Origin of the sequence: Arthrobacter sp. NPDC057388, assembly GCF_042668165.1 — a bacterium.
In the GTDB taxonomy this organism is placed as follows: Bacteria; Actinomycetota; Actinomycetes; order Actinomycetales; family Micrococcaceae; genus Arthrobacter.
In genome coordinates this window covers 1-55434 of sequence record NZ_JBHVBL010000020.1, presented here as the reverse complement: position 1 = coordinate 55434, position 55434 = coordinate 1, and the positions used below count along the sequence as shown (strand labels likewise).

Sequence of the window (55434 nt, the reverse complement as noted above, 5' to 3'; positions counted from 1 at the left end):
TTGTGCCCTGAATCGGCGCCGATTTCGCATTGCGGCGAAACCTTTGCTAGTGTCATACCTGCTTCATTCCTCCTTAGCTCAATTGGCAGAGCATTCGACTGTTAATCGAAGGGTTGCTGGTTCAAGTCCAGCAGGAGGAGCGCACAGTCCCGCGGCTGGCCCCAGAGCCGGCCGCGGGACTTTTTTGTGCCCGGTGGCAGGCCCGGCGATCCGGGGACCGCCGTCACATCCGGCTCAGACGAAATCCATCTCCACCTGGAGGAAGCGCTCGGCCTCGGCCACCGCGGCCTCAAAGGCTTCCCTTTCCGTCGGGGATTTCCGGGGCTCCCGGGGGTGCCACTCATGGGGCGAGGAGTGCACGCGGGTGAAGCCGCCGTCCGGCGGAGCATAGAAGATGCCGAACCGCTGGACGGGCCATTCCGGGGACGTCTCCGGGGCCACCAGCAGGGCGGCGTTGAAAGCCGGGTTGAACCACTGGGCTATGGGCCGGCGCCGGTCTTCAGTGAAAAGCCCCGCCGCATAGAGCGCCGCCGACTGGGCACTGGTCTGGGTGCACAGCCGGTCCCACCACAACGGCAGAATGCCGGAGTCGCACCGCTGCCACGTGGCCGGAAGTGGAGGATGATCCTGCCAGTGGGGCACGTAACAACTTTATCGCGCAGGTATCCCGGCGAACAGATGGCCTAGGGCCTGTTCCAGGGGCCGGGATTGACGCGGTACAGCAACGCAGAACCGACGACGGCGCCCACCAGGATGCCCAGCGCCGCGTTGCCCATCATCCTGCCGGCGAAGAAGCCGGCCACGGCGCCGAGGACCGCTCCGAGGAACAGCCCCCGGCCGTTGCGGTGGGGTTTGCGGGTCATGATGCCAGCCTACCCGGCGGCGCCGGACGGCCTCCTCGGCGCCGGCTTGCCTCCTCGGCGCCGGACTGCCCGCCGGGGAGGAGGCCCCGGTCAAACGAGGAGGGGCGTGGGCAGTCAGTGGATGGAGGGAACTGTCCGCGGCCGGACCACAAGCCACAGCGCGGCCGCGGCGAGGAAGATGCAGCAGGCCTGGACGGCCCCCATGGGCGTGGCCGAGTTTCCTCCCAGCCACCCCACCACGGGGGAGATGATGCCGGCCATGAGAAACGTGGATGCCCCGAGCAGCGAGGCGGCGGTGCCGGCCTGGGCTCCGTGGCTGGCCAGGGCCAGGACCTGGACACAGGGGAACGTGAAGCCGGTGCCGAGGATGTAGAACCAGAGGGGAACCAGGACGCCCCAGAGCCCGAAGCCCAACTGGTCGAACACGACGATCAGCAGCGCCATGAGGAACATCCACGCGGTGGAGCAGGCCAGGATCCACTGCGGCGGAACGCGCTTGATCAGCCTGGAGCTTGTCTGCACCCCCGCGACGATGCCCAGCGAGTTGATGCCGAACAGCAGGCCGTACTGCTGGGGCGAAAACCCGAAGACGTCCTGGAACAGGAACGGGGACGCCGAGAGATAGGTGAACAGTCCGCCAAAGTTCATGCCACCCAGCATCAGCAGACCCACGAAGATCCGGTCGGAAAACAGAACGCGGTAGCGCTGCCGGGCCGTCAGGCCGGACTGGCCGCGCTTCTCGGGCGGGAGTGTCTCCCGGACGAACGCGACGGCGGCGAGGATCACCACGGTGCCGTAGCAGGCCAGGAAGACGAAGATGCCCGGCCACGGCATGACCAGGAGAAGCTGGGAACCGATGACCGGCGCCAGGATGGGCGCGAGCCCGTTGACCAGGGCCATCCGGGAGAACATCCGGACCATGGCGTACCCGCTGAAGAGGTCGCGGACCATGGCCATGGCGACCACGCCGCCGCCCGCGGCGCCGATGCCCATGAGGACACGGAACACCCCGAGGGTGGCGATGTCCGTCGAGAGTGCGGCGCCGAGCGAGGCGGAGATGTGGAGCGTGGTCGCCAGGATCAGCGGGAGGCGGCGTCCGAACTTGTCGCTGAAGGGTCCCACCACGAGCTGCCCCAGGGCAAAGCCGACGGTGGTGCCGGTCAGGGTCAGCTGGACCGCGGCCTCGGTCACGTTAAGGCTGGCCTCCAGGGCCGGGAAGGCCGGCAGGTAGAGGTCCACCGTGAAGGGCCCGAGGGCGGTCAGGGCGCCGAGTAGAAGGATGTAGAGGAGTTTCTGCCGGCGGCTGAGCGCATCGCCCGGGTTGGTGGTGGTCACAGAGAACCATCCTAGGGCTGACAGATCAGACTTTTACAGCGTTGGAGGGCACGCCGGGCCCAATTCCAGAAGTTCCGGATGACCCTGAATGATAGTTTTGTCAGCGGGGGCGCGCGGACGCACCGGAAGCCCCCAAAGAAGCGAAGAAAAATCGACGACGGAACCAGTGAGGCGGAACCTATGAGCGGACGTCACAGCGGGCGGACCAACCAGGGATTGCGCATCACCGCGCTGCCTAAGACGGTGAAACTGGCCCTTAAACTTGCGCCCCGCCAGCTCAATGACGAGATCGCCCTGGCCAAGATCGAAGCCAAGCGCAAAGGCAAGCAGCTTGGCGTGGCCGGAGCCTTCTTCGGCGTGGCCGCTGTCTTCCTGGCCCTCCTGGTTACCGGCCTGATTGTCGCTGCCATCATGGGACTGGCCACCATCATGCCGGCCTGGCTGGCAGCGCTGCTCGTCAGCGCGGTTTTCCTGCTCATTGCCCTCATCGGCGGGCTGGTTGGGCTCCGGAAGTTCAAACAGGCCATGCCTCTGATCCCGGAGGACAGCGTGCGCGGCCTCAAGCACGACCTCGGCATTGCCAAGGAGGGTTCCGACTTCGACGCCGCCGTGCTCGATCCCAACTCACCGCAGGCCAAGGCCGCCGCCGAAGCAAAGGCTGCCGAGAAGGCCAAAGCCAAGGCCGACAAAGAGTCCAAGAAGGCCGCCGAGGCCGTGGATGTTCCCGTGGCCACCGAACCGGAACTCCGCCGCCGCCTGAAGCAGCGCCGCGAACACCTGACCGGGGTGCGGGATGAGCTGGGCGAGGAACTCGACGTCAAGACCCAGGCGCAGGCCCTTCTCGGTGTGGCCAGGCACCGCGCCGCGGAAGGCAACGAGAAGTTCCAGGAGGCCCGCGGGCGGGCGGCTGAACGCTTCGCCGCCCTGTCGGCGTCGGCCCGCTCCGGCACCCGGGCGGGCTCGCTGCCCGGGCAGCTCGAGGCGCGCTGGAAGCCGCTCCTGGTCCTCACTGCCTCAACTGCTGTCCTGGTCGCCCTGCTGCGCAAACTCTTCAAGAGCTGAGCCTTGTCCTGAACGAAGACTGTAAGAGGCCGCTGGCCGCGGAGAGGGAGGGCTGATGAGGTTCATCGGCGCTGGTTCCCGTTCCGGCCAGCCGCATGTCGACCGCGATCTGGTTTACACCGTCCCGAACCTCCTTACGGTACTGCGCTTCATGGGCGTGCCGATCTTCGTCTGGCTTGTGCTGGCCCAGAAGGAATACGGGCTGGCGGTGCTGGTCCTGGCCATCATGGGCAGCACCGACTGGGTCGACGGGTATGTGGCCCGGCGGTTCAACCAGACCTCCAAGCTGGGGCGCGTGCTGGACCCCATCGCCGACCGGCTGGCCCTGATAGCGGTAGCGGTCACCCTGGTGATCGCCGGCGTCGTGCAGTGGTGGTACCTGGCGGCGCTCGTGGTCCCGGACGCCGTCCTGCTGGGCATGTCGCTGTTCTACTTCCGCGGCCACCCGGACCTGCCGGTGAGCCTGGTGGGCAAAGCCCGCACCGGCCTGCTGCTGCTCGGTACCCCGCTGCTGGTCCTGTCCAAGCTGCCCATTCCGTTCGCGGGGGCCTGGTTCGTCGCAGCATGGGTGGTGCTGGGCCTCGGACTCGTTGGCCACTGGGTGGCCGCCTACAACTATTTCTGGGCAATCCGGCGCAAAGGAAAAATGCTGGCGTCCGACGACGGCGGGAACGGCTGATGGTCTGGGTTGCGGTTTTGCTCGCGGTCATGGGCGCCTTCTGCCTGGCCTTTGGTGCCCAGCGCCAGGGCAGTGCCGTCAAGGCGGACACCGGGGGACTGGCGCTGAGCTCCAACGGTTTCCTGCGCCTGCTGCGGAATCCCCGCTGGGTCTTCGGCCTCCTCCTGCTCTGCATAGGCATGGCGATGAACGCCGTAGCCCTGGTCAGTGCACCCCTGACCGTGGTGCAGCCCATTGGCGCCATCGCCCTGGTGATCACCACCGTCGTCAACACCAAGGACCAGGGGCTGAGCATCAACCGCGCCACGGTGGTGGCCATCACCGCCTGCGTGACCGGGTCGGCGCTGTTCGTCCTGCTGGCCGTCACCGTCACGCAGGAAAGCCACCACGTCACGCCTGAGGACGAACTCACGATCGTGCTGCTGCTCTCCCTGGCGGTTGGCATCTTCGGTAGCCTCGCGGCCATGTTCAAGCACCGGATGAGCGCGTTCATCTACATCCTGGGTGCCGGCATCCTGTTCGGCTTCGTGGCCGTGCTGACGCGGATCATCGGCAAGCACCTGCTGGATCCGAACGGCCTGTTCCTGCTGAACGTGCCGTGGTATTCGGTGGTGGCCATCGCAGCGGCCGGGGGCCTGGGGTCCTGGTTCGTCCAGAGCGCGTACTCCAGCGGCCCGCCGGACCTGGTGATCGCCGGCCTCACCGTGATTGACCCCATTGTGGGCATCGCCATCGGCATCACGATCCTCGGCGAGCTGCGCCCCGATGTCCACGCCGTCCAGGCGATTGCCATGGGTACGGCGGCAACCCTTGCTATCGTGGGGGTAATCGCCCTTTCAAGGCACCATCCCGAGGTCACCAAGCGGAAGAAGGAAGTTCGGAAGGCCACGGGCAGGGCGTCCCACTAGCCGATTTTTACTGCGGACAGGCAAGAATGTGCCGGTGCATCACGTGCCGGCCCGGCCAGTGTGGTCAGCCGCAGCCGACCACCATGACCACCAGGAGCTTTCAACGTGACCACGCCCGGCGCCCAGCGCCCACTGACCATCCTCATCGCGGCGGACACGTACCCGCCCCACGTAAACGGCGCCGCCCAGTTTGGCTACCGCCTGGCCAAAGGCATGACAGGACGAGGACACGACGTCCATGTGCTGGCCTGCCGGCAGGACAAGGGCAAGAGCTTCACCGAATTCCGGGCTGAAGCCACCGTCCACCGGCTCCGCTCGCACAGCGTTTTCACGCACGAATACTTCAGGATCTGCTTCCCGTGGGAGATCAAGAAGGAAATCAGCCTGCTGTTCGACAAGGTCCAGCCGGATGTGGTGCACATCCAGAGCCACTACATGATCGGCGAGCACGTCCTGTACGAGGCCGTGAAGCGCGGCATCCGCATCGTGGCCACCAACCACTTCATGCCGGAAAACCTCAACCCGTTCCTGCCGTTCCCGCAGTGGTTCAAGGACATCATCGGGAAGATCTCCTGGAAAGACATGGGGAAGGTCATGGGGCAGGCGGATGTCGTCACCACCCCGACGCCCCTGGCTGCCAAGGCGATGCACCAGCATGCCTTCCTGCGCAAGGTGCTTCCGCTGTCCAACGGGATCGATTCGGCAGCCTACGAGCCCAAGCCGGACGAGGTCATTGAGCCGCACGAGCACCCCACCGTCCTGTTCGCAGGCCGGCTGGCCGAGGAGAAGCACGTTGATGTGCTGATCAAGGCGGTGGCCGCTACCCCCGCGGACCTGAATGTCCATCTCGAGATTGTCGGCGGCGGCGAGGTGCGTCCGTCGCTGGAGGCCCTGGTGGAAAAGCTGGGGCTGCAGAACCGGGTGAAGTTCCTGGGCCTGGCCAGTGACGAGGAACTCCGGGAAGCCTACATCCGGGCCGACCTCTTCTGCATGCCCGGGACGGCGGAACTGCAGTCCCTGGTGACGCTAGAGGCCATGTCCGCCTCCACACCGGTCCTGCTGGCGGACGCCATGGCCCTTCCGCACCTGGTGCGTGACGGCCAAAACGGGTACCTGTTCACGCCCAACGACAGCGCTGACCTGGCGGAGAAAATCACCCGCATCTTCCGGCTGCCTGCCGCGGAGCGGAAGGCCATGGGCGACGCCAGCCGGTGCATGGTGGAGCCGCACAGCATCCAGGGAACCCTCCAGACGTTCGAGGACCTGTACTACGGCGCGAACTACGAGGACAAGGTGGTCTGAAGACCACGCTGGCCTGAAGTGGTCGGAAGCCCGCCGCCGGTTTGCTAGAGTGAATCTGCCCCGCCGACGACGGGCCCCCACGGGCCGGCGCCGGGCGGAGTGCCTCCCCGTTGCGGGGGAGGATGCACGGGGCTATAGCTCAGCTGGTTAGAGCGCGGGACTCATAATCCTAAGGTCCTCGGTTCAAGTCCGAGTAGCCCTACCGTCAGAGCCCTGATCCGCGTCCTCGCGGATCAGGGCTCTTCCTAATTGCCTGCCGTTTTCTTCCTGCCCTTTTCCGTGGGCCAGGCGGCCCTTTCCCGCCCGCCGGAGCCCCTTCCTGCCCCTTCCTGACCCGTCCGTGCAGGCATAGAGTTCGGCCATGAGAATCGATGTCTCCGCTGCCGGGCTGCTGGCGGAGGTCATTCCCGCACTTCTCGTGTTCCTCGCGCTCGAGGACCGATTGTCGCCCTCCAGCATTCCCCGGCGGAAATGGCGCCGGCGATTGACCCGCTGGCGCGAAGCGGCCGTGGTGGCCAACCTCCTTGCACTGGCCGGCTGCCTGGCCATCGTCGTGACCAGGGTGGAGAACGCCCTGCTGAGCTGATCGCCGCCAGCGTCGCCTACCTGGTCGGCGTGCTCTCGCTGCTCTTCGCCGGCATGTTCCGCAAGGAGGAAGGGCGGGTGGCCCGGGAGGAGGGCTGACAGCGTGGAATCAGCACCGGCGAGGTGACCCGCAGGGCTGGCGGGGGAGCTTTCCATCTCACCTGCACTGAGGTATGTTACTCACGAGTAACAAACCCTTCCGGCGGTCCCTTCCCTGGCCGCGGCCGCCGGCCACCGCGAAGGAGCGCCATGTCCGCCGCTGCACCTGACATCAACAGCCTGCCCTACGCCGACGGCGACTTCTTCGGCTTTGAGGGGATGCTCAGCCCCAAGGAGCGGGACCGGCTGGCGGAGGTCCGTTCCTTCCTGGCGCGGGAAGTGAAGCCAATTGCCGTGGACTGCTGGAACCGTGGCGAGTTTCCCCTCGGCCTGATTCCCAAGCTGGCCGAGATCGACCTCGTCAGCCCGGTCAGGCGGCAGGGATATTCCAACGTCTTCGCCGGCATTGTGCACGCCGAGGTAACCCGCGCAGATACCTCCATCGCCACGTTCATGGGTGTGCATGACGGCCTGTTCGCCGGTTCCATAGAAGCCCTGGCGTCACGGGAACAGCAGGATGCCTGGCTGCCGGACATCTACTCGCTGCGCAAGATCGGGGCCTTCGGGCTGACCGAACCCCTGGGCGGTTCCGACGTTGCCGGCGGCACGCGGACCACGGCCAGGCGGGATGGCGACCACTGGACCCTCAATGGGGCCAAGCGCTGGATCGGCAATGCAACGTTTTCCGACTGGGTGGTGGTTTACGCCCGCGATGTGGCCGACGACCAGGTCAAGGCGTTCCTTGTGGATACGGCACTGCCCGGGTTCACTGCCTCGAAGATCGAGAACAAGATTTCACTGCGGACCGTGCAGAACGCCGACATCACCCTCAAGGACGTTGTGGTTCCGGACTTCTTCAAGCTGGCCAACGCCAACAGCTTCCGCGACACCAACAAGGTCCTGAAAGTCACCCGCCTGGCCGTCGCCTGGCAGGCCGTGGGCCAGCAGCTGGCCGCCTTCGACGTGGCCCGGCGCTACGCCGTGGAGAGGCACCAGTTCGGGCGCCCGCTAGCTTCCTTCCAGCTGGTGCAGAGCCAGCTGGTCCAAATCCTCGGCAATGCCGTCAGCTCCATGGGCATGATGGTCCGGCTCGCGCAGCTCGAGGATGCTGGCCTGGCCAGGGACGAGCAGTCAGCCCTCGCCAAGGCCTTCACCACCGCGCGGATGCGGGAAAGCGTGGCCATCGGGCGCAGCCTCCTCGGAGGCAACGGCATTGTGACCGATTTTGAGATGGCCAAAATCTTTGCCGACGCTGAGGCGATTTACTCCTACGAAGGTACCCATGAAGTGAACACCCTGGTGGCCGGACGCGCCATCACCGGCGTCTCCGCGATCGTTTAGCCGGGCGGCGGCCCGCTGCCCCTCAGCGGGAGCAGCACCGAAGGCCGCAGGTCCAGGATGAACGCCAGCGGGTTGAGGTACTCCTCGCCGCGGCGGACACCCCAGTGAACGCATGGTGACGGGCCGCAGTGGCCGGCCAGCAGGGTTCCTACCCTGGCGCCCTTGGCCACGGAAGCCCCCTTTTTGAGTGTGCTCCGCACCGGTTCGAAGCTGCTGCGCAGGCCATTGCCGTGATCAATGGTGATGACGGGGCGGTCCACCACGACGCCCACAAAGCTGACGGTGCCGGACTCCGGGGCGGTGACAGGACCGCCGTCGGGCGCCGGTCCCAGATCCACACCCCGGTGCCCGCTCAGCCACGGTTTGTCCGGAGGATCGAAAGGACGCAGGACGGCTGGGCGCGGCGCCAGCGGCCAGCGCCACCCCGCAGGCGCCGGGACGCCCGACGGTACAGCAGACGGTGCGCGGGCCGCGGCGTGCACAGCGAAAGGCACCTGGCCAGCGGCGGGCACGTGGGCGGTGAACGGCACCTGCACAACGGAAGGCGCCTGGGCAGTGAAAGGCGCAGGGGCAGCGGAAGGTGCGCCGGCCGCCGTCGTGAGCAGAAGCAGCGCCATCACGTAAGCTCTCATCACCCCAGCATGGACGCCCCGGCCGGCGGCCGGAACGGGGCCCTCGGGCTATGTGGAAAACACCGCGCGCGGCGGCAGGCGGTTGCCGGATCCGGTGCATTTGCCGCGGGCCGCTGTAGTACACTTGGTGAAGCAGTTTGCTGTGCCCTCCACGCATTTCATGTACATGGCATTCCATTTACATGGTCAGCGTCAGCACGCCCCATTCAGGAGTGCGGGGGAGCAGCGGCTGACTACGCGTATCCAGCCCTCCACAACCGGTAAGCAGCTGCTTGCTGCTGCGGAGGATTGTGCCTCTTGCGGTCAGGTCCGGCAACGGTCCTGATGAGAAGCGCAATGGATGCCAGGAGCCTGTGCCCGCCCGGGCAAGGCTAAACAACCGTCAACTATTGGCAGGGTAAGAGCGGCCGCGGCCGCTCTCATGAATGACCTGCCGGAAGGAGCGTCGGCATGCCCGTCGTAACCATGCGCCAGCTGCTTGACAGCGGCGTCCACTTTGGACACCAGACCCGCCGTTGGAACCCGAAGATGAAGCGCTTCATCTTCACCGAGCGCAACGGCATCTACATCATTGACCTCCAGCAGTCGCTGTCCTACATCGACCGCGCCTACGAGTTCGTCAAGGCCACCGTCGCCCACGGCGGCACCGTGCTGTTCGTCGGCACCAAGAAGCAGGCCCAGGAAGCCATCGCTGAGCAGGCCACCCGCGTCGGCCAGCCGTACGTCAACCAGCGTTGGCTCGGCGGTATGCTCACCAACTTCCAGACTGTTGCCAAGCGTATCCAGCGCATGAAGGAACTCGAAGAGATCGACTTCGACGACGTCGCCGGTTCCGCTTACACCAAGAAGGAACTGCTGCTGCTCCGCCGCGAGCTGACCAAGCTCGAGTCCAACCTCGGCGGTATCCGCAACCTGACCAAGGCTCCGTCCGTGCTGTGGGTTGTTGACACCAAGAAGGAGCACCTGGCTGTTGACGAGGCCAAGAAGCTCAACATCCCGGTTGTGGCCATCCTGGACACCAACTGCGATCCGGACGAGGTCGACTTCCCGATCCCGGGCAACGACGACGCCATCCGCTCCGTGAACCTCCTGACCCGCGTTGTTGCTGACGCCGTTGCCGAAGGTTTGATCGCCCGCAACCAGCGCGCAACCGGCACCACCGAGACTCCGGAAGAGCCGCTGGCTGAGTGGGAGCGCGAGCTCCTCGAAGGCAGCAAGGCCGAAGCTCCGGCTGCCGAGGCTGCTCCCGCCGCTGAGGAAGCCCCGGCTGCTGCCGAGGGCACCGACTCCGCGAAGTAACAACTTCATCGGGATTTCCGGGCGCTGTCCGCAGCGCCCGGGCAACTGACAGGATGGCCGCTCACAGTGTGAGCAGCCGTCCTGTCGGTCCGTACACACAAAAATTTTCTAGACAGAGGGGTTCACATGGCGAACTACACTGCCGCTGATATCAAGGCTCTGCGCGAGCGCACCGGCGCCGGCATGATGGATGTCAAGAAGGCTCTCGACGAAGCCAACGGCGACGCCGAGAAGGCGATTGAGATCATCCGCATCAAGGGCCTGAAGGGCGCCACCAAGCGCGAAGGCCGCTCCACCGCTGAAGGCCTGGTTGCTGCCAAGGTTCAGGGCGGCGTCGGCGTAATGATCGAGGTCAACTGCGAGACCGACTTCGTTGCCAAGGCTGACAAGTTCATCCAGCTGGCCGACAAGGTCCTGGCCATCGCCGTCGAGTCCGGCGCTGCCGACCTCGAGACCCTGCTCGCCACCGACGTTGACGGCAAGCCGCTGTCCGAGGTCGTTGTCGAAGAGGGCGCTGTCCTCGGCGAGAAGGTTGTTGTCCGCCGCATCGCCCGCATCGAGGGTGCCACGGTCGACGCTTACCTGCACAAGACCTCCAAGGACCTCCCGGCCCAGGTCGGCGTCCTGTTCGCTGTTGACGGCGAAGGCGAAGCAGCCGGCACCGCCGCCCACGACGTTGCCGTGCACATCGCCGCCATGGCCCCGAACTACCTCTCCCGCGAGGACGTTCCGGCAGAGCTGGTCGAATCCGAGCGCCGCATCGCCGAGGAAACCGCCAAGGCCGAGGGCAAGCCCGAAGCTGCCCTGACCAAGATCGTCGAAGGCCGCGTTACCGGCTTCTACAAGGGTGAGGTCCTGGTTGACCAGGCTTTCGCCAAGGACGCCAAGAAGACTGTGGCGCAGGTCCTCGAAGAGGCCGGCGTCAAGGGAACCGCGTTCACGCGTTTCCGCGTCGGCTCCTAGTCTGACACGCAAGGGGGTGGCCACTTCGGTGGCCGCCCCTTTTGCATGCACCGGCCACATGGGAATGTGAGCGCTGGCCGGATGCGCGATAACCTAGCTCAGAGTTCACCAACCGGAAGGCACCATGGAAGCCGTCAATACCCCCGTCCAGTCCGAAAAGAGCAGGCGCCGGGTCCTCCTGAAGCTGTCCGGTGAAGTGTTCGGCGGCGGCAAGCTGGGCGTCGACCCCGACACTGTCCGCGGCGTGGCCAAGCAGATCGCGGCAGCCGTTCCCGAGGTCGAGGTGGCCATCGTGGTGGGCGGCGGCAACTTCTTCCGCGGCGCCGAACTGTCCGACGGCGGCATGGACCGTTCGCGTGCCGACTACATGGGCATGCTGGGAACCGTCATGAACTGCCTTGCGCTGCAGGACTTCCTGGAACAGGCCGGCGTCGAGACCCGGGTCCAGAGCGCCATCACCATGGGACAGGTGGCCGAGGCCTACATTCCGCGCCGCGCCATCCGCCACATGGAAAAGGACCGCGTGGTCATCTTCGGTGCCGGCGCAGGCCTGCCCTACTTCTCCACGGACACCGTGGCAGCCCAGCGCGCACTCGAGGTGCACGCCGATGTGGTGCTGATGGCCAAGAGCGGCGTGGACGGCGTGTACACCGCCGACCCCAAGAAGGACCCTGCCGCGGAGAAACTGGAAAAGCTCAGCTACGACGACGCACTGCGCCGTGACATCCGCGTCATGGACCAGACCGCAATGACCATGTGCAAGGACAACAACCTGTCCATGGTGGTGTTCGGCATGGAAGGCGAAGGCAACGTCACCCGCGCCATCCGCGGCGAAACGCTGGGAACGCTGGTCACGCCCTAGTTACAGCTAGGATATTTCTAGGATGGTTCCGCCCACTGGGCGGGACCTGGATTGTGAAATGCCCCGGTTGGCCGGGAACCAATTTCTGAGGAGAGATCGTGATCGAAGAAACCTTGCTCGAAGCCGGAGACAAGATGGACAAGGCGGTTGAGGTAGCCAAGGAAGACTTCGCCTCGATCCGCACCGGACGGGCAAACCCCGGACTCTACAACAAGGTCATGGTGGAGTACTACGGGACCCCCACGCCGCTGCAGCAGTTGGCTTCCTTTGCCATCCCGGATGCCCGCACCATCCTCATCACGCCGTTCGACAAGACTGCCCTGCGCGACATCGAGCGCGCGCTGAGTGATTCCGAGGTCGGCGCCAACCCGTCCAACGACGGAAACGTCATCCGCATCACCATCCCGGAACTGACGAAGGAACGCCGCAAGGAATACGTCAAGATCGTCAAGTCCAAGGGTGAGGACGCCAAGGTGTCCATCCGCAACATCCGCCGCAAGGCCAAGGAAACCCTGGACCGTCTGGTCAAGGACGGCGAAGCCGGCGAGGACGAGGGCGCCCGCGGCGAAAAGGAACTCGACGTGATCACCAAGCAGCACGTCGACGGAATCGACGAGCTCCTCAAGCGCAAGGAAGCTGAGCTGCTCGAGGTCTGATGGGCCAGGCACAGCAGGCCCCCGGTGCGCGGGCCCGAACCCGGACCCGCCAGCCAAGGCCCAACCCCACGCCCGGGGCTGGGCGCAACCTGCCGGCGGCAATCGCCGTGGGCCTGGCCATGCTTCTCGCGGTGCTCGGCGGGCTGCTTTTCCTGCCGCTCGGCTTTGTCGCCGTCGTCACCACCTTCGCCGCCTTCGGCGTCTGGGAGGTCTTCCGGGCGCTCGAAGCGAACGGCACGCGCCTGCCCATCGTGCCGGTCATGGTGGGCACACTGGCCATGCCGTTCTCGGCCTACTTCGGCGGGCTGGAAAGCCTGCTGTTCGCGATGCTCGCCAGCAGCGTGGCCGTATTGCTCTGGCGGTCGGTAGAAAGTGCGACCGGCTCGGCGCGCAGCATCTTCGCGGGCGTGTTCACCCTGGCCTGGGTGCCCTTCCTGATCAGCTTCGCCGCACTGCCGCTGCACGTGGAGGGCGGCGCCTCCCCGGTGGGCCCGTGGCCCGGCGGAGTGGTGCCGGAGGGCGCCTGGCAGATTGTCATCCTGCTGCTCCTGGTGGTTTCCAACGACACGTTCGGATACCTCGTGGGCGCGCGCATGGGCAAGCACCCCATGGCGCCGAAGATCAGCCCGAAAAAGTCCTGGGAGGGATTTGCCGGATCCATAGCCGGGGCGATGCTCGTCGGGGTGCTGGCCAGTATCTTCCTGCTGGACAAGCCCTGGTGGGTGGGGGTTGTACTCGCGATCGGCATGGTTGCGGCCGCCACCGCCGGAGACCTCGCCGAATCGATGGTCAAACGGGAACTCGGCGTCAAGGACATGAGCAGCATCCTGCCCGGCCACGGCGGGGTGATGGACCGGCTGGATTCGATCGTGTTCGCATCGCCGGTGGCCTTCATGCTGTTCGTGCTGTTCTCCGGGGCCTGAACCGCCCCGTCCCGGAACCTCCCGGTAAGGGCGACCGGCACCCCGGCCTCCGCAACGCCCTAGAATAATGCGGTTACGACCCGCCAGAGAAGTATCGAAGGAAACATGGTGAGAGTGGAGAGCAAGCGGCAAATTCCGGCGTCGTTCGAACGTGTGGCGCGCACGGACTACGGCTACAACGCCAAGCAGGTGGACCAGTTCCTGCAGCAGGCCCGCGTGTCGCTGGAAAACCCCGATGCCGCCGCCCACCCCGTCAAAAGCGCCGACGTCCGGTCCGTGTCCTTCGATCCCGTCAAGGGCGGCTACTCGGCCACCGCGGTGGACGCCGCGCTGGACCGGCTGGAAGACGCCTTCGCCCGCCGCGAGCGGGATGACCTTATCGCCGAACGGGGCGAGGACGCCTGGCTGCGGCAGATCGGACAGCTGTCCGGGACACTGCGCGGCCGCCTTCACCGGCCCGACGGCGAAAGGTTCCGCCGCCCGGTCAAGAAAAAGTCCCGCAGCTACAACACCAAGGACGTGGACAGCCTTTGCCGGGACCTGATCGGCTACCTCGAACAGGACAAGCCCCTCAGCGTTGACAACGTCCGCCGGGCTGTCTTCCGCCCCGCCGTCGGCAAAGACGGTTACGAGGAGACCCAGGTGGATGCCTTCCTCGACCGCGTGGTCGAGCTCATGGCCGCCATCGACTGACAGCCCCGAAAGCCGGCCGGTAGCCGCTGACGGCCCCCGGCGTTAGAAATTTAGCGCTCGGTCGCCAGCGGCCGCTCAGGCGTGTGCAGCCGGGTCATCACCCTGGACATCGTCCGCGGTACGCGGGAGCTGGTGGCACGCGAGGCCACCACCATCACCGCGAAGGCCAGGGGCACCGTCCAGGCCGCGGGCTGCGCGATCCATGGCGGCGTCCCGGCAGCCCCCAGCACCGTTCCCGTCACCATGGCCCCGCCGCACAGCAGCCCGCCGGTCACCATCCCGGCGATGGCACCGGCGTCGGTCAGTCCGCGCCACCAGATGCCCAGCAGCAGGACCGGGCAGATCGTCGATGCCGTAAAGGCGAAGACCAGGCCCACGCTGCCGGCGAGGGCCAGCGAGTCCGTCATGAGCGCCAGGCCCAGCGGAACGGTGATCGAGACCAGCGCCGCCACCCGGAAGCCGCGCACACTGCCGCCCAGCACGTCCTGGCTGATGACGCCGGCCAGGGAGACCACCAGACCGGACGTTGTGGACAGGAACGCGGCGAATGCCCCGGCCACCACCAGTGCGGACAGCAGCTCGCCCAGCGGGCCGCCGACGAGCCGGCCCGGAAGCAGCAGGACGAGGGCATCAGCCTGCCCGGCCCGTGCCAGGTCCGGGGCGAACAGGCGCCCGGCCAGCCCGTACGCCGTCGGAAACAGATAGAACACGGACAGCAGTCCCAGCACGATCAGGGTTGTCCGCCGGGCCGAGTGCCCATCCGGATTGGTGTAGAAACGGACCAGGACGTGGGGCAGTCCCAGGGTCCCGAACAGCAGGGCGACGAGGAGCGAGATGCTCTGGTACGGGCTGGCAGGAACCGTTCCGCCCGGATTCGCGGCTGCTGCCGCCAGGGTGGGTGTACCGTTCTCTCCCAGCGCCAGCAGGATGAAAATGAGGGGCACGGCCAGGGCCGTGAGTTTCAGCCAGTACTGGAATGCCTGGACAAAGGTGATGGAGCGCATCCCGCCGGCCACCACGGTCAGGCACACCACCACGACGACGGCGGTTGAGCCCGCCCAGGCGGGCAGCCCCGTGGTGGTCCGGATGGTCAGCGCGGCGCCGTGCAGCTGCGGAACTATGTACAGCCAGCCCACAATGACCACGGCCAGGCTGGTCACCCGGCGGACCGCACGCGAATCGAGCCGGGCCTCGGTGAAGTCCGGGATGGTGTACGCGCCGGAACGCCGCAGCGGCGCGGCCACGAACAGCAGAAGCATCAGATACCCGGCGGTGTAGCCCACGGGATACCAGAGGGCATCCGTGCCGGACAGCAGAATCAGCCCGGCTACCCCCAGGAAACTCGCTGCGGACAGGTACTCCCCGCCGATCGCCGAGGCGTTCCACCAGGGCGGCACGGTCCGGGAGGCGACGTAGAAGTCGCCGGTGGTCCGGGAGATCCGCAGCCCGTAGAAGCCGATTACCGCTGTCGCCACGGAGACGGCCGCCACTGCCGCGATGCCCACTGCCGGATTCATGGCACCATCACCTGTCGCCGGCGAGGTCGCGGTAGCGGGCCTCGTTGCGTGCCGCGCTGCGGACGTACAGCCAGGCGCTGATCCCGGTCACGGGGTAGATCCCGGCGCCGAGCAGCAGCCAGTCCAGGGGAATCCCGGCAACCCGGGTCTCCGCCAGGCCCGGGATCGCGGCCAGCAGCAGCGGAAAGGCGCCGAGGATCAGCAGAAATCCACCGGCCACCACCAGGGCAAGCCGCAGCTGGGAGCGGATCAGCGAGCGGACAAACACCTGTCCTACGGCAGACTCCTCGGCGGGCTCCCGCGGCTCCATCGCCGGCCGGGCCGCCGAGCGGGGCGCCGTGACCCTTACCCGGGTCATGCCTGGGGCCGGATCCTGGTTGCCTCAAGCTTCTCGCGCACGGCCGGCAGGTGCCGGCGGCTGATTGGCAGCTCAGCATCCTCGACGGAAACACTGGGGCGGCCCGCGGCGAGCCTGAGATGCGAGACGTGGGCCAGGGCCACCAGATAGGACCGGTGCGTGCGGATGAAGCCGGCGTCCGCCCATTGCTGTTCCAGGTCCGCGAGCGGAACCCGGATCAGGTAGCTGGCATCGGCGGTGTGCAGCCGGGCATAGTCGCCCTGCGCCTGGACGTACGTGACGTCGTCGCGCCTGATCATCCGGGTGGTCCCGCCCTGGTCCACGGTGATCATCTCCGGTGCGGCACCGCCGTCGCGGATCAGCTCACTGATCCGTCCCACGGAGCTGGCCAGCCGCTCGGCCCGCACCGGCTTCAGCAGGTAGTCCACCGCCGCCAGTTCGAAGGCCTCCAGCGCGCAGTCCTCGTCGGCCGTGACAAAAACGACGGCGGGCGGGCGGCTGCTGCGGGAAATGGCCCGCGCGATGTCCAGGCCGGACACCGCGGGCATGTGGATGTCGAGGAAGACGGCATCCACCGTCCCGGTTTCGAGGACCCGCAGCGCCTCGGAGCCGGAGGAAGCGCGCAGGATGGTGCCGATCCTCTCATCACGGCCCAGCAGGAACGCAAGCTCCTCGATGGCGGGCAGCTCGTCGTCGGCGACGAGAACGTTAATCATGTTCCTAGGTTATCTTTCCGGCCCGCTGCATCGGCCTGGCATGCCGCATGCCATCACGCGTCGTGGCCCGGCTGGGACTTGGGGACCCGCATGGTGATCAGCGTGCCTTCCCCGGGAGCGGTTTCGATAACCAGGCCGTGGTCGTCCCCGTACACCTGCCGGAGCCGGGCATCGACATTCCGCAGGCCCACATGCTCACCGTCCACATGGCCGGCCAGCATGGACTGCAGCTGCACCGGATCCATGCCCACGCCGTCGTCCTCGATGGTGACCTCGGCGAAAGCACCCGAATCGTTGGCGGAGATGGTGATGTGGCCGGGCCCCTCCTTGGCCTCCAGGCCGTGCCGGACCGCATTCTCCACGAGCGGCTGCAGGCTCAGGAACGGGATCACCGTGCTCAGCACCTCCGGCGCCACCCGCAGGCTGACCTGAACCCGGTCGCCGAACCGCGCCCGCTCCAGCAGCAGGTACCTGTCGATGCAGCGCAGTTCTTCGGCCAAGGTGGTGAAGTCCCCGTGCCGCCGGAACGAGTAGCGGGTGAAGTCAGCAAATTCCACCACCAGTTCGCGGGCCCGGGCCGGATCGGTGTTGATGAATGAGGCGATGGCGTTCAGCGAGTTGTAGATGAAATGCGGGCTGATCTGGGCGCGCAGGGCGCGCACCTCGGCTTCCATGAGGAGCGTCCGCGAGGCGTCCAGCTCCGCGAGCTCCACCTGTGCGGCCACCCAGTCAGCCACCTCGGCGGTGGCACGCACCAGCCCGGCTCCGGCCTGCGGGGCGAAGGCAGCAACGGCGCCCACCACGCGGGAGCCGGCCCGGACGGGCGCCACGACGGCGGCTGCGACAGATCCGGATTTGGGGGAGCGGAGCTGCAGGTCGGCAGCGTTGAAAACCTGCGTCCTGCCGCTGGCGAGGACGTCCGCGGCCAGGTCCGGCAGCTGCGGCCGCAGCTCCTCGGCCGTCCCGTCCCACGCCAGCACGCCCGACACATCGAGGATGGCCAGCGCGTCACAGCCAAGCAGGGACCGCAGCTGGCGGCTGGCTTTCGCTGCCCCGGAGGGGTTCAAGCCGGTCCGCAGGTGCCGTCCCGCTTTCGACGCCGCGTGCAGGGTGTTGTAAGTGGCCCGCTCGGCGTCGGTGCCCAGCTCGCGGAAGGAGCGCAGCACCTTGAGCCCGATGGCGGCGACGGCGGCCACGGCCAGGGCGATGACGGCCACGGCGGCCGCGGTATAGAGAGGCGAGTCCGGCATGCTGCCAGCGTAGCGCGCGCCGTTTGGCGCAGCATCGACGCCGCTGGCCGACCGGCGGCGGGCAGCTACTGGCACGAGGTCCCCGGGAAGAGCACAGTGATGACAGTCACATCGGCCGTGAACTGCGGCCGTGTGGGAGCCAGTCCCAATGAGGAGGAATGATGGGTAACGATGCCCGAACCCAGGACGCGGGGGCGTCCGCGGACTTCGAGGAAGTCCAGGCCACGCAGCAGTTCAAGGACCTGCGCAAGCGCCACCGCAGCTTTGTGTTCCCGATGGCCATCGCGTTCCTGCTCTGGTACTTCGCGTACGTCATCCTGGCCGCCTACGCCGTTGACTTCATGTCCACCAAGGTCTGGGGCAACATCAACGTCGGCATCATCATGGGGCTGCTGCAGTTCGTGACCACGTTTGCCATCACGGGCTGGTACGTCAGCTACTCGAACAGGCGCCTGGACCCGATCGCCGCGGACATCCGGCACGGCATTGAAGGCCACGAGTATGACAAGTCCGGCAGCACCACCCTGGGCGGAGGAACAAAATGATCAGCATTCCGGCTGCGGTCGACGTCGCCGCACTTAAGGACACCACGCTGCTGAACATGGGCATCTTCGCCCTGTTCGTCGCTGTCACCATGGTCATCGTCCTGCGGGCCAGCCGCAACAACAAGACGGCCGCCGACTACTACGCCGCCGGCCGTTCCTTCACAGGGTCGCAGAACGGCACCGCCATCGCCGGGGACTATCTGTCAGCGGCCTCCTTCCTGGGCATCACCGGGGCCATCGCCATCAACGGCTATGACGGCTTCATGTACTCCATCGGGTTCCTGGTCGCGTGGCTGGTGGCACTCCTGCTGGTGGCCGAGCTGCTCCGTAACACGGGCAAGTTCACCATGGCTGATGTCCTGTCCTTCCGCCTCCGGCAGCGGCCGGTGCGGATTGCGGCCGCCATCTCCACGCTCGCCGTCTGCTTCTTTTACCTCCTGGCCCAGATGGCCGGCGCCGGAAGCCTGATCTCGCTCCTGCTCGGCATCGGGGACTGGGGCGGACAGGCCCTGGTGATCATCGTCGTCGGCGCCCTGATGATCATGTACGTCCTGATCGGCGGCATGAAGGGGACCACCTGGGTGCAGATCATCAAGGCCATCCTGCTGATCGCCGGTGCCGCGGTCATGACACTGTGGGTCCTGGCCATCTACGGGTTCAACCTCTCCAGCCTCCTTGGCGGTGCGGCGGAGGCGGCCAACAACCCGGCAGTACTCAACCCGGGCCTGCAGTACGGCAAGACCGAAACGTCCAAGCTGGACTTCATGTCCCTCGGCCTTGCCCTGGTGCTCGGCACCGCGGCGCTGCCGCACGTGCTGATGCGCTTCTACACGGTGCCCACCGCCAAGGAAGCGCGCAAGTCCGTGGTGTGGTCCATCTGGCTGATCGGCCTGTTCTACCTCTTCACCCTGGTCCTCGGCTACGGCGCAGCCGCCCTCGTGGGGGCCGACACGATCAAGGGAGCCCCCGGCGGGGTGAACTCCGCAGCACCGCTGCTGGCCTTCCACCTGGGCGGGCCGCTGCTGCTGGGCTTCATCTCGGCCGTGGCTTTCGCCACGATCCTGGCCGTGGTCGCCGGCCTCACCATCACCGCGGCAGCCTCGTTCGCGCATGACATCTACGCCAACGTGATGGCCAAGGGAAAGGCCGACGCCGACACCGAAGTTAAGGTGGCCCGCCGGACTGTGGTGGTGATTGGCATTCTGGCCATCCTGGGCGGAATCTTTGCCAACGGCCAGAACGTGGCCTTCCTGGTGGCCCTGGCGTTCGCCGTGGCAGCGTCCGCCAACCTGCCCACCATCATCTATTCCCTGTTCTGGCGGCGGTTCACCACGCAGGGCGCAATCTGGAGCATGTACGGCGGTCTCGCGTCGGCCATCATCCTGATCGCGCTCTCCCCGGTGGTGTCCGGCGGTGCGACGTCCATGATCAAGACCGCCAACTTCGCCATCTTCCCCTTGAGCAACCCGGGGATTGTGTCCATCCCGCTGGCCTTCCTGCTCGGCTGGCTCGGCACCGTCCTGGACAAGAACCGGGAGGACCGCAGCAAGCAGGCCGAAATGGAGGTCCGGTCACTGACCGGGGTCGGCGCCGAGAAGGCCGTGGAGCACTAGCTTCTTCCGCACACTCCCTGCAAAGGCAGGAGCCCCCGCGCACCGGACTGTCAACGCCGCGCGGGGCTCCTGCCATGTTTGCCGCTGAATTGTGTTTACAGCTGCGGGATTGCTTTTCTTGGCCTGCGGGATCCGTTCAGGGCGTGTGATGGCCTCCGGTATGTTCACCGTGCGGCACCGCATACTGGCCGGCCGTCGATGCGGCGAGTCCCGGCGTCGTAACGGCCGCAACCAGCAGCGCCCCGGCAAACGCGGCCGCGAGGAGCCGCCCGGCGCCCAGCCGGGCAGCTGTATTCTGCCCCGAACCTCCGGGAAGAACAGGTCCACTGGCACGAGCCCGTCCGCCGGCAACCCCGGGGGAGCTGCGGCCAAGAGCGGTTGGGCTGCGGCCGAGCCATGACGTGGCCGCAATGATCATGAGGGTCAGCAGCAGGGCGGCGAGGTGGCTGATGCCGAGGCCCGCCAGGCCGCTCCCGGCCCCCAGGACAAGGGCCGCGACATGGCCGGCGGCGCTGGCGGGCAGAAGGAGCGCCGAGCTCCGCGGCAGAGGGAAGCGGCCCTTGCTCAACCCGGCAAAAGTCCACGCCAGCAGGGCCGCTCCCCAAAGAAGTTCAGCCGCGGCGCCGGCCGTCCTCCCGGGAAAGGCAGGGCCGGCGGCCGCGAACAGGCTGGAGGAGATGGCCAGGTTGACCGCTGCCGCGCCGAGCCCGGCGAATCCCGCGAACAGCCGCACGGCATCGGACCGGATCATCGGCTGCGCTGCCGGCGCTGCCGTGGTGTCCTGGCTTGTCATCATGTGCTGGATGCGGGTTGTCTAGGCCCGGGCCGTGGCCGGGACCTTGTCCAGGGACAGCCCGACGCCGAGCAAGAGGACCGCACTCGCCAGGTGGAGGACGTTGTCCGCGCCGTTGAGGGCAATGATATTGAGCGGCGAGCTGAGCAGGAACAGGCCAAGGATGCCCACCAGCAGATACACCGCGCCCACTGCCGTGTTGACGGTCCGCGCCAGCTGGATGTCCTTCACTCCGGCGTAGAGCAGCGCGGCGCCAATGGCCAGGTGGATCACGTTGTGCAGCGGATTAACCTCGAAAATGATCAGGTTGGCGCCTTCGGTGGCGAAGAAGCCCACTCCCGAGGTCACGGCGAAGCCGACCAGTCCCACCAGCAGGTAGACGGCTCCGAAAACTGTGGCGACGAGTCGGTTGGGAGAGTTGCGCATTGCCCATGTCCTTCCGGTTGGAGCCGGGGTACGCCCCGGCCTGGGTGCGGAGTCCCCGGGCGGGACTCCTCGGAAGCAATTCGGCCCTGGTTAGCGCTTGGATGGGTGACGGGTGGAAGAAAATCAGGACTTTGGCCGGAGCCGGATGGTGACCAGCTTCAGGTCGTCCTTTCCGGCGAAGCGGTACACAAGGTCGATGTCCTTGCCCTGGCACTTGATGAGCCCGGCGACATCGGCGATGTTGTTCTCGTTCTGGCTGCTGACTTTGAGGTCGTCGTAGGCCGTGGTGCAGGAAGGATCCAGCTGCAGGCTCCTGACGCCGGCCGCGAACTCCTCGCGGCTCAGCCGCGCCTTGAGGCTGGGGTCCATGTAATCGTTGTAGGCCTTGTCGGTGTCGCCGGCGATGACCAGCCTGGTGAAGCCGTCCGCCAGGTCCCCGGCCTGGCGGGTGGCTCCGCCCACGAGGTTCACGAGGAGCAGCGCCCCGACGCCCACCAGCAGGAGCACGCCCGCCACAATGCCCACCACGAGCCAGGGGCCCTTGCGGCCTTTGGCCGGCGGCAGGCCCGGCAATCCGAACGGGGAAGCGGGGAGCGGACCCCGGGCAGGGGGCTGCGGGCCCGGCTGGTAGGGGCCTGTCTGGTAGGGGCCCGGGCGGTTCGGGCCGGGGGGAGGCTGGTAGGGACCGGGCGGGTGGGTGCCAGGCTGCTGCGGAGCAGGCTGCTGCGGGGGGAGCGGGGGAATGCTCAAGGGTGGCCTTTCCTGCACCGCACCGGCGGCGCTCCAACTAGCGGGCACGCCCGCGCCCGGTCACTTTCGTGGAATAGCCTATAGCCCCCGCGTCCACGGATCGCGATCGTTTCCGGTGGTTACAGCCAGCCGGCCGTGCTCAGTCCTCGGCCGAATTGCGGTCCAGCAGCGGTTGGATGCGGAAGGGGATCAGTTCCCCCATGGCCAGGGCGGTGTCGGTCCGCTCGACGCCGTCGCACGCCAGGATCTTCCCGTTGATCCGGAAGAGGTCTTCTGCGTCCAGGGCCACCACACGCAGCAGGAGGTCCGCCGAACCGGTCAGGCCGTAGCCTTCGAGGATCTCCGGCACGGCGGCCAGTTCCTCGGCGAGGGAACCCAGCTTCTGTTGCTGGACATGGACTGAGATGAATGCCATGAGCGGATAGCCAAGGGACACCGGATTGATGCGCCGCTCGAACGAGAGGAAGGCGTGCTTTTTCTCAAGTTGGGCCATGCGCGCCTGGACCGTGTTCCGGGACAGTCCGAGCTTCTGGGCGAGGGCCACCACCGTGCGGCGCGGATCCTCTGCCAAGGCGGAGAGCAGCCTGGTGTCAGTGCCATCCAAAGCTTGCATAATGCGCAAGGCTAGCACGGTCTGAGCGTGTCAAACAGTGCATTCTGCTCAGTTTCCGCCGCAGTGGTTGTACCACCTGAACATTGTGAGTATGGTCACAATTAACCGGGGCAAAGGCGCCCGGGAGGCCGGAATGCGGCGGAATCACAAGTCCCGCCGCGGGATGGTTACACGACGTCAGAAGGTTGCGGCAACAGTGGTGACAGACGATGCGGGCCAGGGCGGAACAACCGCCGGCCAGGACAACAGGGCAGGGCACCAGGGTGGCGCAGGCCGCATGGTGCAGCTGATCACCCCCGCGGGGGAGCGCGTCAGCCACCCGGAATACGACCCCTGGGTTAAGGACATATCGGACGAGCAGCTCTGCTCGCTCTATGAGGACCTCGTGGTGATCCGGCGGATCGATAAAGAGGCGACTGCCCTGCAGCGGCAGGGTGAGCTGGGCCTCTGGCCGCCGCTGCTGGGCCAGGAGGCCTCGCAGGTGGGCTCGGTACGCGCCCTGCGGGACGACGACTTTATTTTCCCGAGCTACCGCGAGAACGGCGTGGCCTACTGCCGCGGGGTTGACCTGCCGGACATTCTGCGCGTCTGGCGCGGTGCCGCCTCCGGGGGCTGGGACCCGTACACGGTCAACATGGCCATCCCGCAGATCGTCATCGGCGCACAAACGCTGCACGCCACCGGCTACGCCATGGGAATCCAGAACGACGGCGCCGATTCCGCAGCGATCGTGTACTTCGGCGACGGCGCCACCAGCGAGGGCGACGTCAATGAGGCGATGGTGTTCGCCGCCAGCTTCCAGGTCCCGCTGGTCTTCTTCTGCCAGAACAACCACTGGGCCATCTCCGAACCGGTGCGCCTCCAGTCCCACACCCAGCTGGCGGAACGCGGCACCGGATTCGGAATCCCCAGCATGCGCGTGGACGGCAACGACGTCCTGGCGGTCATGGCCGCCACACGGGTGGCCCTTGACCGCGCCCGCCGCGGAGGCGGGCCCACCTTCATCGAAGCCGTGACCTACCGGATGGGGCCGCATACGACGGCGGACGATCCCACCCGGTACCGCGACCCCAACGAACTCGAGGACTGGGCGGCAAAGGACCCCATCGGCCGGGTCCATGCGCTGCTTGACCGGAAGGGCCTGTTCACGGAGGAGTTCGAAACCGCCGTCCGGACCAAGGCAGACACCGTCGCCCGCGAACTGCGTGCCGGCTGCGTCGGCATGCCGGACCCCGAACCCCTTGACGTCTTCAAGCACGTCTACAGCACCCCGAACTCCTGGCTGGAGCGCCAGCAGGACCATTACTCCCGTTACCTTGCCAGCTTCGGCGATCCCGAAGCGGCAACCCAAGAAGAAGGTGCACGCTGATGACGCAGATGACCTTTGCGCGGGCAATAAACTCCGGCCTCCGCAGATCCCTCGACAACGATCCCAAGGTGCTCCTCATGGGTGAGGACATCGGCACCCTGGGCGGCGTCTTCCGCGTGACCGACGGTCTGCAGAAGGACTTCGGCAAACACCGCATCGTGGACACGCCCCTGGCCGAATCCGGCATCCTGGGCACCGCCGTTGGCCTGGCTTACCGCGGATACCGCCCCGTGGTGGAAATCCAGTTCGACGGCTTCGTCTATCCCGCCTTCGACCAGATCGTGTCCCAGGTGGCCAAGATGCATTACCGCAGCAGGGGCACCGTGAAGATGCCCATCACCATCCGCATCCCGTTCGGCGGCGGCATCGGGTCCCCGGAACACCACTCCGAGTCGCCCGAGGCTTACTTTGCGCACACGGCAGGGTTGCGCGTGGTCACACCGGCCAGCCCGCAGGACGCCCAGACCATGATCCAGCAGGCCATTTCCTGCGACGACCCCGTCGTGTTCTTTGAACCCAAGCGCCGCTACCACGACAAAGGCGAAGTGGATGAGGCACTCGATCCTGCTTCCGCCCCGCCGATGGGGCAGGCCCGCGTGGTCACGGACGGCAGCGACGTCACGCTTGTCGCCTACGGGCCGCTGGTGAAGACCGCCCGCGATGCCGCCACCGCGGCCACGGACGAGGGGGTCTCGGTGGAGGTCATCGACCTGCGCTCGCTGGCTCCCGTGGACTTCGCCACCGTCGAGGCCTCGGTCCGCAAGACGGGCCGGCTGGTGATCACCCACGAGGCCGGGCAGTCGGGCGGCCTCGGCGCGGAGGTTGCAGCCAGCATCACCGAACGCTGCTTCTACCACCTGGAGGCGGCGCCCGTCCGCGTCACCGGGTTTGACGTGCCGTACCCGTATTCGAGGGTGGAGATGCACCACCTTCCGGATCTGGACCGGATTCTCGACGGCGTGGACCGTGCGCTGGGCCGGCCCAATTCGCTGAGCGGGCTGGAAGGATGACCGCCACCATGATCAAGGAATTCCGGCTGCCCGATCTCGGCGAAGGACTGACCGAGTCCGAAATCGTCAGCTGGAAGGTGGGGGTCGGGGACACTGTCAGCCTGAACCAGGTCATTGCCGAAGTGGAGACCGCCAAGGCCGTAGTGGAGCTGCCCTCCCCGTTCGCCGGCGTCATCACGGCGCTGCACGAACAGCCGGGAACCGTTGTTGAGGTGGGCAAGCCGATCGTTTCGTTCGAGGTGAAGGACGACGCCGGCAGCCAGCCCGCCGCTGCCGCGCCGGCTGAAGCGGCGCTCCCCAAGAGGGAACCCAACCTCGTGGGGTACGGCGCCGTCGTCGAAAGCACCGGCCGCCCCGTCCGCCGCCAGCGCACGGCGGTTGATCCCGGCCCGGTGGTTGAGGCCGTCGACACCAGGCCCGGGGAACGGCCCCGTTCCACGCCGCCCGTCCGGAAGCTGGCCAAGGACCTGGGCGTGGAGCTGGAAAAGGTGGCCGGAACCGGCCCAGGCGGCCTGATCACCCGTGACGACGTCCGTAACTTCGTCGGCGGCGGTGACCTTCCCGCAGCCGCCCATGGGTTGGCAGCGCCCGAAGCTGCACGCCCGGCCCTGCCAGCACAGGGTGAGCGCGAGGTCCGCACGCCCATCAAGGGTGTCCGCAAATTCACGGCTGCCGCCATGGTCAGCAGTGCCTTCACGGCCCCGCACGTCACGGAATTCCTCACGGTGGATGTCACACCGGCCATGGAACTGCTCGCCCGGCTCAAGGAGAGCAAGGCTTTTGCCGGCCACAAGCTGACACCGCTGACCCTGGTGGCCAAGGCGGTGCTGATCGCACTCCGCCGCAATCCCGGGCTCAATGCCCGGTGGGACGAAGCCAACCAGGAGATCGTGCAGTTCAACTACGTGAACCTGGGCATCGCCGCCGCGACCCCGCGCGGACTTACCGTACCCAACATCAAGGACGCGGACCGCCTGGCGCTCGCGGACCTCTCCACGGCGCTCGCTGAACTCACGGACACCGCCAGGGCCGGGAAAACCAGCCCGGAAGACCTGTCAGGGGGCACCATCTCCATCACCAACATCGGTGTCTTCGGGACCGACGCCGGCACGCCGATCCTCAACCCGGGGGAGGCGGCCATCCTCGCCATGGGCGCCGTGCGCAAGACCCCCTGGGAGTATCAGGACCAGGTTGCGCTGAGGCAGGTCATGACGCTGAGCCTGTCCTTCGACCACCGTCTGGTGGACGGCGAGCAAGGCTCCAGGTTCCTGGCTGACGTGGGAGCTCTCCTCGCGGACCCGGGCATGGCCTTCGCCATGGCCTAGCGCGGTTTGGGAGCGGCGCCCAACCGGGGGTCAGGCAGAATCAGCGGGCGGGCGGGCCGTCTGCCACCAGCAGGGCCGCCAGCGCCATGTTTTCCAGGAGCGGGCGTGCCGACTTGATGGCCATCCGCCGGCCGTGGCTGCGGACGGAGTGCGGTGTGGAGTTGATGAGGCCGAAGGTCGCGTGGGCGCGCATGCGCAGTTCGGCCGTGTCTGTGGTGCGGTGGATGCCGGCGAGCACGTCCACCCACACCTCCACGTAGCTGCGCTGCAGGGCACGCACCTGTGCCTGGTCCTCGGCGCTGAGGTTGCTGAAATCCCTGTCCTGGACCCGGATCACGTCCGGGTTGCTGAGGGCAAAGTCCACATGGAACTGGACCAGCCGGGCCAACGCTGCGGAGGGTTCGGCGGCGTCGGCAACCACGTGGCGCCCGCCGTCGAGCAGGTCCTGGCTGACGGTGAGCAGCAGCGCGCCCAGTACGGCCTGCTTGCCCGGGAAATGGCGGTACACGGCCGGCCCGCTCACGCCGGCCGCTGCGCCGAGGTCCTCGAGGGAGACCCTGTTAAACCCGTTGACCGCGAAGAGCGATGCGGCAGCAGACAAGAGCGCCTGCCGGCGGGACTCCTTCGCCCGGCTGCGCTGCGTCGGGCCCGGTATCGCATCGGTGCCCGGGGTGAGCTCTCCACGATCTGTAGTGGGCACATTTCCTCCTCAAAACCCAAAGAACTCTACCAACATCCTGTGTTGGACATCACAGTTACTAGAGACTAACCTAAACTCAGTTACGAGGCACTAACCGAAATGCGGCAGGACCGCCGCCGGAAGTGCCCGGGAATGGAAGCGGTCAATGGAGACACTCGCCAGCCGGCTTGACACCACCGGCAGCGCATTTGAGGCAAACAGCCTCGCGCAGCGCGCGCTCGCCGACGAGCTCCGGAAACGCCTTGCCACCGCGGCCCTGGGCGGGCCGGAAAAGTCGCGTGAGCGCCACCTGGCCCGCGGCAAGCTGCTTCCCCGGGAGCGGATCGACCGGCTGCTCGACGACGGCAGCCCCTTCCTCGAGATCGCCCCGCTGGCCGCGAACGGCATGTACAACGACGATTCGCCGGGCGCGGGGATCATTGCGGGCATCGGCCTGGTCCATGGCCGGCACGTGCTGGTCATCTCCAACGACGCCACCGTTAAAGGTGGCACCTACTATCCGATGACGGTCAAGAAGCACCTTCGGGCACAGGAGATCGCACTCGAAAACCGGCTGCCGTGCATCTGCCTGGTGGACTCGGGCGGGGCCTTCCTCCCCAAGCAGGACGAGGTCTTCCCGGACCGTGACCACTTCGGCCGGATCTTCTACAACCAAGCCAGGATGTCAGCGGCGCGGATCCCCCAGATCGCCGCCGTGATGGGCTCCTGCACCGCCGGCGGCGCCTATGTTCCCGCGATGAGCGATGAAACCGTGATTGTCCGGAACCAAGGAACCATCTTCCTGGGCGGCCCGCCGCTGGTGAAGGCGGCCATTGGCGAGGTCGTCAGCGCGGAAGAGCTCGGCGGCGGCGACGTTCACTCCCGGATCTCCGGCGTCACGGACCACCTCGCTGAAAACGACGAGCACGCCCTGCAGATCGTCCGCGACATCGTCGCCACGCTGCCGGCGCCCGCAGTGCGCGCGTGGGACGTCGACGCCGCCGTCGAACCTGTTGCCGATCCCGGCCAGCTCTACGGTGCCGTCCCCACCGACGTCAACGCCCAGTACGACGTCCGGGAGGTGATTGCCCGGCTGGTGGACGGCAGCCGCTTCCATGAGTTCAAGAGGAATTACGGCAGCACGCTGGTCACCGGCTTCGCCAGGCTACATGGCCACCCCGTGGGCATCGTGGCCAACAACGGGGTGCTGTTCAGCGAGTCGGCGCTCAAGGGCGCCCACTTCATTGAGCTGTGCGACCAGCGCGGCATTCCGCTGCTCTTCCTGCAGAACATCTCCGGCTTCATGGTGGGCAAGGACTACGAACAGGGCGGCATTGCCAAGAACGGCGCCAAGATGGTCACCGCTGTCGCAACCACACGCGTGCCCAAGCTGACGGTGGTGATTGGCGGGTCCTTCGGAGCTGGCAACTACTCCATGTGCGGCCGGGCCTACTCGCCGCGCTTCCTGTGGATGTGGCCCGCCGGCCGCATCTCCGTCATGGGCGGCAACCAGGCCTCCAGCGTGCTGGCCACCGTCAAACGCGACCAGTACGAGGCGGCCGGCCAGGAATGGTCCGCCGGGGATGAGGAGGCGTTCAAGGCTCCCATCCGGCAGCAGTACGAGGACCAGGGCAGCCCCTACTACTCCACGGCACGCCTGTGGGACGACGGCGTGATCGACCCCGCGGACACCCGCACCGTGCTTGGCCTGGCCCTCGACGTCGTCTCCCGCGTCCCACTGCCGGAGCCCTCCTTCGGCCTGTTCAGAATGTGAGCCACGATGACTGCTGACAACATGTTCCGCACCGTTCTCGTGGCCAACCGCGGCGAGATCGCCTGCCGCGTGATCAGGACCCTGCGCGCCATGGGCATCCGTTCGGTTGCGGTCTACAGCGACGCCGACGCCGGTGCGCGCCACGTGCGCGAGGCTGACACTGCCGTCCGGATTGGCCCCGCTGCGGCAGCGCGGAGCTACCTCAGCATTGAGGCGATCATCAGGGCGTGCCAGGACACGGGAGCCCAGGCTGTGCACCCCGGCTACGGCTTCCTCAGTGAGAACGCCGACTTCGCCCGGGCACTGGAGGCCGCAGGCATCGCGTTCATTGGTCCCGGGGTTGAGGCCCTGGATGTCATGGGGGACAAGATCCGCTCCAAGAACCACGTGGCCGGGTATGGCGTTCCCGTGGTCCCGGGCATCGCCGAACCAGGGATGACGGACGCGGAACTCATCGCCGCCGCGCCGGCCGTGGGGTTTCCGCTGCTGATCAAGCCCTCGGCGGGCGGCGGCGGCAAGGGGATGCACGCCGTCGAGCGCCCCGAGGACCTGCCGTCCGCGCTGGCCACCGCACGCCGCGTGGCCGCGGGTGCGTTTGGCGACGACACCCTGTTCCTGGAACGCCTGGTGACGTCCCCCCGGCACATCGAGGTGCAGGTCCTGGCCGATAGCCACGGGAACGTCATCCACCTTGGAGAGCGTGAGTGCTCCCTGCAGCGGCGGCACCAGAAGGTGATCGAGGAGTCGCCCTCGCCGCTGCTCGAATCACTGCCCGAGGGCGAGGCCGTCCGGGCGAAGATCGGCGAAGCCGCCTGCCAGGCCGCGCGCAGCGTCCACTACACCGGTGCCGGCACTGTGGAGTTCCTCGTTTCGGACGACTCGCCGGACGAGTTCTTCTTCATGGAAATGAACACCCGGCTTCAGGTGGAACATCCGGTGACGGAAATGGTCACCGGCGTCGACCTCGTGGAGTGGCAGGTGAGGATCGCCGCCGGTGAGGTGCTCACCATCGCGCAGGACGACGTCGTACTCAACGGCCATGCAGCGGAGGCGCGCGTCTACGCCGAGGTTCCGGAGAAGAACTTCCTGCCGTCTGCAGGAACAGTGCTTCTGCTGGACGAGGTCCCCGGCCCCGCCCCCCGCCCGAGCGCCGGCGCCCGCGTTGAAGTTGAAACAGCCCGGGGACGCGTCAGGGTGGACTCGGCCTTGCTGGATGGACTGGAGATCTCCGCCGACTATGACCCGATGGTTTCCAAGGTCATCGCCTGGGGCGAGGACCGCAAGGCGGCCCTCGAGAACCTGGACGAGGCGCTCGCCGGATATACGGCATTGGGCATAGACACCAACGTGGAGTACCTGCGCCTCCTGATCAATGACGACGACGTCCGCGCCGGCCGCCTCGACACCGGCCTGATCGAGCGCAAGATGCCGCAGTTTACCTTCCGCCGTCCGGGCGACGCCGAACTTGTGGCCGCGGCCTTGTACGCCTTGGCCGCCATGGAGGAGACGAAGCAACAGGAGCCCGAAGGCAATCCATGGAAGCGCCGTGACGGCTGGCGCATCGGAGCCGCGGCTCCGCGGTTGGTCAGCCTGGGGACTCCCGACGGCGGGGTGGCCACGGTAAAGGTGTGGCCTTCGGCCGCCGGCGGACAGGCCACGGTCAGCGTGAACGGAGGGCCGCGCCTCACCGCCCTGCTGCAGTTCACGGCCCGCCACCATCCCGTTCTCACGCTGAACGGCGAGGTCAGCAGCTACACCGTGGTACCCGTTCACGCGGGTCCCCCCGCCCGGAGCTGGATGGAGCCCGATCCCCGCATCCTGTCGGCGCTTTTCGTCGGCAGCGGCGGTTGGTCCTGCCGGCTTGAAGTCCTCACCCGTGAGAGCCGCCTGGAGCGCGTGCTGGCCGCGATCGAGCGGGAGGAAGGCGCCGCCGACCCGGAAGTGCGGTCACCCATGCCGGGGACAGTGGTGTCCGTCTCCGTCGGCAACGGCGACACGGTGCAGGCCGGCCAGGTCCTCCTGTCCGTGGAGGCCATGAAGATGGAGCACCAGCTCGTGGCCGAGGTCGTCGGCACCGTCCACGTCAGCGTCACCACCGGCGAGCTGGTCAAGGCCGGCCAGGTCGTTGCCACCATCCACGCGGACCAGCCCGCCAGCGGCAGCGCGACTGGGACCGGCACCGCAACCCAGGATCCAACTGAACAACGTAAGGAGGCCTAGCCATGGCCGATTTTGAGCTCAGCGAGGAGTACAAGGACCTCAGCAAGAGCGTCCGCGAATTCGCCGACGAGGTGGTGGCGCCCGTCTCCACCAAACACGACGAGGAACACAGCTTCCCCTACGAAGTGGTGGCCCAGATGGCCCAGATGGGCCTGTTCGGCCTGCCGTTCCCGGAGGAGTACGGCGGCATGGGCGGTGACTACTTCGCGCTGGCCCTTGCGCTGGAACAGCTGGGACGGGTGGACCAGTCGGTTGCCATCACACTCGAGGCGGGGGTTTCGCTCGGCGCCATGCCGGTTTTCCGTTTCGGCACGGAGGCCCAGAAACAGGAGTGGCTGCCGATGCTTGCATCCGGAAAGGCGCTCGCCGGCTTCGGCCTGACCGAACCGGAGGCCGGCACGGACGCCGGCGGGACCAAGACCACGGCCCGGCTGGAGGGCAGCGGCGACGGAAAAAACTGGGTCATCAACGGCAACAAGGAATTCATCACCAACTCGGGTACGGAGATCAGCAGGCTGGTGACCGTCACCGCCGTCACTGGCCAGCAGGAGCGCAAGGACGGCAGCATCAAAAAGGAGATCTCCACCATCCTCGTGCCTACCGACACACCCGGCTTCAAGGCGGAGAAGGCGTACAACAAGGTGGGCTGGAATGCTTCGGACACGCACCCCCTGACGCTGCGGGACGTCACTGTTCCGGAGGCGAACCTGCTGGGGGAGCGGGGCCGCGGCTACGCGAACTTCCTGTCCATCCTGGATGAGGGCAGGATCGCCATCGCGGCTCTGGCCACCGGCGCTGCGCAGGGCTGCGTGGATCTCTCGGTCCGCTACGCCAAGGACCGCAGCGCTTTCGGCACCAATATCGGCAAGCACCAGGCCATCTCCTTCAAGATCGCCCGCATGCACGCACGCGCCCATTCGGCCCGTCTTGCCTACTACGATGCGGCCGCCCGGATGCTGGCCGGCAAGCCGTTCAAGACGCAGGCGGCCATAGCTAAGATGGTCGCAGGCGAGGCGGCCATGGACAACGCGCGGGATGCCACCCAGGTATTCGGCGGCTATGGCTTCATCAACGAGTTCACCGTGGCGCGCCACTACCGGGACTCCAAGATCCTGGAGGTCGGGGAGGGCACCACGGAGGTCCAGCTGATGCTCATCGCCCGCGAACTCGGGCTGTAGCCGGCCCGGTGGCCGTGTCTGTCGAGGTCTGTGGAGACGCCGAAAGGATCAACGATGATTGACAAGGTTGTTGCCAGTGCTGACGAAGCGGTCGCGGACATCCCCGACGGCGCGTCGCTCGCCGTCGGGGGTTTTGGACTGTGCGGGATCCCGGTGGCGCTCATAGACGCCCTCCACCGCCGCGGCACCACGGATCTGGAAACCGTCAGCAACAACTGCGGCGTGGACGACTGGGGCCTGGGGGTCCTCCTTCGGGACGGCCGGATCCGGCGGACTGTCAGCTCGTACGTGGGGGAGAACAAGGAGTTCGCCCGGCAGTACCTCGCCGGCGAACTGGAGGTGGTCCTCACCCCGCAGGGCACCCTCGCCGAGAAGCTGCGTGCCGGCGGCGCGGGCATCCCTGCCTTCTACACGAAGGCAGGCGTGGGCACCCAGGTGTCCGACGGCGGCCTGCCGCAGAAATACGACGCCGACGGAGGCGTCGCCATCGCGTCCCCGCCGAAGGAGGTGCGGAGCTTCGACGGCGTCGAATACGTCCTGGAGGAGTCACTGACGCCGGATTACGGACTGGTCCACGCCTGGAAGGGCGACCGCCACGGGAACCTCGTCTTCCATGCGACGGCCATGAACTTCAACCCCCTGTGCGCTATGGCGGGTCGCATCACCATCGCGGAGGTGGAAGAACTCGTCGAACCCGGCGAGCTGGACCCGGAACATGTCCACCTGCCGGGCATCTTCGTCCAGCGGGTGGTTGTGGTGCCCGAGTCCGAGAAGCGCATTGAGAAGCGCACCGTGTCGCTTTCGGCGGCGGGAAGCACCGGCGCGGCAGGAAGTACAGGAACCAGCGAACAGGCAGGAGCATAGGAATGGATCCGAACAGCCCCCTGGCCCCCCGCCCCGAGGCAGTACGCCATGAATACCGCCGGGCCGCGTCATCGCACCCCGAGGGCAAGGGCTGGACACGCAATGAGCTCGCTGCCCGGGTGGCGCAGGAGCTGAGCAACGGCCAGTACGTGAACCTTGGCATCGGCATGCCCACGCTGATTCCCAACTACATTCCGGCGGGCGTTGAAGTGGTGCTGCACTCTGAAAACGGGATCCTCGGCGTCGGGCCCTATCCCGGCGAGGACGAGGTGGACCCGGACCTGATCAACGCCGGCAAGGAGACCGTCACGGTCAATAAGGGAGCCGCCTTTTTCGACTCCGCCTCGTCCTTCGGCATGATCCGCGGCGGGCACGTGGATGTCGCCGTGCTCGGCGCCATGGAGGTGGCCGCCAACGGGGACCTGGCCAACTGGATGATCCCCGGAAAGATGGTCAAGGGGATGGGCGGGGCCATGGACCTGGTCTTTGGCGCCAAAAAAGTGATTGTCATGATGGAGCACCTGGACCGGAGCGGCAAGCCCAAGATCGTGGAGCGCTGCTCACTGCCGCTGACGGGCAAGGCCTGCGTGGACCGCATCATCACGGACCTGGGCGTCCTTGACGTCGTCGCCGATGACGGCGGATCCCGTCTGGTGCTGCGCGAACTGGCGCCCAACGTGTCGGCGGAGGACATCGCCGCGGCCACCGGGGCTGAGCTGTTCGAGGAAGACCAGGAACTCACCGTATGAATGCAGTTCCGGCCGGCTCGGCCACCGGCGGCGCCCGGATCATCGAGCAGCGCGGCCTCTACTTCGAGGAACTCGAGGAGGACGTCTTCTACGCCCACCGCCCCGGGCGGACCGTCACGGAGACGGACAACGTGCTGTTCACCACCATGACCATGAACACGCAGGGGCTGCACCTGGACGCGGCCTGGAGCTCGGGGCAGCCTTTCGGCCAGCGGTTGGTGAACTCCATGTTCACGCTGGCCACTGTGGTGGGACAGTCCGTCGCCCAGCTGACCCAGGGCACCATCATCGCGCAGCTGGGACTGACGGACGTCTCCTTCCCGCACCCGCTCTACCACGGTGACACCCTCTATACGGAGACCGTCATCACCGGCAAACGGCTCTCCGGGTCGCGGCCGGGGCAGGGCGTGGTCACCATGCAGCACACCGGCCGCAACCAGGACGGCACCGTGGTGGCGCTCGCCACGCGCAGCTGCTTGATGTGGACGCGCGAGGCCCACATAGAGGCGCAGCGGGGCAAATAATCGGAGAATGGCTGTATGACTTTTGTGATGGGCCCCGCCCTGCTTTTCTGCCCAGCCGACCGTCCCGAGCGCTTCCAAAAGGCGGCCGAGCGCGCCGACGCCGTAATCCTCGACCTTGAGGATGCCGTGGCCGCGCCGGACAAGCAGCGGGCACGCGGCGCCATCCTCGCCCAGCTCGGCGGCTCCGGAGACGGTCCCGAGCTGGACCCCAGCCGGACCATCATCAGGATCAACCCGGCAGGGACCGAGGACTTCGAGAAGGACCTGCACTGCCTGGCCCACACGCCCTACCGCACCGTCATGCTCGCCAAGGCGGAGAGCGTGAGCCAGCTCCGCGCCCTGCCCGACTTCCACGTGATCGCGCTGTGCGAGACGGCCGCGGGCGTGGTCCACGCCCCTGCCATCGCTGCCGAGCCCAATGTGGTGGCCATGATGTGGGGTGCCGAAGACCTGCTGGCTTCCCTGGGCGGCACGTCCAGCAGGAACGGCGACGGCAGCTACCGTGCCGTGGCCCTGCACGCCCGCTCTTCGGTGCTTCTGGCGGCCGGCGCTGCCGGCAAACAGGCAGTGGATGCCGTGTACGTGGACATCCCTGACCTTGACGGGCTGGCGGCGGAGGCCCGGGACGCCGCCGCCTCGGGCTTCGGTTCCAAGGCCTGCATCCACCCCAGCCAGGTCAGCGCCGTCCGGGCCGCTTACGCACCCTCCGGCGAGGACGTCGCCGCCGCCAGGCACCTGCTGGAGGCTGCAAAGGAAGCAGGAACAGGTGTCTTCCAGTACCAGGGCAGGATGATCGACGGGCCCATCCTGCGGCACGCCGAATCTGTGCTGCGCAGGGCCAGGTAGGCCGCGCAAGGTAACGGGCGCGCCAGATGGGGCAGGCCGGCTATTTCCCTCTGCGCAGGGAAATGGGCGGAATCGCCTCATAAAGCGGCGTCCGGATCCAGCGCTGCCCGGTCTCCCGGAACTCCGCCCGGGTGGCGAAGCGGTACAGGTAGGTGCGGGCCCGCACCCATCGGGGGCGCTCGCCGTCGAACGGGTCATGCCGCAGCAGCTTCAGCATGGGAGCGTCAGCCTCCAGCAGCTTTCCCAGGAAGGCGTAGAACCATTCCTCGTGGACCGTGCGCAGGGGCAGGAACCACATGAGCCAGTCCAGCCGCAGATGGTACGGGGCCCACTGGCGTGGAAGCCTCTGCACCTCGCCCGGCTTCCCCTTGAAGCCGTACTCGCGCCAGTCAGCCGCCTCGTCCGGCTCCTCGTCCAGCGTGCCCTCCACCGCCACCTCGACGCGCTGCTTCGTCACCGTGCCGAAAGCACCGTACGTGTTCACCAGCTGCCAGCGGTTGAAGCTGGCGTTCATCAGCTGGTACTGGGAGAACAGGTTCTTGATGGGCCAGTAGCTGAGGACCACCAGGAGCAGGGATGCGGCCAGCGTGATGAGAAGCCACCACAGCGGTGTCTCCCCGCTGCTGTGCCAGTCGAGCGGAATGAACGGGAGCAAGGCGTGCGCCACGGAATCGCTGACGCCGGCGAAGGCCAGCACAATCGCAATCCAGTTCAGCCAGGCGAAGTTACCGCTGGCCACCAGCCACAGCTGGGTGAAGATGATGATGCCGGCCGCGATACTGCCCAGCGGCTGCGGCGCGAAGAGAAAGAACGGCACCACCAATTGGGCGAAGTGGTTGCCCAGCACCTCCAGCCGATGGAATGGCTTGGGCAGCAGATGCGCCTGCCGGCTTAACGGGCCCGGCATCGGCTGGGTCTCGTGGTGGTAGTACAGGGCCGTGAGGTCGCGCCATTCCCGGCCGCCGCGGATCTTGATCATGCCTGCCCCGAATTCCAGCCGGAACACCAGCCACGCCACCAGGATCAGCACGGTCCGCGGCGGATCGGTCTGGTCGGACCCCAGGAAAGCCACCGTGAAACCGGCTTCCAGGAGCAGCATCTCCCAGCCGAACCCGTAGAACGTCTGCCCCACATTGACCACCGACATGTACAGCAGCCACAGTGCCAGGAACGCGACCAGCGGCACCCAGGGCGGTCCCAGCTGGGGGAGCCCCAGTACCAGGACGCCGGATAGAACCAGACCCGCTGCGCAGACCGCCCGGAGCAGCCGGTCCGAGTAGCGCCAGCGGAACAGCGTGGGCCTGCGCATCCGGACGAAGGCCTTCAGGTAATCCGGAACAGGAAGAAGGCCGCGCTCGCCGAGGAGCGCAGGGAACTGGTTGAAGGAGGACAGGAACGCGACGAAGTAGAGTGCGGCAACACCGCGCTGCAGCACCTGCCGGGCGAATTCATAGTCCGGCGCATCGAACCACGCTGCCCAGTCCACGGGCACCACGTTACCCCGGCGGGCAAGCGCGTCAAGGTGTTGGCCGGCCGCACGTGTGACACGGCTCCCGCCCGGCTGCCCCGCCCGTCCGGCGGCAGCCGGCGGTGCGGGATACTTAAGCAATGCAGACTTCGGGCCCCGACCTACCCATGACAGGCCAGCCGCGCAGGATCGTCATCCTCGGATCCACCGGTTCCATCGGCACCCAGGCGATTGACGTCGTCGACGGCGCCCCGCACCTTTTTGACGTCGTGGCGCTGAGTGCCGGAGGTGGCAACCTCGAACTGCTCGCACGGCAGGCCGTGCACACGCGCGCCGCCGCCGTCGGCATTGCCGCAGGGGATCCCGCGCTCCTCCGGGACCTGATCAATGACGCCGCCGGCGCCGCAGGGATCGGGCAGTACCGTCCCGAAATCATCGCGGGCCCGGACGCCTCGGCCCGGATTGCTGCCGTGGAGGCGGACGTGGTGCTCAACGGCATCACGGGCTCAATCGGATTGGCCCCAACCCTTGCCGCGCTGGAATCAGGCGCCACACTTGCTCTGGCCAACAAGGAATCCCTGATCGTCGGCGGCTCGCTGGTCAAGGCCGCCGCGGCGGAGGGACAGATCGTGCCGGTCGACTCCGAGCACTCAGCTATCGCCCAGTGCCTGCGCTCCGGGACCGCGGCGGAGGTGGACAAGCTCATCCTGACCGCCTCGGGCGGGCCCTTCCGCGGCAGGACCCGGGAGGAGCTTTTCGCCGTTACGCCGGAGGAGGCGCTGGCCCACCCCACCTGGGACATGGGCCTCATGGTCACCACCAACTCAGCCAGCCTGGTGAACAAGGGCCTTGAAGTCATCGAGGCGCACCTGCTGTTCGACATCCCCCTGGACAGGATCGACGTGGTGGTCCATCCCCAGTCCGTGGTCCACTCCATGGTGCAGTTCGTGGACGGTTCCACTATCGCCCAGGCATCCCCGCCGGACATGCGCCTGCCGATTGCGCTGGGCCTGGGCTGGCCGGACCGGGTGCCCGGTGCGGCCACGCCCTGCGACTGGACCCGGGCCACCAGCTGGACGTTTGAGCCCCTGGACTCCCAGGCCTTCCCCGCCGTCGGGCTTGCCAAGGACGCCGCGCGGCGCGGCAGCACCTATCCTGCCGTGTTCAACGCCGCCAACGAGGAAGCCGTCATGGCGTTCCACGGGGGCCGGATCCGGTTCACCGACATCGTGGACACCATCGACGCTGTCCTCAGCGAACATTCGGGTTCCTCCCGGCTGACGGTCGGATCCGTGCTCGATGCTGAGAAATGGGCACGTGCGCGCACCCACGAACGTTTAGCAGTGAGCAGTCTCTAGGAAGCAGCAGATCTTAAGCATGAGTCCCGTCATCCTCTTCATCCTTGGTGTCGTCTTCGTGGCGATCGGCATCGCGGTATCGATTGCGCTGCACGAGGTGGGCCACCTGGTGCCCGCCAAGCTCTTCAAGGTGCGCGTCACCAAGTACATGATCGGCTTCGGCCCCACCCTCTGGTCGACCAAAAAGGGTGAGACCGAGTACGGTTTCAAGGCGCTGCCGCTGGGCGGTTATGTCTCGATGATCGGCATGTACCCGCCGAACAAGGAGGACGGCTCGGTGCGCCCCTCCAGCACTGGCATGTTCCAGACACTGGCCACCGAGGCCCGTTCCCTGGCCCATGAAGATGTGGGTCCCGGGGACGAGAACCGGGTGTTCTACCGGCTGCCGGTCTGGAAAAAGATCATCATCATGCTCGGCGGGCCTGCCATGAACCTGCTGATCGGCCTCGTGCTCACCGCAGTACTGCTCATGGGGTTCGGCATCTCCGAGCCCACCACCACCATCGCCGACGTCTCCAAGTGCCAGGTGAAGGCGGGGGAGACCGTCGACCCGGATTCGGCCGACTGCAAGCCGACCCCGGCGGCTGCCGCCCAGCTCAAGCCCAACGACGTCATCACCTCCTTCGACGGAAAAACCGTGACCAGCTGGGAGCAGCTGACGGGCTGGATCCGCGCTTCGGCCGGGAAGGAAGTGTCCATCACCGTGGAGCGCAACGGCTCGCCGGTGACCAGCACCGTCACGCCGGTCCTGTCCGCACGTCCGGTCGTCGGACCGGACGGACGGCAGGCGAGGGACGACGCCGGAACGCTCCTGTACCAGGACGTCGGTTTCCTGGGCATCGGTGCGCAGACCGCCCTGGTTCCCCAGCCGGCGTCGTCCGTCCTGCCCATGGCAGGGGAGAACATCAGGCAGGTGGCCGGGGTGGTCCTCAACCTGCCCGCCCGCGTTGCCGGCGTTGCCAAGGCGGCGTTCAGCGAGGAACCCCGCGACCCCAACGGCCCCATCAGCGTGGTGGGCGTGGGCCGCGTGGCCGGCGAGGTGGCGGCCATGGAGGAAGTGCCGGCCCAGGCCAGGCTGGCTGCCCTGGTGGGACTGCTGGCCGGGCTGAACTTTGCCCTCGCGGTCTTCAACCTGATCCCGCTGCTTCCGCTCGACGGCGGCCATGTCGCCGGCGCACTGTACGAGGCGGTGCGGCGGCGGGTCGCCAAGCTGCTGGGCAAGCCCGACCCGGGCGCCTTCGACATCGCGAAGCTGCTGCCGGTGACTTACGTGGTGGCCGCGCTGCTGATGGGGATGGGCGCCCTGCTGATCTACGCAGACATCGTGAAGCCGGTGAATCTGTTCGGCTAGTCTGTTTTAGTCATTATCGGCTGATTTCGGATAATCAGCTTGAAATGATTGATTTGTGGATATAAGCCGGATACGGTTTAGCCATGTTCGTTCTGACCATCGATCAGCGGGACAGTACCCATGACCTCGACCGCGTGCCCGAGCTCCTCGCGGCACTCGGCAGCTATCCGGGCACACGCTTTGAACGCTCCGTCGGCGATGAGGTGCAGGGAGTTCTGCAGGACCCGGTTCTGGTGGTCGACGCGGCGCTCAGCGCCCTGCGCAGCGGGCACTGGTACGTCGGGATCGGCGTAGGGCCGGGAACGCTGGCTCAGGACGCCAGCCCCCGCGAAGGCTCCGGGGCTGCCTTTGTTGCTGCGCGCAAGGCGGTGGAACGGGCCAAATCCGCGGCAGGCCACGTGCCCGTGGCCGTGGCTGCGGGAAGCCGGGCGCATGACGCCGCGGCGGCGTGCGCCAATGCGGAGGCCGTGCTGCGGCTCGTCGGGAAGCTGGTGCAGGACCGGACCGAGGCCCAGTGGCGGGTGGTGGATGCCCTCCGTGCCAAGATCGGAGCAACAGCCGGGCAGGGCGCAGGACGCCACGGCCTCCAGAAGCTGGTGGCGCAGGAACTGGGAATCAGCGAGCAGTCGGTGAGCCGCTCCGTCCTCCGGTCGGGCTGGCAGGAAGAATGGGCGGCACGGCCTGCGGTGGAAATGCTGCTGGCGACCGCACACCGCCTCGCCCTTGATAACTCTCTAGACCAGGGCCGCGACGAGAAGCTAGGAGAACCGTGAACGCTGTCTGGATCGCAGCCGCCCTGCTGACGGCCGGTTTCGTGGGCTGGCCTGTCACGGCCCTGGTTTTCCGGCTGGCCCGCACCATCGATGACAAAGCCGACGCCGCCGTGGCCGGCAGGGACGCAGCCGAGGACCCCTCGGCCGATGTGACCGTGGACAGCCCCCTCGCGGCGGACAGCCCGGCCGCGGCGGACAAGGGCAATACGGTGAACGGCGACATTACGGTGGACGCCGGCACTGCTGGCGCGCCGGTAGCGGGAAGTGAGGCGCCGGCCACACGCATTCTCCGGGGCGGGGCCATCATCGGGGTGCTCGAGCGGCTTGCTGTCTGCCTTGCGATCCTGGCCGGACAGCCCGTGGCCATCGCCTACGTGGTGGCCATCAAGGGCCTGGGCCGGTTCGCGGAACTGAAGGAAACGCCCGTGGCTGCGGAGCGGTTCATCATCGGCACCCTGGCCTCTATGCTGTGGGCCGCCGGAGTTGCCGCCTTCACGAAGGTCGTGCTCCTCGGGTAGCCCGGCCGCGGGATAGGGTATCTCTATGACTGTTTTTGCTGTTGAGTACGTATACGACGCCGAGTCCTCCGAAACGCGCGCGGCCACCCGGCCCGCCCACCGCGAATGGACTGCAGGACTCGCGCAGGACGGCACGCTTCTTGCCAGCGGACCCTACGGCGACGGTGCGGGCGCACTGCTGATCTTCAAGGCGGCCGACGAAGCCGCCCTTAACGAACTCCTGCGGCAGGATCCCTTCGCTGCTGCGGGCGTCATTTCCGGCACACGAACCACCGAATGGGCCCCCGTGACCGGCCTCCTGGCTGAGCACGCAGCCTAACTACCCCGCACTACCGATTTTCGATTTCAAGGAGTCCACGTGACCTCGGTCAGCCTGGGAATGCCATCCGCACCACCGCCCGTTCTTGCCCCGCGCCGCAAGACGCGCCAGATCAAGGTGGGCTCCGTCGGCGTCGGTTCCGACTTCCCCATCAGTGTGCAGTCCATGACCACCACGCCCACCACGGACATCAACGCCACGCTGCAGCAGATTGCCGAGCTGACCGCCTCCGGCTGCGACATCGTCCGCGTCGCCTGCCCGTCCGCGGACGACGCCGAGGCGCTGCCGATCATCGCCCGGAAGTCGCAGATCCCGGTCATCGCGGACATCCATTTCCAGCCGAAGTACGTCTTTGCGGCCATCGAGGCCGGATGCGCCGCGGTCCGCGTCAACCCGGGCAACATCCGCAAGTTCGACGACCAGGTCAAGGAAATCGCCCAGGCGGCCAGGGACCACGGCACGTCCATCCGCATTGGCGTCAACGCCGGATCGCTGGAACCGGGCATCCTGAAGAAGTACGGCAAGGCAACCCCGGAGGCGCTGGTCGAGTCGGCGGTCTGGGAGGCCTCGCTGTTCGAGGAGCACGGCTTCCACGACTTCAAGATCTCCGTCAAGCACAATGACCCCGTGGTCATGGTGGCGGCCTACGAAATGCTCGCCGAGAAGGGAGATTGGCCGCTGCACCTGGGCGTCACGGAGGCCGGCCCCGCCTTCCAGGGAACCATCAAGTCGGCCACGGCCTTCGGCGCCCTCCTCTCGCGCGGCATCGGCGACACCATCCGCGTGTCCCTGTCCGCCCCTCCCGTCGAGGAGATCAAGGTGGGCAACCAGATCCTGCAGTCACTGAACCTGCGCCCCCGCAAGCTGGAAATCGTCTCCTGCCCGTCCTGCGGCCGGGCCCAGGTGGACGTCTACACCCTCGCCGAGCAGGTCACCGCGGGCCTCGAAGGCATGGAGATCCCGCTGCGCGTCGCCGTCATGGGCTGCGTCGTCAACGGTCCGGGTGAAGCGCGGGAAGCTGACCTCGGTGTCGCGTCCGGCAACGGCAAGGGCCAGATATTTGTGAAGGGTGAGGTCATCAAGACTGTCCCCGAGAGCCAGATTGTTGAGACACTGATCGAAGAGGCCATGCGTATCGCGGAAGAGATGGGGGAGGCCGATGGCGAAGATGCTGTCAAGGGTAGCCCCGTGGTTAGCGTCTCATAAGGACGGCGCCGCCCCGGACGGTGCTGCCGTCCGGGTACTGGGTGTTGCGGACACCCGCCAATTGCGTGATCTGGCCGAAACGGATCCCGTAGCCAATGTCTTCATTCTGGCGCATTTGGAGTCGACGGACTCCGCCGCGCCCACGCCGGGCGGTGCCAGCGTCCTGGGGGTTTTCGACGACGACGTGCTGGTTGGTGCCTGCTGGGCAGGCGCCAACCTCGTTCCCGTCCAGCTGGATCCCGAACTGGCAGGCCCGGTGGCTGCTGCGGCCCACCGTTCGGGGCGCCGGTACGCCTCGATCTTCGGCCCGGCCGGCACCGTCCTTGCCCTGCACCGGCACTTGGAGGAGCTGGGCCACGCGGCTCATGAGGTGCGGCCGGACCAGCCGCTCATGACCATCACCGGAGCCCCGGCCGTTGAGCCGAACTGGGAGCTGGGATACGGGCAATACGCGGATTTTGATGTCATCCTCCCCGCCTGCGCGGCGATGTTCGAGGAGGAGGTGGGCTACTCGCCGTACCTTGGCGGGCGCGACTTTTACAGCCGCCGGGTGGCGGGACTGATCCGCCAGGGCCACTCGCTGGTCCACGTCAAGGACGGGGAAGTCATTTTCAAGGCCGAGCTCGGAGCCGTCACGTCCGAGGTCACCCAGGTCCAGGGGGTGTGGATGAATCCCAGCCACCGGGGACTCGGGCTCAGCGCCGGCTATATGGCAGCCGTGGTGCTGCTGGCGCAGAAGATGGCGCCTGTCACCAGCCTGTATGTCAATGACTACAACTCCCGGGCGCGTGCCACGTATGAACGTGTCGGCTTCCGGCAGGTGGGGACCTTCGCTACGGTCCTGTTCTAGCCGGGGCCACCCCGGGCGCAGGTCCCCGAACAGGGGATTTGAAATCGGTGACGGCTATCACATAGGTTCTACCTAACCGCGTTTTCGGACTCGGGTGGTCTCTCAAGAATTGGCGGCATGACCGGCCGCGGAGCCACGCCACCACAGGGATGACCAGCCGGAAACGGCCAGGGGCTTCACCTGCGGGGCGTGGCTTTTCTGTTCAGCTCCCGCCGGACCCGGAACCTGTACTGCTGCCCAGCCGGTAGATTAGTACCCAGACAATCAGCACTTCCCCCAAGAAACGGACACCTACCCGTGGTTCTTCGACTCTCCAAGCTTTTCCTGCGCACCCTGCGTGAAGACCCCGCCGACGCCGAGGTGGCCAGCCACCGGCTGCTCGTGCGCGCGGGATACATCCGCCGCGCGGCTCCGGGCATCTACACCTGGCTGCCGCTGGGGCTGAGCGTGCTGCGCAAGGTGGAACAGATCATCCGCGAAGAGATGGCCGCCATCGGCGCCCAGGAAGTCCACTTTCCTGCGCTCCTGCCGAAGGAGCCCTACGAGGCGACCAACCGCTGGACCGAATACGGCGAAGGGCTGTTCCGGCTTCAGGACCGCAAGGGCGGTGACTACCTGCTGGCCCCGACGCACGAGGAAATGTTCACCCTGCTGGTCAAGGACCTGTACTCCTCGTACAAGGACCTGCCGCTGAGCATCTACCAGATCCAGAACAAGTACCGCGACGAGGCACGCCCGCGCGCCGGCCTGCTCCGCGGCCGCGAATTCATCATGAAGGACTCGTACTCGTTCGACGTCGACGACGCCGGGCTGGACGCCGCCTACGCCGCCCACCGTGAGGCGTACCTGAAGATCTTCGAACGGCTGGGCCTGGAAGTCATCCCCGTCACAGCCACGGCCGGCGCCATGGGCGGTTCCAAGAGCGAGGAATTCCTGCACCCCACGGAGGTCGGCGAGGACACGTTCGTGCGCTCCGCCGGCGGCTACGCCGCCAACGTCGAAGCCGTGAGCACGGTGGCCCCCGCCGAGATCGACTTCACCAACGCCCCGGCCGCGGTGATCCGCGACACCCCGAACACCCCCACGATCGACACGCTTGTGGCGGCATCCAACGAGCTCGCGCCGCGCAGCGAGGCCGACGGCGGCCCCTGGACTGCCGCTGACACGCTCAAGAACGTGGTACTCGCCGTTACCCTTCCCACTGGTGAGCGCCAGATCGTCGTCCTCGGTGTCCCGGGCGACCGGGGCGTGGATCTCAAGCGCGTCGAGGCCAACATCGGCGCCTACCTCCCGGTCGCCGGCGAAATCGCCGTCGAAGCCGCCGGCGAGGAGGACCTGGCCCGCAACCCGCTCATCGTGCGCGGTTACCTCGGGCCCGGCATGTCCCTGGACGAGCCGCTCCTTGGCCTGGAGGGCGCCGCCAAGCTTCTGTACCTGGTCGACCCGCGTGTTGTCAGCGGCACGGCCTGGATCACCGGTGCCAACATGGCCGGCAAGCACGTCTATGACCTCGTGGCGGGACGGGACTTCACGTGGGACGGCGTCATCGAGTGCACCGAAGTGCGCGCCGGCGACGAAGCCCCGGACGGCTCGGGACCGCTCGAAATCGCCCGCGGCATCGAGATGGGCCACATCTTCCAGCTGGGACGCAAGTACGCCGAGGCGCTGGAACTTAAGGTCCTGGACCAGAACGGCAAGCAGGTGGTGGTCACCATGGGTTCCTACGGCGTGGGCGTCACCCGTGCGGTGGCCGCGCTGGCGGAATCCAACCACGACGCCAAGGGCCTTGTCTGGCCCCGCTCCGTGGCTCCCGCAGACGTCCATGTGGTGGCCGTCGGCCGCGGCGAAGAGATCTTCGCGGCCGCTGAGCAGCTCGCCCTCGAACTCGAAGCCGCAGGCCTGGACGTCATCTACGACGACCGGCCCAAGGTGTCCCCGGGCGTCAAGTTCGGCGACGCCGAGCTTGTTGGTGTCCCCACCATCCTTGCCGTCGGCCGCGGACTGGCGGACGGCGTCGTTGAAATCAAGGACCGCCGCAGCGGCGAGGCTGAAAACGTTGCCGTGGACAAGGCCGTTGACTACGTGGTCAACGCTGTCCGCAGCAACTGACGCCCGCCCCCAGTGGTTTCGGGGTTTGAGTCGATCCAGCTCGCCACTGTCGTCCTGATAGTGGTGGCTGGCTTCTCGGCAGGCTGGGTTGACGCCGTCGTGGGCGGCGGCGGCCTGCTGCAGCTGCCGGCATTGCTGCTGGTGCCGGGGATCACCCCGGTGCAGGCACTGGCCACCAACAAGATGGGCTCCATTTTCGGCACCACCACCAGCGCCGTCACCTATTACGGCCGGGTCCGGCCAGACCTGCGGACGGCCATACCGATGGCCGTCATCGCGCTGGCGGGCAGCTTTGGCGGCGCGCTGCTCGCCACCCGGCTGCCGGCGGAGGTGTTCAAACCGATCATCGTGGTGGCCCTGGTGGCCGTCGCGCTGTTCACGGCCCTCAAGCCCGACGCCGGACACCTCACCGAGCTCAGGCACGACGGCCGCACCCACTATGTGGTGGCCTGTGCCATCGGCGCCGTGATCGGGTTCTATGACGGGCTGATCGGGCCGGGCACCGGATCGTTCCTTGTGATCGCACTGGTTTCCGCGATGGGGTACGCCTTCCTTGAGGCCAGTGCCAAGGCGAAGATCGTCAACATGGCCACCAACGCCGGAGCACTCATATTCTTCCTCCCGCACGGGTCTTTGCTCTGGGGCGTGGGCCTGCTGCTCGGCGCGGCGAACATGGCCGGGGGCTATCTCGGCGCGCGCACGGCCGTAAAGCAGGGGAGCAGGTTCGTGCGCGTGGTGTTCCTCGTTGTGGTGTTCGCGCTGATCGTCAAGCTCGCCTTCGACGTCTGGCAGGAGAACTTCGCCTAAGCCACGGAGGCGGTCCCACCGCCCTGGAAGCCGGCCAGGCCAGCCCGGAGGGCGCTAGGCCGGTGATGAATTCATGGCGGCGCCCGGTTCGGGCAAGTCGCGGGCAGCCGGAAGCCCGTCCAGTGTCTGCCCGGCCAATGTGCTGGCAACCCACAGGGAGCGTGCCATGTCGCCGCCATGGCCGGGCCGGGAGGCGTAGTGCAGGGCGTTGTCGACTTCGCGGGCCAGGCTCCACTGGCGTGCCACTTCCGGGTCCAGTCCTGCGGCGACGCTGAAGTCGTGGCACCTGGCACGTAGGCCGCCGGCGGGATCCGTGGCGGGCAGGTCCGGAATCCGGTTCCAGAGCACAGGGGCCACGGCGAATTCCGCCTCGCCCACCATGGGTTGCGGGTCGATCGCGGCAAAGCCGCCGGACGCTTTGCTGCCTGAGGCGTCGATCCTGGCGAGGATATTGAGGTAATGGAAGTCTGTGTTGACCAGGACGTCCTCGGAAGAGCGGCGGCCTACGGCGCCGCGTGTCTGGCAGACTTCGAGCGCTGCCTCCAGCAGCCAGCGGGGGAACGGGCGGCCAAGCTGTTCCCATTCGGCGGGCAGATCGTCGCTCCACTGTTCCGCCCGGGCGGCCACATGTAAAAACTCCTGCCACTGGGGCCGGCCGTCGGGCACAAGGCTCAGCTCACGCATCAGCCTGCCCCACACTTCCAGGGCAGTGTCCATCGGCACTGTCCGCAGTGACCTGCCGGCGTCCAGGCGCTCAAGAAGCATGGAACACGTCCCGGCGTCGGAGGCCAGCAACTGCACCGCACCATGGCCGCCCCACAGCGCCAGCGCATGGCGTTCCACGAGGGCTTCGTCGTGCGGAAAAGCAACCTTCAGAGCGGCGGCCACGCCTGCCGAGCGGACCGGCACCACAATGCCGCCATGCCCGCTCCAGGGTAGCGTTCCCGGTGCCAGGTCCAGGTCGAGCTGCCACTGGTCCAGCCTGCCGCGGATCATGTCCGGCAGCGACGCCAGCCAGGCCCGGCCGGCGCTGCTGCGTGAGTATCGGCGCGACAGGTCCGGGGGAATGGGAACGTCTGCTGGCGGGCTCACATCTCCAGCGTAGTAGAGCGGGCAGCGTGCGGGCGGCAGGGCGCAGCTCCCGCCGGGCAGCTCGACTGGAGCCCTACACGATGCCGCTGGCGCCCAGCAGGTTACCGATGGAGAATGTCGCGGCCAGGGCGAGGCCGCCACCCACCACCACACGTGCAGCCGCCCGGATCTTTGAGCCGCCGCCGATCCAGGCGCCGACGGCTCCCGTCAGGGCCAGGGCCAGCAGAACCGCTCCAAAGGTCACGGCAACACGGATGTTTTCGGGGGGCAGCAGGATGGCGAACATCGGCAGCAGGGCTCCCAGGGTGAAGGCGATGGCTGATGCAAAAGCGGCATGCCAGGGGCTCACGATGTCTTCTTCATCGATGTTGAGTTCCGCGGAAAGGTGCGCGGCGAGGGCGTCGTGCTCGGTGAGTTCCCGCGCCACATTCCGGGCCGTTTCCTCGCTGAGGCCCTTGCTCCGGTAAATCGCGGTGAGCTCCAGCAGCTCCTCTTCCGGTTCCTCGGCAAGTTCCCGGCGCTCCTTCTCGATCAGCGCCTTCTGGCTGTCGCTTTGGCTGCTGACCGAGACGTACTCGCCCAAGGCCATGGAGACGGCACCACCCACGAGTCCGGCAGCACCGGCCGCGAGGATGGGGCCGTGCTCGCTGGTCGCACCGGCCACGCCCACCACAATGGCTGCAACCGACACGATCCCGTCATTGGCTCCGAGGACACCCGCACGCAACCAGTTCAGACGGTGCACGAGATCGTTGTTGTGGGGCTCATTGGCGTGCTGCCCGTCAAGGGGCAGGGCAGAATTGTCCGCGGAATCCATGGCTCCAGCAAACCACCTGGAGGCAGCCGCCTGCCAGTGGAACTAGGGCGCGGACACGCTTTGACCGGTCGGGTGCGCTGAGGTGGTTTCCGGCTCCGGAAGTTCCGGCAGGATCGCGGTGTCCAGCACAATGCCGGGCACGGGTCCCGGATCGGAGCCCCAGAGCACGGTTCGCTGGGCAGCCGCAACCAGCGAGGCGACTGCCCACTTCCGTGTCTCACCGTCGCTCAGGGCCACCAGGTCGCCGTAGACCGGGAGCGTTCCGGCTTCCAAACTGGCGAGCCCCGCGGCGGGCTTCTGCAGGAACGAGGAGCCCAGGGTGTAGCCCGGTTCACGTGGTGGAACGGACACGCAGTGAACGCGTGTGTACCCCTCGGCCTGCCCTACCAGGGCCTCGTGCCGGGCCAGCAGCCCGGCGGCCTGTTCAGCGGCGGCACCCTTCAGCCGGGTCAGTGCCACCTGGTAGCCGTACACCGTTTCAACTTCCGTCCGGACCGCACGGCCCAAGGCGGCAGCAAGGGTGGCGTTGTCAGGCTGGCCGCTGCTGCCCGGCTGGGGGCCGGCCTGCGGCGGGGCGCTGCTGCCGGAGGGAACGGAACATGTGGTGGCCGCATTGCGCAGCGTTGCTGCCGGCGTCGGGAACGCAGGCGGCGTCGTCCCCGCAGCCTCTGCCAGCGCCGTCGCCTGGAGCAGCTGCGCTGTTCCCACCGCCGCGAGCAGGCGGGCCATCCCGCCGTCGGCCTTTTCAGCATGGACCAGACGTTCCTTGCCGCTTTGGGACAACGCGCCTGCCAGCGCCGGCAGCGTGGCCCGGCCCGACGGTGCCGTGCCCGACGGTGCCCTGCCCGACGGTGCCCTGCCCGACGGTGCCGTGCCCGACGGTGCTGGGGCGGATGATGCGCCGGCAGCCGGGCTGGCGGATCCCGACGCGCCGTCCGGAAGGAGGAGCGCCTGTGCCTGCGTAGTCAGCAAAGTCACAGCGTGTGAAAACAGCTGCCGCCTGGCGCCGGAGGAACCGTTCGCGAGCTGCTGGCTGGCGGCCCTCAGCTCCAGGGTCTCGGCGAGGGCGGCGGAGCGTGCCTGCTCCGAAAAAGGTGGTGCCGCCGGTGCCGGGGATTCCCGCGGAATCAGCGCAAAACCGAGGCTCAGCACCAGGAAGGCGGCGAGTGCCAGCAGGGCGTACCGGAGGTAGCTGGCCGGCCCTCTTTTTCGCCCGCTGTCGTCATTCACAACAGACCATGTTGTCACGGCCGCCGGGAAGTCCGTGCACCAAGCTCTCCGGAAAATCGCTACGCTAGTAGTCACAACATCATCTAACGGGAGGCGGCCGGCATCGTGAGCAATGCAGAAGCCACGACTTCATCAGACCGGACCGGCGCGGGAAAGGCTGAACCCGCGGCTGTCCACAATCCCGAGGCTGAACGCCTCCGCGCCCTGCTGGAACCCGCGGTCCAGTCGCACCGGCTTTACCTGGAGGATGTTGCCATCCACATCGCAGGTTCCAACCGCGTGGTCCACGTTGTGGTGGATCTGCCGCAGGAGGAAACAGGCGGCGTGAGCCTGGACGTCATCGCCGACATCTCCAAGGAACTCTCCGACATCCTGGACAGCGATCCCGGCACGGACAGCCGCCCCTATGACCTGGAAGTCTCGTCGCCCGGCGTGGGGCGGCCACTGACTGAACCGCGGCACTGGCACCGCGCCCGTGGCCGCATGGTCACCGTCAACGTGATCCAGGATGAGAACGTCACGGGCAGGATCAGTTCCGTTGACGATGCCGGCGTGACCCTTGTCCCTGAAATCGCCGTGAAAAAGGGCATGAAGCCCAGGCAGGGCGACCCCGTAAAACTTCCTTTCGACAAGATCCGCAGCGGAAAAGTCGAAATTGAGTTCAGCCGCCTCGACGAGGCCGGTCTGGAAACTGAGCACAATGGACCTTCTGAGGAGGCCTGATGGATATTGACATGAGCGCGCTGAGACTCCTGGAGCGTGAGCGCGAAATCCCGCTGGATCTCCTCATCCCCACGATCGAGCAGGCACTGCTGGTTGCCTACCACAAGTCACCCGGCGCCTTCGAGAAGGCACGGGCGGAGCTGGACCGCAAGAGCGGCCACGTGACCATCTGGGCCACCGAGATTGACGACGACGGCGCACCCATCGGCGAGTTCGAACACACGCCGGCCGGGTTTGGCCGCATCGCCGCCAGCACCGCACGGCAGATCATCCTGCAGCGGCTGCGCGATGTTGAGGATGACAACGTCCTCGGCGAGTTCAAGGGCCGCGAAGGTGAGCTTGTCGCAGGGCTGATCCAGCAGGGCAACAACCCGCACATGATCCAGGTCAACCTGGGCACCGTGGAGGCCCTGCTTCCGCCGCCGGAACAGGTGCCGGGGGAGAAGTACATTCACGGGAACCGGCTGCGCGCCTACGTGATCGACGTGCACCGCGGCACCAAGGGCCCGTCCATCACGCTGTCCCGTTCGCACCCGGGCCTGGTCCGGAAGCTTTTCGAGCTGGAGGTCCCGGAGATCGCCGACCGCTCCGTGGAGATCGTCGCGCTGGCCCGCGAGGCCGGGCACCGCACCAAGATCGCGGTCAAGGCGAACACCCCGGGCATCAACGCCAAGGGCGCCTGCATCGGCGAAATGGGCTCGCGCGTGCGGGCGGTCATGACCGAACTGAATGACGAGAAGATCGACATCGTTGACTTCAGCGAGGATCCGGCCACCTTCATCGCCAGCGCGTTGTCGCCGTCGCGCGTGAATTCCGTCACCATCACCGACGAGGCCACCCGGTCCGCCCGCGTTGTGGTGCCGGACTACCAGCTCTCCCTGGCCATCGGCAAGGAGGGCCAGAACGCCCGCCTCGCCGCCAAGCTGACGGGCTGGCGCATCGATATCGTCTCTGACGCGGCCGCTCCGCGCGGCTAGAGGAGTGGGCCGGACGGCCGAAAAACCGTCCGGAACAGCACCTGGCTTCGAACGGACTGTCCGCCCCCGTGGCGGGCAGTTTCGGTTTCCGGTTTCGGGTATAAGGCCCCTGAGGGGCTAGAATAGAACTTGGCCGCGCCTAGCGGCCGGCATCAGCGTGTTCATGCGCCCGGACCTGTTCAACGCAGGCCTGCCGAAAGGCAGTGGAGGGTGGCCGGACAGGCAGATCGGTACAGGCAGGAAGATACTCGGAAGTGGCACACGTGCAACCCCACGGGAATCAGCCGCAGCGTACCTGCATCGGATGCCGGCAAAAGGGGCCGCGGTCTGAGTTGCTCCGGCTCGTCTCCGACGCCGGCGGTTCGTCCGCCGTCGTGGTGGATGAACGACGCCGGATGGCTGGCCGGGGTGCATGGCTGCATCCCAGCGAAGCGTGCCTGGCCCTGGCGGTCAAGCGGCGAGCCTTCGGAAGGGCCCTCAACGGGTCAACCGGAACCGCCGCCGTCGAACGCCGGATAACGGCAGGAGCGCACGCTGCGGACGTCCCGGCGTCTGCAGTACCAACCGTCCAACCTGAAAGCGGGTCAGAAATCTGATGGAAACCCGATGAGTTCCCAGCGATGAGTGCGTAACGATGACAACTTTGTTGCGCTCTGCAATGGGCCTTTCAGCTGTAACAGCAGCGGGGGCCCGCAGTAAGAAGTAGACGGTTCGTGCCTGGCTCGGTGCGGACCGAGACAGGAGAAATGTGGCCAAGGTCCGCGTACATGAGCTTGCAAAAGAGCTCGGTATTACTTCCAAAGATGCAGTAACCAAACTGCAGGAACTGGGCGAATTCGTTCGCTCCGCCTCATCCACCATTGAGGCCCCCGTGGTGCGGAAACTCCGCAACGCGTTCCCGGCTGCCGCCGCTTCGAAGTCCGAAGCCCCCGCAGCTGCCCCCAAGTCCCCGGCCAAGCCGGCTGATTCCCGTCCGGCGCCGGCTCCCGGTCCCGCTGCCCCCAAGGCTGCGGCACCTGCTCCGGCTCCCGCCCCGGCACCGGCTCCCAAGGCCGAGGCGCCTGCAGCTCCGGCTGCTCCCGCCGCCCCGGCAGCTCCTGCTGCCGCTACGCCTGCCGCGCCCTCCACGGGTGCCAAGCCGGGAGCCCGTCCCGCGCCCAAGGCAGAAACTCCCGCACGTCCGGGCGGTGCGCCGCGCCCCGGTGGCCCCCGCCCCGGCAACAACCCCTTCGCCACGTCCCAGGGCATGCCCCGGGGCCGCGGCGGAGACGGCGAGCGTCCCCCTCGTCCGGGCAACAACCCGTTTGCCACGTCCCAGGGCATGCCCCGTCCCGGCGGCGGCCGCGCTGATGGCGAACGTCCCGGCGGTCCCCGTCCGGCAGCCGGTGCAGGCGGACCCCGCCCCGGTGCTCCGCGTCCCGGGGCTACGCCCGGCCCGCGTCCCGCGGCTGGTGCAGGCGGACCCCGTCCCGGTGCTCCGCGCCCCGGTGGTGGAAACCGGCCTACGCCTGGCATGATGCCTAACCGCACCGATCGTCCCGCACCTGCAGGTGCCGGCCGTCCCGGCGGCGGCGGCCGCGGACCCGGCCGTCCCGGTGCTCCCGGAACCGGTGGTCCCGGTGGCGGCGGCGGTGCTCCCGCCGGCGGTGGCTTCGGCAAGGGTGGCCGCGGTCGCGGTGGAACCCAGGGTGCCTTCGGTAAGGGCGGCGCCGGCCGCGGCAAGCAGCGCAAGTCGAAGCGCGCGAAGCGCCAGGAACTTGAGCAGATGAGCGCACCGTCGCTTGGTGGCGTGAGCGTACCCCGCGGCGACGGCAACACCGTTATCCGGCTCCGCCGTGGCTCGTCCATCACGGACTTCGCCGACAAGATCGAGGCGAACCCCGCCGCGCTGGTTACCGTGCTCTTCCACCTCGGTGAAATGGCAACGGCAACCCAGTCGCTGGACGAGGACACCTTTGCACTCCTTGGCGAGGAACTCGGCTACAAGCTGCAGGTCGTTTCGCCGGAGGATGAGGAGCGCGAGCTGCTCAGCACGTTCGATATCGACGTCGAAGCCGAACTCGAGGCCGAGGGTGACGAAGAGCTTGAGGCACGTCCTCCGGTAGTCACCGTCATGGGTCACGTTGACCACGGTAAGACCCGCCTGCTGGATGCCATTCGTAACTCTGACGTCGTTGCCGGCGAACATGGCGGCATCACGCAGCACATCGGTGCTTACCAGATCAGCCACGAGCACGAGGGTTCGCTGCGCGACATCACCTTCATCGATACCCCGGGTCACGAGGCGTTCACCGCCATGCGTGCCCGTGGCGCGAAGGTCACGGACATCGCCATCCTGGTGGTGGCAGCGGACGACGGCGTGATGCCCCAGACCGTTGAAGCCCTCAACCACGCCCAGGCGGCCAACGTGCCGATCGTCGTGGCCGTGAACAAGATCGACAAGGAAGGCGCGAACCCGGACAAGGTCAAGGGCCAGCTCACCGAGTACGGCCTGGTTCCCGAAGAATACGGTGGCGACACCATGTTCGTTGAGGTCTCTGCCCGCCAGAACCTGAACATCGACGAGCTGATCGACGCTGTCCTGCTGACTGCTGACGCCGCGCTGGACCTGCGGGCCAACCCGGACAAGGCCGCCCGAGGCATCGCCATCGAAGCGAACCTGGACAAGGGCCGCGGTTCCGTTGCCACCGTCCTGGTGCAGTCCGGTACCCTCGCGGTCGGCGACACGATCGTGGCCGGTACGGCCCACGGCCGCGTCCGCGCCATGTTCGACGAGGACGGCGAAGCACTTGATGTCGCACTGCCGTCCCGCCCGGTCCAGGTCCTCGGCCTGTCCAACGTGCCGCGCGCCGGTGACACCTTCCTGGTGACCGCCGACGAGCGTACTGCCCGCCAGATCGCCGAGAAGCGTGAAGCGGCTGAGCGCAACGCCCAGCTCGCCAAGCGCCGCAAGCGCATCAGCCTGGAAGACTTCGACCAGGCCGTCGCCGAAGGCAAGATCGACACCCTCAACCTCATCCTCAAGGGTGACGTCTCCGGTGCCGTGGAAGCCCTCGAAGACGCGCTGCTCAAGATCGACGTCGGTGAAGGTGTCCAGCTCCGTGTCATCCACCGCGGTGTTGGTGCGATCACGCAGAACGACGTCAACCTGGCAACGGTCGACAGCGCCGTCATCATCGGCTTCAACGTCAAGCCGGCCGAGCGTGTTGCCGAACTGGCAGACCGCGAAGGCGTGGACATGCGCTTCTACTCCGTCATCTACTCCGCAATCGATGACATCGAGCTGGCACTCAAGGGCATGCTCAAGCCGGAGTACGAAGAGGTCCAGCTGGGCACGGCCGAGGTCCGCGAAGTGTTCCGTTCCTCCAAGTTCGGCAACATCGCAGGTTCCATCGTTCGCACCGGTACCATCCGACGCAACACGAAGGCCCGCATCAGCCGCGGCGGCAAGCTCATCGGCGACAACCTCACGGTGGAGACGCTCAAGCGCTTCAAGGACGACGTCACCGAGGTCCGTACGGACTTCGAGTGCGGTATCGGTCTTGGCTCGTACAACGACATCGTTGAAGGCGACATCATCGAGACCTTCGAGATGCGCGAGAAGCCGCGCGTCTAAGTCGGTTTAGCGTTCCGAGGTGCGGGGCCGTTGGGTTTTCCCGGCGGCCCCGTACTTTCGCCCGCCCGGGAAGCCTCCGAGTATTGGGGGCGCCCCGCCCCTTCGCTGGCCGGCTTGGAATCTTCGATCCCGAGCCGCCCAGCTCCGGCAGCGGTATCAGCCTTCCCAATGCTCGCAAGCTCGCATCGGGTCCCTCGGCTGTTACCTTGGATGCCACTCCCAGGCTGCCGGAAAAAATCCAACGAGTCCGTCGTAGACTCGCCTTAGGTGCGTGGCAGATAACTGAAACGGTCGACGCAGCCATTGTGCCGCCGTCGCACTCAATATTTAGGAGTAAAAATGGCTGATCCGGCACGCGCTGCCAAGATGGCGCAGCGGATTAAGGTTGTTGTTGCCGAGGCTTTGGGCCGGAAGGTGAAGGATCCCCGACTTGAGGGGATTACTGTTACCGACGCCCGGGTGACCAATGACCTGCAGCACGCCACCGTCTACTACACCGTGTTCGGCGACCAGGCCGTGCAGGCTGATGCGGCCAAGGGGCTGGAGAAGGCCAAGGGCGTGCTGCGGCAGGAAGTAGGCCGGAACATTACTGCCCGGCTCACTCCCACGCTCGAGTTCGTCGCGGACCAGATCCCCGTGAACGCGTCCAACCTCGAGGAGCTGCTCCGCACCGCCAAGCAGCGCGATGCGGAGGTGGCTGAACTGGCACGCAACGCCAAGCACGCCGGCGACGCCGACCCGTACAAGAGCGACGTCCAGCCGGATGTGGAAATCGACGAAGACGATTTCGACGAAGAGGACCTCGACCTAGTGGACGGCGACGCCATCGACGAGGACCGCAACCGCTAGGGTTCAGGGTTCTGTGGGGCGGAAGCCCCGCCGTCAGGCAAAATAAGGGC

Annotated in this window: 55 protein-coding genes and 2 tRNA genes; 40 read left to right on the top strand and 17 right to left on the bottom strand. The window is 67.0% G+C overall.

All coding sequences use genetic code 11. The annotated features are described in order from the left end of the window. The first annotated feature begins 67 nt into the window (after positions 1 to 67). Positions 68 to 140: transfer RNA gene (locus ACFUTU_RS11595), tRNA-Asn, on the top strand. Between the two features lie 94 nt (positions 141 to 234). Here the strand turns inward: ACFUTU_RS11595 and ACFUTU_RS11590 are convergent. The 3 genes from ACFUTU_RS11590 to ACFUTU_RS11580 all read right to left on the bottom strand — a co-directional run bounded on the left by ACFUTU_RS11590 (position 235) and on the right by ACFUTU_RS11580 (position 2198). Continuing rightward, entirely contained in the window at positions 235 to 642 is a 408-nt protein-coding gene (locus ACFUTU_RS11590; RefSeq protein ID WP_003805942.1) for a hypothetical protein, read from the bottom strand. 41 nt (positions 643 to 683) lie between these two features. After that, positions 684 to 863: a hypothetical protein gene (locus ACFUTU_RS11585; protein WP_377964310.1), complete on the bottom strand. Its 180-nt coding sequence runs from the start codon at positions 861 to 863 to the stop codon at positions 684 to 686. A 114-nt stretch (positions 864 to 977) separates the two neighbouring features. Then, positions 978 to 2198: a multidrug effflux MFS transporter gene (locus ACFUTU_RS11580; protein ID WP_377964308.1), complete on the bottom strand. Its 1221-nt coding sequence runs from the start codon at positions 2196 to 2198 to the stop codon at positions 978 to 980. Positions 2199 to 2378: 180 nt separating this feature from the next. Here ACFUTU_RS11580 and ACFUTU_RS11575 point away from each other — a divergent pair, with 180 nt between their 5' ends. The 7 genes from ACFUTU_RS11575 to ACFUTU_RS11545 all read left to right on the top strand — a co-directional run bounded on the left by ACFUTU_RS11575 (position 2379) and on the right by ACFUTU_RS11545 (position 8174). After that, entirely contained in the window at positions 2379 to 3260 is an 882-nt protein-coding gene (locus tag ACFUTU_RS11575; RefSeq protein ID WP_377964306.1) for a phage holin family protein, read from the top strand. A 55-nt stretch (positions 3261 to 3315) separates the two neighbouring features. Then, positions 3316 to 3939, top strand: coding sequence for a CDP-alcohol phosphatidyltransferase family protein (locus ACFUTU_RS11570; RefSeq protein WP_377964304.1), 624 nt, complete (start codon positions 3316 to 3318; stop codon positions 3937 to 3939). Then, positions 3939 to 4847, top strand: a complete 909-nt coding sequence (locus ACFUTU_RS11565; RefSeq protein ID WP_377964302.1) for a DMT family transporter — start codon at positions 3939 to 3941, stop codon at positions 4845 to 4847. Before ACFUTU_RS11570 ends, ACFUTU_RS11565 begins: the two co-directional genes overlap by 1 nt. Before the next feature lie 105 nt (positions 4848 to 4952). After that, positions 4953 to 6149 carry a glycosyltransferase gene (locus ACFUTU_RS11560; protein ID WP_377964300.1) on the top strand — a complete coding sequence of 399 codons (1197 nt, stop codon included), beginning with the start codon at positions 4953 to 4955 and terminating at the stop codon, positions 6147 to 6149. Between the two features lie 128 nt (positions 6150 to 6277). Next, positions 6278 to 6351, top strand: a tRNA-Ile gene (locus ACFUTU_RS11555). Positions 6352 to 6510: 159 nt separating this feature from the next. Then, positions 6511 to 6735, top strand: a complete 225-nt coding sequence (locus ACFUTU_RS11550) for a hypothetical protein (RefSeq protein WP_377964298.1) — start codon at positions 6511 to 6513, stop codon at positions 6733 to 6735. 248 nt (positions 6736 to 6983) lie between these two features. After that, positions 6984 to 8174, top strand: coding sequence for an acyl-CoA dehydrogenase family protein (locus ACFUTU_RS11545; RefSeq protein ID WP_377964296.1), 1191 nt, complete (start codon positions 6984 to 6986; stop codon positions 8172 to 8174). Here ACFUTU_RS11545 and ACFUTU_RS11540 read toward each other — a convergent pair. After that, positions 8171 to 8806 (bottom strand): M23 family metallopeptidase, encoded by a 636-nt coding sequence (locus ACFUTU_RS11540; RefSeq protein WP_377964294.1) that lies wholly within the window; start codon positions 8804 to 8806, stop codon positions 8171 to 8173. The two genes, ACFUTU_RS11545 and ACFUTU_RS11540, sit on opposite strands and share 4 nt — an antisense overlap. A gap of 450 nt (positions 8807 to 9256) precedes the next feature. Between ACFUTU_RS11540 and rpsB the strand changes: the two genes are divergently transcribed. From rpsB to ACFUTU_RS11510, 6 genes are all read left to right on the top strand, one after another. Beyond that, a complete protein-coding gene (rpsB, locus tag ACFUTU_RS11535; protein ID WP_076798204.1) occupies positions 9257 to 10105 on the top strand; it encodes a 30S ribosomal protein S2 in 849 nt (282 codons plus the stop codon). Positions 10106 to 10231: 126 nt separating this feature from the next. Beyond that, positions 10232 to 11068 (top strand): translation elongation factor Ts, encoded by an 837-nt coding sequence (gene tsf / locus ACFUTU_RS11530; RefSeq protein WP_377964292.1) that lies wholly within the window; start codon positions 10232 to 10234, stop codon positions 11066 to 11068. Between the two features lie 124 nt (positions 11069 to 11192). Beyond that, the gene (gene pyrH / locus ACFUTU_RS11525) at positions 11193 to 11930 is read left to right on the top strand and encodes a UMP kinase (protein WP_377964290.1); all 738 of its coding nucleotides are present in this window, start codon (positions 11193 to 11195) and stop codon (positions 11928 to 11930) included. A 98-nt stretch (positions 11931 to 12028) separates the two neighbouring features. Next, on the top strand, positions 12029 to 12586 hold the full coding sequence (gene frr, locus ACFUTU_RS11520) for a ribosome recycling factor (protein WP_354261829.1): 558 nt from the start codon (positions 12029 to 12031) through the stop codon (positions 12584 to 12586). Next, positions 12586 to 13509 (top strand): phosphatidate cytidylyltransferase, encoded by a 924-nt coding sequence (locus tag ACFUTU_RS11515; RefSeq protein ID WP_377964288.1) that lies wholly within the window; start codon positions 12586 to 12588, stop codon positions 13507 to 13509. Before frr ends, ACFUTU_RS11515 begins: the two co-directional genes overlap by 1 nt. 105 nt (positions 13510 to 13614) lie before the next feature. Beyond that, positions 13615 to 14202, top strand: coding sequence for a DivIVA domain-containing protein (locus ACFUTU_RS11510; RefSeq protein WP_377964286.1), 588 nt, complete (start codon positions 13615 to 13617; stop codon positions 14200 to 14202). 50 nt (positions 14203 to 14252) lie between these two features. On the opposite strand, the gene ACFUTU_RS11505 is transcribed toward ACFUTU_RS11510, so the two are convergent. Genes ACFUTU_RS11505 through ACFUTU_RS11490 form a run of 4 tightly spaced genes read right to left on the bottom strand, consistent with a single transcriptional unit; the run spans position 14253 to position 18043 of the window. Next, on the bottom strand, positions 14253 to 15719 hold the full coding sequence (locus tag ACFUTU_RS11505) for a cation acetate symporter (RefSeq protein ID WP_377964284.1): 1467 nt from the start codon (positions 15717 to 15719) through the stop codon (positions 14253 to 14255). Between the two features lie 7 nt (positions 15720 to 15726). Further along, positions 15727 to 16077: a hypothetical protein gene (locus ACFUTU_RS11500; protein WP_377964282.1), complete on the bottom strand. Its 351-nt coding sequence runs from the start codon at positions 16075 to 16077 to the stop codon at positions 15727 to 15729. Continuing rightward, a complete protein-coding gene (locus tag ACFUTU_RS11495; protein WP_377964280.1) occupies positions 16074 to 16793 on the bottom strand; it encodes a LytR/AlgR family response regulator transcription factor in 720 nt (239 codons plus the stop codon). Before ACFUTU_RS11495 ends, ACFUTU_RS11500 begins: the two co-directional genes overlap by 4 nt. A 53-nt stretch (positions 16794 to 16846) precedes the next feature. After that, complete coding sequence (locus ACFUTU_RS11490) at positions 16847 to 18043, bottom strand: sensor histidine kinase (RefSeq protein WP_377964278.1); 1197 nt, start codon at positions 18041 to 18043, stop codon at positions 16847 to 16849. Positions 18044 to 18204: 161 nt separating this feature from the next. Between ACFUTU_RS11490 and ACFUTU_RS11485 the strand changes: the two genes are divergently transcribed. Beyond that, the gene (locus tag ACFUTU_RS11485; RefSeq protein ID WP_377964344.1) at positions 18205 to 18588 is read left to right on the top strand and encodes a DUF485 domain-containing protein; all 384 of its coding nucleotides are present in this window, start codon (positions 18205 to 18207) and stop codon (positions 18586 to 18588) included. Beyond that, a complete protein-coding gene (locus ACFUTU_RS11480; RefSeq protein ID WP_377964276.1) occupies positions 18585 to 20201 on the top strand; it encodes a cation acetate symporter in 1617 nt (538 codons plus the stop codon). The genes ACFUTU_RS11485 and ACFUTU_RS11480 overlap by 4 nt, the downstream gene beginning before the upstream one ends. Positions 20202 to 20337: 136 nt before the next feature. Here the strand turns inward: ACFUTU_RS11480 and ACFUTU_RS11475 are convergent, their stop codons facing one another. The 4 genes from ACFUTU_RS11475 to ACFUTU_RS11460 all read right to left on the bottom strand — a co-directional run bounded on the left by ACFUTU_RS11475 (position 20338) and on the right by ACFUTU_RS11460 (position 22783). Continuing rightward, positions 20338 to 20997, bottom strand: a complete 660-nt coding sequence (locus tag ACFUTU_RS11475) for a hypothetical protein (protein ID WP_377964274.1) — start codon at positions 20995 to 20997, stop codon at positions 20338 to 20340. Positions 20998 to 21015: 18 nt separating this feature from the next. Next, positions 21016 to 21420, bottom strand: coding sequence for a DUF4383 domain-containing protein (locus tag ACFUTU_RS11470; RefSeq protein WP_377964272.1), 405 nt, complete (start codon positions 21418 to 21420; stop codon positions 21016 to 21018). 123 nt (positions 21421 to 21543) lie between these two features. Continuing rightward, positions 21544 to 22170 (bottom strand): hypothetical protein, encoded by a 627-nt coding sequence (locus tag ACFUTU_RS11465; protein ID WP_377964270.1) that lies wholly within the window; start codon positions 22168 to 22170, stop codon positions 21544 to 21546. 139 nt (positions 22171 to 22309) lie between these two features. Then, positions 22310 to 22783: an Lrp/AsnC family transcriptional regulator gene (locus ACFUTU_RS11460; protein WP_377964268.1), complete on the bottom strand. Its 474-nt coding sequence runs from the start codon at positions 22781 to 22783 to the stop codon at positions 22310 to 22312. Between the two features lie 196 nt (positions 22784 to 22979). Between ACFUTU_RS11460 and pdhA the strand changes: the two genes are divergently transcribed. The 3 genes from pdhA to ACFUTU_RS11445 are packed head-to-tail and all read left to right on the top strand — an operon-like array spanning position 22980 to position 26487. Further along, the gene (pdhA, locus tag ACFUTU_RS11455) at positions 22980 to 24152 is read left to right on the top strand and encodes a pyruvate dehydrogenase (acetyl-transferring) E1 component subunit alpha (RefSeq protein WP_377964266.1); all 1173 of its coding nucleotides are present in this window, start codon (positions 22980 to 22982) and stop codon (positions 24150 to 24152) included. Further along, positions 24152 to 25162, top strand: a complete 1011-nt coding sequence (locus ACFUTU_RS11450; protein WP_377964264.1) for an alpha-ketoacid dehydrogenase subunit beta — start codon at positions 24152 to 24154, stop codon at positions 25160 to 25162. The genes pdhA and ACFUTU_RS11450 overlap by 1 nt, the downstream gene beginning before the upstream one ends. Further along, the gene (locus tag ACFUTU_RS11445) at positions 25159 to 26487 is read left to right on the top strand and encodes a dihydrolipoamide acetyltransferase family protein (RefSeq protein WP_377964262.1); all 1329 of its coding nucleotides are present in this window, start codon (positions 25159 to 25161) and stop codon (positions 26485 to 26487) included. The genes ACFUTU_RS11450 and ACFUTU_RS11445 overlap by 4 nt, the downstream gene beginning before the upstream one ends. A gap of 40 nt (positions 26488 to 26527) precedes the next feature. Here ACFUTU_RS11445 and ACFUTU_RS11440 read toward each other — a convergent pair whose 3' ends face one another. After that, the gene (locus tag ACFUTU_RS11440; RefSeq protein WP_377964260.1) at positions 26528 to 27187 is read right to left on the bottom strand and encodes a TetR/AcrR family transcriptional regulator; all 660 of its coding nucleotides are present in this window, start codon (positions 27185 to 27187) and stop codon (positions 26528 to 26530) included. Between the two features lie 145 nt (positions 27188 to 27332). Here ACFUTU_RS11440 and ACFUTU_RS11435 point away from each other — a divergent pair, with 145 nt between their 5' ends. The 7 genes from ACFUTU_RS11435 to ACFUTU_RS11405 are packed head-to-tail and all read left to right on the top strand — an operon-like array spanning position 27333 to position 35321. Beyond that, positions 27333 to 28940, top strand: coding sequence for a carboxyl transferase domain-containing protein (locus ACFUTU_RS11435; RefSeq protein WP_377964258.1), 1608 nt, complete (start codon positions 27333 to 27335; stop codon positions 28938 to 28940). Between the two features lie 6 nt (positions 28941 to 28946). Beyond that, complete coding sequence (locus ACFUTU_RS11430) at positions 28947 to 31160, top strand: biotin carboxylase N-terminal domain-containing protein (RefSeq protein ID WP_377964256.1); 2214 nt, start codon at positions 28947 to 28949, stop codon at positions 31158 to 31160. 2 nt (positions 31161 to 31162) lie between these two features. Continuing rightward, positions 31163 to 32338 (top strand): acyl-CoA dehydrogenase family protein, encoded by a 1176-nt coding sequence (locus tag ACFUTU_RS11425; protein ID WP_377964254.1) that lies wholly within the window; start codon positions 31163 to 31165, stop codon positions 32336 to 32338. Positions 32339 to 32392: 54 nt separating this feature from the next. After that, entirely contained in the window at positions 32393 to 33202 is an 810-nt protein-coding gene (locus ACFUTU_RS11420) for a CoA transferase subunit A (protein WP_377964253.1), read from the top strand. 2 nt (positions 33203 to 33204) lie between these two features. Continuing rightward, the gene (locus ACFUTU_RS11415) at positions 33205 to 33951 is read left to right on the top strand and encodes a CoA transferase subunit B (RefSeq protein WP_377964252.1); all 747 of its coding nucleotides are present in this window, start codon (positions 33205 to 33207) and stop codon (positions 33949 to 33951) included. Beyond that, positions 33948 to 34475, top strand: coding sequence for a MaoC family dehydratase (locus tag ACFUTU_RS11410; RefSeq protein ID WP_377964250.1), 528 nt, complete (start codon positions 33948 to 33950; stop codon positions 34473 to 34475). Before ACFUTU_RS11415 ends, ACFUTU_RS11410 begins: the two co-directional genes overlap by 4 nt. Before the next feature lie 15 nt (positions 34476 to 34490). Next, the gene (locus ACFUTU_RS11405) at positions 34491 to 35321 is read left to right on the top strand and encodes an HpcH/HpaI aldolase/citrate lyase family protein (RefSeq protein ID WP_377964248.1); all 831 of its coding nucleotides are present in this window, start codon (positions 34491 to 34493) and stop codon (positions 35319 to 35321) included. A gap of 40 nt (positions 35322 to 35361) precedes the next feature. Here ACFUTU_RS11405 and ACFUTU_RS11400 read toward each other — a convergent pair whose 3' ends face one another. Continuing rightward, entirely contained in the window at positions 35362 to 36807 is a 1446-nt protein-coding gene (locus ACFUTU_RS11400; protein WP_377964246.1) for a lipase maturation factor family protein, read from the bottom strand. A gap of 149 nt (positions 36808 to 36956) precedes the next feature. Here ACFUTU_RS11400 and dxr point away from each other — a divergent pair, with 149 nt between their 5' ends. From dxr to ACFUTU_RS11355, 9 genes are all read left to right on the top strand, one after another. After that, on the top strand, positions 36957 to 38147 hold the full coding sequence (gene dxr, locus ACFUTU_RS11395; RefSeq protein ID WP_377964342.1) for a 1-deoxy-D-xylulose-5-phosphate reductoisomerase: 1191 nt from the start codon (positions 36957 to 36959) through the stop codon (positions 38145 to 38147). Between the two features lie 19 nt (positions 38148 to 38166). Next, the gene (locus tag ACFUTU_RS11390) at positions 38167 to 39498 is read left to right on the top strand and encodes a M50 family metallopeptidase (RefSeq protein WP_377964244.1); all 1332 of its coding nucleotides are present in this window, start codon (positions 38167 to 38169) and stop codon (positions 39496 to 39498) included. Between the two features lie 83 nt (positions 39499 to 39581). Then, positions 39582 to 40271: a MarR family transcriptional regulator gene (locus ACFUTU_RS11385; protein WP_377964242.1), complete on the top strand. Its 690-nt coding sequence runs from the start codon at positions 39582 to 39584 to the stop codon at positions 40269 to 40271. After that, complete coding sequence (locus tag ACFUTU_RS11380; RefSeq protein ID WP_377964240.1) at positions 40268 to 40789, top strand: hypothetical protein; 522 nt, start codon at positions 40268 to 40270, stop codon at positions 40787 to 40789. Before ACFUTU_RS11385 ends, ACFUTU_RS11380 begins: the two co-directional genes overlap by 4 nt. A gap of 25 nt (positions 40790 to 40814) precedes the next feature. Beyond that, complete coding sequence (locus tag ACFUTU_RS11375) at positions 40815 to 41108, top strand: YciI family protein (protein WP_354261805.1); 294 nt, start codon at positions 40815 to 40817, stop codon at positions 41106 to 41108. Positions 41109 to 41147: 39 nt separating this feature from the next. After that, a complete protein-coding gene (gene ispG / locus ACFUTU_RS11370) occupies positions 41148 to 42314 on the top strand; it encodes a flavodoxin-dependent (E)-4-hydroxy-3-methylbut-2-enyl-diphosphate synthase (RefSeq protein WP_377964238.1) in 1167 nt (388 codons plus the stop codon). After that, positions 42277 to 43164, top strand: coding sequence for a GNAT family N-acetyltransferase (locus tag ACFUTU_RS11365; protein ID WP_377964340.1), 888 nt, complete (start codon positions 42277 to 42279; stop codon positions 43162 to 43164). Before ispG ends, ACFUTU_RS11365 begins: the two co-directional genes overlap by 38 nt. Positions 43165 to 43461: 297 nt before the next feature. Next, positions 43462 to 45273, top strand: a complete 1812-nt coding sequence (locus tag ACFUTU_RS11360; protein ID WP_377964236.1) for a proline--tRNA ligase — start codon at positions 43462 to 43464, stop codon at positions 45271 to 45273. Positions 45274 to 45285: 12 nt separating this feature from the next. Next, on the top strand, positions 45286 to 46080 hold the full coding sequence (locus tag ACFUTU_RS11355; RefSeq protein WP_377964234.1) for a sulfite exporter TauE/SafE family protein: 795 nt from the start codon (positions 45286 to 45288) through the stop codon (positions 46078 to 46080). A gap of 54 nt (positions 46081 to 46134) precedes the next feature. On the opposite strand, the gene ACFUTU_RS11350 is transcribed toward ACFUTU_RS11355, so the two are convergent. From ACFUTU_RS11350 to ACFUTU_RS11340, 3 genes are all read right to left on the bottom strand, one after another. Further along, on the bottom strand, positions 46135 to 47172 hold the full coding sequence (locus ACFUTU_RS11350) for an aminoglycoside phosphotransferase family protein (RefSeq protein ID WP_377964232.1): 1038 nt from the start codon (positions 47170 to 47172) through the stop codon (positions 46135 to 46137). 73 nt (positions 47173 to 47245) lie between these two features. Then, the gene (locus tag ACFUTU_RS11345; RefSeq protein WP_377964230.1) at positions 47246 to 47989 is read right to left on the bottom strand and encodes a VIT family protein; all 744 of its coding nucleotides are present in this window, start codon (positions 47987 to 47989) and stop codon (positions 47246 to 47248) included. A 42-nt stretch (positions 47990 to 48031) separates the two neighbouring features. Then, positions 48032 to 49219 (bottom strand): DUF4439 domain-containing protein, encoded by a 1188-nt coding sequence (locus ACFUTU_RS11340; protein ID WP_377964228.1) that lies wholly within the window; start codon positions 49217 to 49219, stop codon positions 48032 to 48034. 105 nt (positions 49220 to 49324) lie between these two features. Here ACFUTU_RS11340 and rimP point away from each other — a divergent pair, with 105 nt between their 5' ends. The 5 genes from rimP (at position 49325) to rbfA (ending at position 55384) form a co-directional block, all read left to right on the top strand. Continuing rightward, positions 49325 to 49942, top strand: coding sequence for a ribosome maturation factor RimP (rimP, locus tag ACFUTU_RS11335; protein WP_377964226.1), 618 nt, complete (start codon positions 49325 to 49327; stop codon positions 49940 to 49942). After that, positions 49942 to 50919 (top strand): transcription termination factor NusA, encoded by a 978-nt coding sequence (gene nusA / locus ACFUTU_RS11330; protein ID WP_076798160.1) that lies wholly within the window; start codon positions 49942 to 49944, stop codon positions 50917 to 50919. The genes rimP and nusA overlap by 1 nt, the downstream gene beginning before the upstream one ends. A gap of 203 nt (positions 50920 to 51122) precedes the next feature. Then, positions 51123 to 51515, top strand: a complete 393-nt coding sequence (locus ACFUTU_RS11325; RefSeq protein ID WP_377964224.1) for a YlxR family protein — start codon at positions 51123 to 51125, stop codon at positions 51513 to 51515. Positions 51516 to 51667: 152 nt separating this feature from the next. After that, entirely contained in the window at positions 51668 to 54535 is a 2868-nt protein-coding gene (gene infB, locus ACFUTU_RS11320; protein ID WP_377964222.1) for a translation initiation factor IF-2, read from the top strand. A 339-nt stretch (positions 54536 to 54874) separates the two neighbouring features. After that, positions 54875 to 55384 (top strand): 30S ribosome-binding factor RbfA, encoded by a 510-nt coding sequence (gene rbfA / locus ACFUTU_RS11315; RefSeq protein WP_377964220.1) that lies wholly within the window; start codon positions 54875 to 54877, stop codon positions 55382 to 55384. Positions 55385 to 55434 lie beyond the last annotated feature (50 nt).

What these genes read in the sequence shown, in the direction of transcription:
- ACFUTU_RS11415 (WP_377964252.1), top strand. Translation starts at nt 33,205, where the DNA reads ATGGATCCGAACAGCCCCCTGGCCCCCCGCCCCGAGGCAGTACGCCAT.
- ACFUTU_RS11410 (WP_377964250.1), top strand. Translation starts at nt 33,948, where the DNA reads ATGAATGCAGTTCCGGCCGGCTCGGCCACCGGCGGCGCCCGGATCATC.
- ACFUTU_RS11585 (WP_377964310.1), bottom strand. Translation starts at nt 863, where the DNA reads ATGACCCGCAAACCCCACCGCAACGGCCGGGGGCTGTTCCTCGGAGCG.
- ACFUTU_RS11435 (WP_377964258.1), top strand. Translation starts at nt 27,333, where the DNA reads ATGGAGACACTCGCCAGCCGGCTTGACACCACCGGCAGCGCATTTGAG.
- nusA (WP_076798160.1), top strand. Translation starts at nt 49,942, where the DNA reads ATGGATATTGACATGAGCGCGCTGAGACTCCTGGAGCGTGAGCGCGAA.
- ACFUTU_RS11470 (WP_377964272.1), bottom strand. Translation starts at nt 21,420, where the DNA reads ATGCGCAACTCTCCCAACCGACTCGTCGCCACAGTTTTCGGAGCCGTC.
- ACFUTU_RS11450 (WP_377964264.1), top strand. Translation starts at nt 24,152, where the DNA reads ATGACGCAGATGACCTTTGCGCGGGCAATAAACTCCGGCCTCCGCAGA.
- ACFUTU_RS11550 (WP_377964298.1), top strand. Translation starts at nt 6,511, where the DNA reads ATGAGAATCGATGTCTCCGCTGCCGGGCTGCTGGCGGAGGTCATTCCC.
- ACFUTU_RS11570 (WP_377964304.1), top strand. Translation starts at nt 3,316, where the DNA reads ATGAGGTTCATCGGCGCTGGTTCCCGTTCCGGCCAGCCGCATGTCGAC.
- ACFUTU_RS11575 (WP_377964306.1), top strand. Translation starts at nt 2,379, where the DNA reads ATGAGCGGACGTCACAGCGGGCGGACCAACCAGGGATTGCGCATCACC.
- ACFUTU_RS11405 (WP_377964248.1), top strand. Translation starts at nt 34,491, where the DNA reads ATGACTTTTGTGATGGGCCCCGCCCTGCTTTTCTGCCCAGCCGACCGT.
- ACFUTU_RS11365 (WP_377964340.1), top strand. Translation starts at nt 42,277, where the DNA reads ATGCTGTCAAGGGTAGCCCCGTGGTTAGCGTCTCATAAGGACGGCGCC.
- ACFUTU_RS11420 (WP_377964253.1), top strand. Translation starts at nt 32,393, where the DNA reads ATGATTGACAAGGTTGTTGCCAGTGCTGACGAAGCGGTCGCGGACATC.
- ACFUTU_RS11510 (WP_377964286.1), top strand. Translation starts at nt 13,615, where the DNA reads ATGGTGAGAGTGGAGAGCAAGCGGCAAATTCCGGCGTCGTTCGAACGT.
- ACFUTU_RS11460 (WP_377964268.1), bottom strand. Translation starts at nt 22,783, where the DNA reads ATGCAAGCTTTGGATGGCACTGACACCAGGCTGCTCTCCGCCTTGGCA.
- ACFUTU_RS11565 (WP_377964302.1), top strand. Translation starts at nt 3,939, where the DNA reads ATGGTCTGGGTTGCGGTTTTGCTCGCGGTCATGGGCGCCTTCTGCCTG.
- dxr (WP_377964342.1), top strand. Translation starts at nt 36,957, where the DNA reads ATGACAGGCCAGCCGCGCAGGATCGTCATCCTCGGATCCACCGGTTCC.
- ACFUTU_RS11515 (WP_377964288.1), top strand. Translation starts at nt 12,586, where the DNA reads ATGGGCCAGGCACAGCAGGCCCCCGGTGCGCGGGCCCGAACCCGGACC.
- ACFUTU_RS11545 (WP_377964296.1), top strand. Translation starts at nt 6,984, where the DNA reads ATGTCCGCCGCTGCACCTGACATCAACAGCCTGCCCTACGCCGACGGC.
- rpsB (WP_076798204.1), top strand. Translation starts at nt 9,257, where the DNA reads ATGCCCGTCGTAACCATGCGCCAGCTGCTTGACAGCGGCGTCCACTTT.
- ACFUTU_RS11500 (WP_377964282.1), bottom strand. Translation starts at nt 16,077, where the DNA reads ATGACCCGGGTAAGGGTCACGGCGCCCCGCTCGGCGGCCCGGCCGGCG.
- ACFUTU_RS11540 (WP_377964294.1), bottom strand. Translation starts at nt 8,806, where the DNA reads ATGAGAGCTTACGTGATGGCGCTGCTTCTGCTCACGACGGCGGCCGGC.
- ACFUTU_RS11480 (WP_377964276.1), top strand. Translation starts at nt 18,585, where the DNA reads ATGATCAGCATTCCGGCTGCGGTCGACGTCGCCGCACTTAAGGACACC.
- ACFUTU_RS11490 (WP_377964278.1), bottom strand. Translation starts at nt 18,043, where the DNA reads ATGCCGGACTCGCCTCTCTATACCGCGGCCGCCGTGGCCGTCATCGCC.
- rbfA (WP_377964220.1), top strand. Translation starts at nt 54,875, where the DNA reads ATGGCTGATCCGGCACGCGCTGCCAAGATGGCGCAGCGGATTAAGGTT.
- ACFUTU_RS11345 (WP_377964230.1), bottom strand. Translation starts at nt 47,989, where the DNA reads ATGGATTCCGCGGACAATTCTGCCCTGCCCCTTGACGGGCAGCACGCC.
- ACFUTU_RS11425 (WP_377964254.1), top strand. Translation starts at nt 31,163, where the DNA reads ATGGCCGATTTTGAGCTCAGCGAGGAGTACAAGGACCTCAGCAAGAGC.
- ACFUTU_RS11505 (WP_377964284.1), bottom strand. Translation starts at nt 15,719, where the DNA reads ATGAATCCGGCAGTGGGCATCGCGGCAGTGGCGGCCGTCTCCGTGGCG.
- ACFUTU_RS11445 (WP_377964262.1), top strand. Translation starts at nt 25,159, where the DNA reads ATGACCGCCACCATGATCAAGGAATTCCGGCTGCCCGATCTCGGCGAA.
- pyrH (WP_377964290.1), top strand. Translation starts at nt 11,193, where the DNA reads ATGGAAGCCGTCAATACCCCCGTCCAGTCCGAAAAGAGCAGGCGCCGG.
- ACFUTU_RS11475 (WP_377964274.1), bottom strand. Translation starts at nt 20,997, where the DNA reads ATGATGACAAGCCAGGACACCACGGCAGCGCCGGCAGCGCAGCCGATG.
- ACFUTU_RS11495 (WP_377964280.1), bottom strand. Translation starts at nt 16,793, where the DNA reads ATGATTAACGTTCTCGTCGCCGACGACGAGCTGCCCGCCATCGAGGAG.
- ACFUTU_RS11385 (WP_377964242.1), top strand. Translation starts at nt 39,582, where the DNA reads ATGTTCGTTCTGACCATCGATCAGCGGGACAGTACCCATGACCTCGAC.
- tsf (WP_377964292.1), top strand. Translation starts at nt 10,232, where the DNA reads ATGGCGAACTACACTGCCGCTGATATCAAGGCTCTGCGCGAGCGCACC.
- ACFUTU_RS11375 (WP_354261805.1), top strand. Translation starts at nt 40,815, where the DNA reads ATGACTGTTTTTGCTGTTGAGTACGTATACGACGCCGAGTCCTCCGAA.
- ACFUTU_RS11485 (WP_377964344.1), top strand. Translation starts at nt 18,205, where the DNA reads ATGGGTAACGATGCCCGAACCCAGGACGCGGGGGCGTCCGCGGACTTC.
- ACFUTU_RS11390 (WP_377964244.1), top strand. Translation starts at nt 38,167, where the DNA reads ATGAGTCCCGTCATCCTCTTCATCCTTGGTGTCGTCTTCGTGGCGATC.
- ACFUTU_RS11430 (WP_377964256.1), top strand. Translation starts at nt 28,947, where the DNA reads ATGACTGCTGACAACATGTTCCGCACCGTTCTCGTGGCCAACCGCGGC.